Genomic DNA, 57671 nt, shown 5'->3' with positions numbered 1-57671 from the left:
AAGGTTTTGATCGCTAGGCTAAATGAATGAATGCCAAAAATTGATGATAGTTTTTCAACAATTTTCTCGTAAGGTTCATTATTTAATTTGATATACATTCTATCACGCTGTTTTTCAATCTCGATGTTTTCAAATTCTCTTAACTTGCCCTTTATATTTTTCTTTAGACGATTTACAAAATAATTTCTATTACGTTTTTTTGTTGATAATTCTCCATAACGAATTAATATATGTTCATATTGCATGTTGTCATTACCTCATTACTATCTTTAATTTGGACTGTTGTCAGTCTATTTATTGATTGTTATTTCTGTATTACGATAAAAGACGGAGAAAACCCGATCTAGTTGTTATCGTTAAGTAACCATAAACTACTAAATTTTACGCAAGAGCCTTAATTTTTCAGCTGATCTTCGAATAGCAGTTAAAACTGTAGGTACTTCATGTATGGAATTATTATAGGATAAACTGATACGAATTGCACTTTCAGCTTCTCGCTCATTTTTCCCCATTGCTAACAATGTTTTACTCGCCACCCTTTTCTTTGAAGAACATGCTGATGTAGTTGACAAATAAATTTGCTCCTCTTCTAATGAGTGGACAAACACTTCAGGCTTTATTCCATGTATTGTCATATTAATAATATGTGGTGCCGAGCTTTTAGTAGATGTATTAAGTGTAATAAATGGTAATTTACTTAACTCATCCATATACGCCTCTTTTATTTTTACCAGATCTTTAATTTTCATTTGATAATTTTCTAATGTAAGGCGAAGTGCTTTTGTCATTGCCACGATCCCAGCTACATTTTCCGTTCCTGAACGATTATTGTACTCCTGCGAGCCTCCAGCAAGTAATGGGGATAAAGTAACTCCTTCTCGAATATAAAGAATTCCGTTACCTTTTAAACCATGAAATTTATGCCCAGACATTGAACATAAATCAATAAAATTTCTTTTTAAATCTAGCGGAACTTTCCCTACCCCTTGTACATGGTCTACATGAAATATAATTTTCGGATAAGATTTTAATAATTTCCCAATTTCCGCAATCGGCTGAACTGAGCCAATCTCATTGTTCACATGTATGATAGATACAAGGATTGTATCATCTCGGATTGCCTTTTTAACATCATCTATTTGTACAATTCCATTTAAATTTACAGGTATATAAGTAACATCATATCCAATTTCCTCAAGTTGCTTACATGCTTCCGTAACAGAGGGATGTTCTATTGTCGTTGTAATGATATGCTTTCCTCGATTGCGGTTAGCAAATGCTATACCTTTTATTGCATGATTATTTCCCTCTGTACCACCTGAATTAAAAGTAATTTCATTAGGTTTAACATTTAACAGCTTTGCTGTTGTTTCTCGTGAGTGTGTCAAGAGACGCTCTGCTTCGCCACCAAGCTTATGTAATGAAGAAGGGTTCCCATAAAATTTACGAGACACAGTAACTAGTGAATCAATGACATCCTCATATGGATTTGTTGTAGCACTATTATCTAAATATATCACAATAAGTCCCCCGATTAATGTCATTTTGCAACTACCTATAATATCATATTTTCAATTAGATTCCCATAAAATCGATAATAAAATCACAATTAAAAAGATATACCTTAATTAAAAGGTATATCTTTTTAAAATGGCCGTTTTCACATTGATTGTCGTTTATCGTACTACATATGGTATCTTTTCTTGTCTAAAGTCTATAAAATCTTCCCTGCTTATATTTTATGAAGTATAGCAACAAAGGTTACGAAAAGAGCATATAAAATAACATATTAATCAACGTAACATAAAATTACTTATTTATTCTCTAACATTTCCTCGATTCTACTTAAAGCACCTGGCTCTATTTCTTCAATAGCAGTAGCAGCTTGTTCAAGTGATAATGAGTAATCATAACTTCTAAATGATACTTCAGATTCTTTCAGTTGCTCAGCAAGCTTCTTATTTTTACTTCTATACCGATTCCCATACTGTATTACCTTTTCAACTAAGTAAGCTTGCTCAATCATTTCATCTGTCATTGAGGAAGATGCATTTACCTGCTCAACTGCTTTTGCAAGCAACTGATTAATAGCAACCATATCTAGGGGTTTTTCTTCAAGTTTTAAAAAGACCTGTTCAAGTGCATTTTTAGTCTCACTTAATACAGCTTGGTATGAAGCAGGAATACCCGGAATATTACTCTTTTGAACTTTTCTTTTAAGTTCCATGAGCTGCTTTTTCATCTCATTTGTTTTTTCTCTTGCAAATAGTTCATCTTTACGTAAATTTTGAAGCATCTCTTTAAATTGTTCATGTTGCTCTCTTAAATCATTGATTCCTTCTAAACAACTCTCAAGTTCTTCTCGGACAATAGTATAGGCCAATTGTTCTTCATCTTTTTTATTTACAATTGCTGTATATCGTTTTTGGAGCTGACCGATTTGATTTTCTATATTATGGTACTTTGCAATTTCTTCTTCATCTAGATGATATAATTGTTGAACAAATAACGATTCTTCTCGTGTCTCATTCGTCTCTTCTTTTAGAGAACGTATTAGTTCACTTACGTTATGTTGATTGTGATTGATAAAATGATGAGCCAATACTTCTTTCTCTAAAAGATCATATAGTGTCTCAATATTTTCTTTAGTTTCATCTAGCTCTTTTGAAACCTCATGTATTTCTGTTTTTTCTATTAAATCTATATACTTACTAAGTTGTGTTCGTATTCGCTCAACTTCAATCTCAACTGGTATATGATCTAATTTGTACCCTTGTCCACTCATCTCAAGGTATCCACTATGAATTTCTTCAAGTTGGTTAGGTATCGTCCCTTGACATTCTGTTAATAATTGAGGTAATTGTTCCATCTTACTTTGCATTTCTTTAAGGTTATTACTTAAATTTATTAAAGCCTCTTTTGCTTCTAAATAATCTCCATTAGCAGTAATTTCATCAACATGTAAAAATTCTTTTTCTAGTTCATCTAATTGACTTTCTAAATTTGTTTCAGCCTTACCATACAAGTGGCGCCTTCCTAATAAATCCTTTTTTATATTCTTATAAATCTTTCTAAACTCTTCTACGTCTAATCTATTTTGTTCTTCACTGCCTACCAATTCTTCCAGCTCTTTTAAGATTGTAGCAATATTGTCTTCTACATCTTTTATCAATTGATCAATTTTCAGTAAAACTTCTTTTGATTTGCTAAATCTATATTTATCTGTATATTCTTCTGCGTCAAACAATAATTCTTCTACATTTGGCAAGTGCAATGTAATAATTTCATCCCACTCTTTACGCCAACGTTCAAAAAGCTCTTCTGTTTGTCCAGTCATATGTAGATCTTTCACCTTGGACATTTCATCAGTAACAGGACGATTCATAATTTCTATTTTTATAGCATCTAATCGATCAATTTCTTTATACATCTTTTTTCTCATGTATATACTAAAAATTACTGTAATAAGAATGATTGAAATTATTCCATATAATAATATATCCATAATTAGCTCCCTTGCGCTATCGTTCTCAGCCATTCAACTATGTAAATAAGATGTTCAAAATGGTTGACACTTTGAACATAGACGTACGATATAAAGGTATAAGGCAAGAATGCTATCGTTCAAAATAATCACTCAGTTTTGTTCGTGAATATGAGCTAGCACTCTACATATCAATGTTTTTATGATAACATGTAAACGACATTTTTTGAGCAATAATTTAAAAATTTTTATAAAAATTAGCATTTTTTCCCGTTATTATTTTCAGAAAAAATATTAAAAGTTTAAGCTCTATAATCATCCCCTAGTTGGGTCATAAAAGTTTTACATTTGTCGAAAGGAGAATTGCTATGAAAAGTGATGGTCACGTCCACACACCTTATTGTCCACATGGTACAGATCATTCGATTGAGCAATATATAATGAGAGCGCTAAGTTTAAACTTATCAGAAATATCTTTTACTGAACATGCACCTTTACCAGTGGGATTTGAGGATCCTACTCCACAACAAGATAGCGCTATGAAACCTTCACAGCTTGAAGAATACATAGCAACTATATCAACCTTAAAAGAGAAGTATAAAAGTGAAATTAAAATTAATATTGGTTTAGAAGTTGACTATATTCAAGGGTTCGAATCAGAAACGAAAGAATTTTTAAATACATACGGTGCTGTATTAGATGATTCTATTCTATCTGTACATTTTTTACTAAACGATGGAGCATACCATTGTTTAGATTATAGTCCGGAAATGTTCCATACAATTATTCAAACAATTGGTTCAATAGAAAAGGTATACCAACAATATTATGAGACTGTATATCAGTCTGTCACCGCAGATTTAGGGGAATATAAACCAACAAGAATTGGACATATCACCCTCGTGAAAAAATTCCAAAAAAAATTTCCATGTCAATTGACTTTCTCAGACGAAATAGTAGAGCTTCTATCCATCGTGAAAAAGGAAAAAATGCAGCTTGATTACAATGGGGCAGGGGTAAATAAACCTTTATGCAAGGAACCATACCCTTCGGATTGGATAATATTAGAAGCAATTAAGCAAGGAATTCCTCTAGTATATGGGTCTGATGCTCATAGTGTAAAGGATTTAGGGCAAGGTTATTCTCACATCATTTGTAAGGATTATCTCAACAGTCCTACTAGTATTTAAATCGCTGTTAATGATCGCTCTTCAGTGGTTGGCATGTATACCATACCTTCTAACCAAACTTCAATTTGCTTCATATATTGGTTTAAAAAATACTCCTCAGTAGGAATGATGTGGAGAACTTCAGAAATGTATTGAGTCTGTAGATAAGGTGTACTAAGAAAGCCTTTTAATTGAATAATCGTGTAAGGAATTGAAATATCCCTAAACTCGCCATCTTTTATGCCTTTTTCAAATAATGCTATTAAATAGTATTTTTCCTTCGTTAAGTAAGTAGTCATAACTTCTCTAATCAAGGTTGTTTCAAGAGTAATTTCTCTGCATACAAATCTTGTTAATAGATGATGTTGCTTTTGATAAATTAACGTTTCGCGAACAAATTGCTTCAATGTTTCCTTTGCAGATGTATTCTCTGATGAACGAAACACATTTTCTATTACTAAAAAATAACCTTCAAAAAAATTTGATACTAGGTATTCTAACAATCCTTCTTTACTAACAAAATAATAAGAAATATTTGCAACATTTACCTTCGCCCTATTAGCTATATCTCTAACTGATGTACCTGTATAGCCATTCACATTTAATAACTCAATGGCTGCATTAATAATTTTTTGTTTTGTTTTCATAGTGGTTGTCATATGTTATCACCCCTAAGAAAATATTTAATATAATACATTCTTTAGATCTTTATTGAAACCTCCCTATTTCTATCGACAAAGTCATGCATAAATCAACGTTTTTTGATATGATTAGTAAAACCTTAAATCTAGGATCATTCAATATGAACTGTCCATTTCTTATTCAAAATGTGTGTATCACTGCAAAAATGTTGGTAAGTCATAGCACTTTAAGGAGCAAAATAAATGATGAATCGTGTCCACTAACACGGTATATGTCGATTTTAATAAAGCTGTTTTCACATATTTTTTCGTACTAATAAATATACACGTATACAACTATTGTTTCGGGACATCTATTCGCTATTGATGATAATCACATATACTTTCTTTTAGTAATTTTGTATAAGTACAAACAAAGTTTACGAAAGAGCCATAAATAATCACGATGATTTTAAATTACTTATTTCTGATAGGGGGATTTATATGTTTGAAGTGAAGAAGTATAAAGAAAATAAAGAGAAGAATTATGAACTCGTAATTAAGCAGCTACATGCTCTTATAGAGGGAGAAAAGAACGATATAGCCAATTTAGCTAATGCAGCAGCTTTGTTAAATCAGTTTTTGGATAATATTAACTGGGTAGGATTTTATTTAACAGATCATCCAGATGACGAACTAGTTTTGGGGCCGTTTCAGGGCTTACCTGCATGCGTCAGAATTCCTTTCGGTAAAGGAGTCTGTGGAACAGCTGCAAAACAAAACAAAACTATTAGAGTTGCTGATGTACATCAATTCCCAGGGCACATTGCCTGTGATGCAGTAACACAGTCAGAAATAGTTATACCATTAGTAAAAAACAACAAAGTGATTGGAGTGCTAGATATTGATAGTCCAATTAAAAATCGCTTTGATGAACAGGACGAAAAATTCCTAGAAAAATTTGCTCAGAAATTAGAAGAATCCTTCGCTATGTAACAATCCATCTAGGACTAAATGATTCATATCAATAGTAAAATGGGTGTCCTTCACTTCCGACACCCATCTTACTGTCAAAAACTCCTCTTTCATATTGTTTGTTTCCGCATTGATTGTTATTTTTCACACTAATATAAACACACATAACACTTGATGTTGTGGTATCTTTTCACATTTAAAACGATAGCTGATTTGCAGCAAAGTTTATGAGAAGAGTCCTTATATTTGATCCAAAGCCTGACTTAAATCTGACCATATATCTTCACAAGCTTCCAACCCTAAAGATAATCTTAATAAATTGTCATGAATGCCCATTTTCAACCGTGCAGACTCTGGAATAACTGAGTGTGTCATTGTTGCGGGATGTTGAATTAGAGTTTCTGCATCACCTAGACTAACAGCGATCTTAATTAACTTAAGTTTATTTAATAAAGATTGTGCTTCTTCCTTATTTCCTTTTATAGTGAACGAAATTAAGCCCCCTGGTTTTTTCATTTGCTTCTGCATAATCTTGAACTGATTGCTAGAACTATCTCCGGGATAAAAAACTTGTTCGATTTTTGGATGTTCTTGTAACTGTTGAGCAATTTGCTTCGCATTTGAACAGTGACGATCCATTCTCACAGGTAATGTTTTTAATCCACGTAATAATAACCAAGCATCAAATGGAGATATTACACCCCCAATATCTTTTTGTGTTGTTTTTGCCACTGTGTCTATGAAGTCTTGCCTTCCAACTATTAAGCCAGCAATGACATCTCCATGTCCACTAATATATTTTGTTGCACTATGAACAACCACATCACAACCTAATTTAAGGGGTTGTTGTAAATATGGTGAACTAAATGTATTGTCAACGATTACTGGTATATTATATTCCTTCGCAACCTTTACAACCATTTCTATATCAATCAGCTTCATAGTGGGATTGATGGGTGTTTCAATATATATGCAAGCAGTATTAGGTCTAATTTCTTTTTTTAATTCATCCTCTGTTTCCATAGAAGAGAAATCATGTGTAATTCCATATTTCTCGTCAATAAGCTGCAATAAACCAAACGTACAACCATATAGTCCTTGCGAACAAACGATATGATCTCCTGATTTGGTCATTGCTAACAATACTGCAGATACTGCTGCCATTCCTGAACCAAATGCTAACCCTGCCTCTCCATGTTCTAAAGTAGCAATGCGTTCTTCTAGAATTTTCACTGTTGGATTGCTTAATCTGGAGTATATATAGCCATCTTCTTCCCCAGCAAATCTTCGCTCTCCTTGTTGTGCAGTTTCAAAAGTAAATGTGGAAGACTGAAACAATGGAGGCGTTAGACTGCCTAAATGCTCATTTGATTCATACCCACCGTGGATAACTAAGGTCTCAATATTTCGATACTTATGATCTTTCATCTCCGTATGCCCCCCCTTAATTGTATAGGTTATTAATGCAACCTCCTATATCATATGAGAAAGCGGACAAAAATGAAAGCGTTTTCTTTTGGTAATGAAAAAAGGAACTCCGATTATTCTCCTTTCTGTATTCGAATAAATTATTGTTTCCTTCTAAAAGATTACCTCTTATCCAACTAAATTAGTCTATCTTTACACCTTAAAAACAACGAAATCCAATAAATGTTCATTAACAAAGTTGACGAAAAGGGTCTATTTTTTTCAATAGATCGGAAAACATAATTATCCATCGGAGCACCTGTATAGGCACTTTCTTCATTTCTCAACATTATAAGTGACAAGTTGATTTTTCCCTGAACCTTTCGCTTTATACAGTGCTTTATCTGCATGAAAGATTAAATCGTTTAAGCTGCTTTTATAATCATTTCCCCAATAAGACAACCCACATGAAATCGTAATTGTAGGATTTGTGCCGTTTTCAATCTTTTTTATTAGACGTTTAGCAACTTCCTTACCAATTTTACAATCTACCGTTGGGAGGTAAATAGCAAATTCTTCTCCACCCCACCTGGCACCTATGTCTTTTTCTCGTATATGCATTTTAATAATGTCTGCCACTTGAATAAGAATATCATCTCCTACTTGATGACCATATGTGTCATTGACCTCTTTGAAATTGTCGATATCAATAAGTAATAGCGTTCCTTGGTGATCTTCACTTAAAGAATACAATATCTTTTCATCTAGATATTTCCTTGAATAAAGCTTCGTTAGATGGTCAGTAATAACCAGCTTTTCCAATTCTTCTCTTAACATAGAATTAGAGAATGCCAACGTAGAATGGTGAATTAACGACTGCATTAATTTAAAATATTCAAAAGTAAAGTGATGTGGTTGTCTATGTAAAACAAGTGCAAACCCCTTTAATTCTTCACTATGTACCATTGGTACTGACATTAAAGATCGGTAAATAGCATTCATTACATGTTCGGCTTGAAGCTCTCCTATAAAGATCGAATCCATTTCTCCTTTTATTTTCTTATGGATAAAATGGATATACTCCTCACAATCCTTAGTTTCAAAAAAGCTTGTACTTCCTGGTAATACCGCGAGCTGGTTGTTATCGTCAATTAACACAAAGCCCACTTCTTGTGCATTGAACGAATTTATCATTTGGTCTGTCATAAATGCCATTATTTCTCTTAAACGAAGGTTAGAATTTAATGTATGTGAAGTAGCATTTATTAGCTGTAAATCAGCAATCAATCGTTTCGATTGTTGATACAATTGTGCATTCTCTATCGCGCTACCTGCAGTATTTGCAAGCAATATAATAAAATCTACTTCACGTTTAGGAAAAACGATACTATCATGTGCTGTTACTTGTAACACTCCGTACACACCTTGCTTACCCATAAGAGGAGCATACAAGATCGATTGTTTTTCCTTCACAGATTGTTCAAAAAACACTTCACCATTGACATATGCTTTCATTGCGAACCCATGAATATGGTTATCATCATAATTCAAATCTTTAATTTGCATGTGATTCTGATTGTTGTTGTCATGTGAAAGAAGTAAATGATGTGTAAATAATGGATAAATATCTTCTAGTGTCTCAATTATTTCCTCTAAAACGCTGTCGATTGACATAGAGGAATGAAACTTTGCTGTTATTTGATTCAGTTGTTCATATCGTTTTTCCTCATTAATGATATTTGTGAACTTCCTCACTTGATTAACAAATTTTTCGCACTCTCTTCCTATTTTCTGTAAAAATTGATTACTATACTCATCGACATTACTCTGTTTTATTAATAAAAAACCATTTTCTTCTATTAAAGTAGAAAAAGGAATCGTTACAGAAGAATCTCCTAATTGATCAAGTACATCTAGTGGCTGTCTTATAATAATCTTATTGAGAAGTTGTGGTAAGATTTTTTCAGATGAAATGAAGAACTGATCTAACTCCTCAACAACACTTGTCATTGTTGAAGCTTCTAGAAAAAAACGATCGATTTCGTGGTTATATAAAAACAAACTAACTTCTAAAGCTTGTAAATTAGTTTTAATTAGGTAGGTTAACTCCGATGGTATATGATGATAATTACTATGATTGTCATCAATTAATAACAGATCGAACAATTCTGCTTTAATACGTGTATATATTTGCTCTTCCACTAGTTCCATTTTATCACCCGTTTATTAAGGTTTGGTTCATATCTATGGAAAGTTTAAATAATTCTGTGTAATCAACATTATATCTTAAAATCATTAATTTTTCCTAATTTTTTTAAATTTTATAGTCTATTTGTCCCATGACAGTACTTTTATCCCAATAATTATCTGTATATGTACAATCTTATTATAACCTCCTTGACTTTCATGAAGAAAAAACATATAATGTTCGTTGTGTAAAATATCGCAGCTTATGTGATGTACATTGAGTTCTCAGTTTGTTCCTCTCTATTGGAGGTGTATCGTGTAACTCTCTGCTGCTAGAGCGAGGATACATGAAAAACAAAATGGGCTGAATGAAATACATTACGTCTGTTTTTATTTTATACAAAATAAAAACATTGAAGGAGGAGTCATCATGGCTCGTTATACAGGTCCAGCATGGAAATTATCTCGTCGTCTTGGTATTTCACTAAGTGGAACGGGAAAAGAATTAGAGAAACGCCCTTATGCACCAGGTCAACATGGCCCAGGTCAACGTAAAAAACTTTCTGAATATGGTTTACAGTTACAAGAAAAACAAAAGCTTCGTCACATGTACGGTGTAAACGAACGTCAATTCCGTAACTTGTTTGATGCAGCTGGTAAAATGACTGGTAAACATGGTGAAAACTTTATGGTTCTTTTAGAATCTCGTCTTGATAACTTAGTATATCGCTTAGGATTAGCTCGTACTCGTCGTCAAGCACGTCAATTAGTTAACCATGGTCATATTGTAGTTGATGGAGGTCGAGTAGACATTCCTTCATATAAAGTTAAACCTGGTCAAACGATTTCTGTTCGTGAGAAATCTCGTAATCTTGACATTATTAAAGAAGCTATTGAAGCTACAAACTTCGTACCTGAGTACGTAAACTTCAATGCTGATAACCTAGAAGGTACATTCACTCGTTTACCTGAACGTTCTGAATTACCAGCTGAAATTAACGAATCATTAATCGTTGAGTTCTACTCTCGTTAATTAATTCGCTTTATATCTAGCGATGGTAAAAACCCTAGAAACCTTGGTTTATTAAAGTTTCTAGGGTTTTTTGTTTGTTTTTTACTTTGTAGAATAATGTATTCTCCTCAAGTTATTTAGAGGAGATTTTTTGGGAAGCTAATTGACTCAAATGATCTGTATTATTAAAATAATTTATTACAATATTAGATGAGTTATACTCAATTAAATGTACTCCTGTATCTTGAGTATGAATAAAACAATTAGGAACAGGAGGTAATTTTAATAAAACATGTATCAATTTTTCAATCATACCACCATGTGACAATATAATAATTCTGTTAGAATCTTTATGTTCATCTAATATTTGTAATAGGATAGTTTCTGCTCTTGCTCTAAACTCTATATCTGTTTCTCCTTCTAGAATACTCTCAAATGGTTTTAAGTCATAGTGAGAATTCATGTTTTCTTTTGTAATAGGCTGCCCAGCTAAAATTCCATTGTTCCTCTCTCTAAGGCCGTCACTATAAGTAATATTACATTTTAATTTCGCTCCCAAAATCTTTGCTGTTTCAGAAGCCCTTTTTAATGTGCTTGTCCAAATTACATCAAATTCCCCAAAATTTTCAACTAAATGTGAAGCTAAAGATTTCGCTTGAATTGTTCCTTTTTGTGTTAATGAGAAATCAGCTCTTCCTTCATGTACATTAAGAATATCTGCTTCTGATTCACCATGTCTTATTATTAATATCTCCATTTTTATCCCCTACCTTACAGTGGTAATTTAACACCCAGCTGATACTTATTTTTTTGATTTTTTGTTGTTTATTAATGATTATAATAACATCAATACGATACATATTGAGCGCATTAATTAACCTATTCACTATCAAACTTCTAGTCTCTCTAAAATGGATTTTCCATCATAAGGTCAATAAAGAACCTTTTAAGATAACACCACATGTTTAAGACATTCTCATGCAACAATTTTAATTAGTCAGCGAATTCCTGTGAAAGTATGCCTGCCCGTTTAGGTAACACTCCACAAATGATTTTGGACATCTATAGTCATTCTTTCAAGGACATAGAATAAGAATCTGTTCAAGCGTTTGAGCAGGCTTTTAAACCTCTAACTAGGTTTTCTCAAAAATATTAGTGTTAATAGGCTTTTTAATCGTATTGATTTCTACTCTCGTTAATAAGAGCAAAAACCCTAGAGAAGATTTTCTAGGGTTTTTATTATGTTAATTAATATATTTTATCTTTGTTGTGATTTATAAAATGAGCACCTTGTCAGCTGCGCTTTGCTATTAATACTTGATTAGGAAGTATTTTTTCTTACCTCGGCGAATAACAGTGAATTGGCCTTCGATTCTATCCGTGTTAGTTATGACACGATCAATTTCTTGTGTTCGTTCACCATTAATATATATTGCTCCATTTTTTATATCTTCTCTTGCCTGACGCTTCGATGGAGATATTTTACTCATTACTAATAAATCAACTAAACCAACCTCAGCTTCACCTTCAAAATCATATGAAGGCACATCTTTAAATCCTTGTTTTATTTCTTCAGCTGTTAAAGATGATATTTCTCCATTGAAAAGCGCACTTGATATTTTAATCGCTTGATTTAACGCTTCTTCTCCATGAACTAACTTAGTCACTTCTTCAGCAAGTGCCTTATGAGCCGTTCTTTGTTCCGGTGCGTCTCGTAATTCTTGCTCTAATTGTTCGATTTGATTTTTTGATAAAAATGTAAAATACTTCAGGAAATTAATAACATCTCTATCATCAGAGTTAATCCAAAACTGATAAAATTCATAAGGAGAAGTTTTTTCCTTATCTAACCATATCGCTCCACCAGCGGTTTTGCCAAACTTTGTTCCGTCTGCTTTCGTAACAAGAGGAATAGTTAAACCAAATGCTTTTTCTTCTTCATCAGAAGATTTTCTAATTAATTCTAAGCCTGCAGTAATATTTCCCCATTGGTCACTACCACCAATTTGTAATTTACAATTTTGTTCTTTATATAAATGTAAAAAGTCTAATGATTGTAATATCATATAGCTGAATTCTGTAAATGAAATCCCAGACTCAATTCTTGATTGAACTGAATCTTTTGCGAGCATATAATTTATTCCAAAATTTTTACCTACATCCCGTAAAAACGATACAACATCTAGCTTGCCAATCCAGTCAAAATTATTTGCTAAAAGTGCTTTATTCTCTCCACTTTCAAAATCTAGAAAACGAGATAGCTGTTGTTTTATACGGTTTGACCATTCAATGACAACATCTTCTGTATTTAATGACCTTTCACTACTCCTGCCACTTGGGTCACCAATTAATCCTGTTCCGCCACCGACAAGTGCAATCGGTTGGTGGCCAGCTAATTGAAATCTCTTTAACACCAATATAGGTAATAAGTTTCCGATGTGTAAGCTATCTGCTGTCGGATCAAAACCACAATACAACTTCACTGTCTCTTCATTTAAGTGCTGCTTTAACCCATCTTCATCAGTAATTTGATTAATTAATCCTCTGAACTGCAAATCCTCTATTAGATTCATACAGATCATCTCCTTTTCGTTAAATTAGACAACGCAAGGTGCCTCACTATGCCAACGTCCTATGGATAATGTTGTAATCTGATCAACTCCCGAGACGCGCTTCAGACAACCTAACAAGAAGGTCGCTTGTTAACATTATTATAGATCGGCTTATGACCTAAAGCCGACGAAGCCTTAAGCTAGACAAATAAAAAACTCGCCCCTAAAAAATGAAGGGACGAGTGTATTCGCGGTACCACCCTACTTGAGGAATATATCCTCCGGCTTAAAAAGATAACGGTAAAACCGTCCTTTGCTACTTAGTCAACTAACCGTTCACAAAAGATGCTCTAGGAGGTAATTCATGCATATCTTTGTACTGGTTCCCACCAAACACCAGCTCTCTAGGTAAAGTTGTTAAATTGACCTAACAACCATTTTTACAGGGAGATATTTCACTACTAATTCCTATCATTGCATTCATGTATTTGAATTAAGAATATTTTTATCATATTAGCATCATAAATGTCAAGAACACATTTAATTATTATGAATTAATTTCTACAAATTTAACGATTTGTTGTTCAAATCTTCCATGCCAAAAATGATATTTAATTAATAGGCCTTAAGCCATCTCTTACAATTTACATTTAAAATTTGGAAACAAAAATATTTTAGAACAAGGAAAATGACTTATGCTATAATTGTAATGATTTTGTCTTTTTATAAGGTGGTTTTCCAGTTAATTGTTATTTATTGTGGCTAAGAAATAAATACGTATAAAACTGGCATACAAGGTAACTTTTCTCCAATAAAATAATAACTGAATGAAATCAATTTGTTGTTAAACAATAACTACAATCTTTTTAGAGAGAGCTTTTTATTAGGCTCTTTTCGTAAACATTGATGCTATTGTTACCAAAAGTTATGGTTTTATCCTAGCCATTATTTTAAAGTAGAAAAGATGCCACGAAGACTAGATTATTATGTAATTAAATCTTAGTACGAAAAGCAAAAACCAATTCGAAAGCAGCTTTTTAATAAAACTTCAATGATTAAAAATTATAAAATAGATAGAGATTTTTAGTTGATTGTACCCAGGGGGGAAATATTGAATATGAGTGATAATAGATCTAATTGGCAAGATCGATTACAAAAAGTACGAAGGATGTTCAGTAGCAAAGATGCTGTTAAAGGCGCAAGAATTACTTACGGTGTATTTTGGAATATCACCCTACTCTTTATAATTATTGGATTAATAGGATTCTTTTTTGCTGGTGGTGTTGGTGCAGGCTACTTCGCGTCGTTAGTAAAGGATGAACCAATCCGCTCTTATGATAGTATGAAAAAAGACATCTATAATTATGAAGAAACGACTGAATTATATTTTGATGATAATGTTTATTTAGGTAAGCTTCGTTCCGACCTTGATCGTGAAGAAGTTAGTATAGAAGATGTTTCTCAGCACCTAATAAATGCTGTCGTTGCAACAGAGGATGAGTTTTTTTGGGATCATAGTGGAATTGTTCCAAAAGCAATCATGCGTGCCCTTTTCCAAGAAGTTACAAATTCATCTGTAAGAACTGGTGGTAGTACTCTTACTCAGCAGTTAATTAAAAACCAAATACTTTCAAACGAAGTATCTTTCGAACGGAAGGCAAAGGAAATGTTACTTGCTCTGCGACTTGAGCAATCTTTTGATAAAGATGAAATTCTTGAAGCTTACTTAAATGTTTCTACTCTCGGAAGAAATTCTTCAGGTAGAAACATAGCTGGTATCCAAACAGCTGCTCAAGGTATTTTTGATGTTAATGCTAAAGATTTAAACATACCTCAAAGCGCATTTATTGCTGGTTTATTTCAAAGTTTTAGCTATACGCCATTTACAAATAAAGGTGAGATAAAAGAGGATTTAGAATCATCTATGAATAGAATGCATACTGTACTTAGCCGTATGCTGCAAGCTGAGTTTATTACAACAGAAGAATATGAATCTGCATTAAATTACGATATAACAGCAGATTTTGCACCACCTAAGGCATCTCCAATAGATAATTATCCTTGGCTTACTTTTGAGATTGAGGATCGTGCAGAGAAAATATTAGCTGAGATATTAGCTGAAAACGACGGATACGAAGTGACGGATTTAGCTGAAAACGACGATCTATACAACGATTATATAAATCGTGCGAGTAAAAATTTACGACAAAATGGCTATAAAATCCATACGACAATTGATAAAGAGATCTATGACGAAATGCAAACTGTAGTACAAAACTTTGAATATTTCGCACCTGACAAGCCAGAAGAAAAAGAAGATCCTGAGACTGGGGAAATGATTCAAGTGATGGAACCTATTGAAGCTGGAGCTGTACTAATCGAGAATACAACTGGTAAGATCATCAGCTTTGTAGGTGGACGAGATCATAATCGAGAACAGCTGAACCATGCTACGAATGCAGAACGCTCAAATGGTTCTACGATGAAGCCTTTGTTAGCTTACGGTCCTGCAATGGAGCTAGGTAAGGTACAACCAGGGGCAATTTTAGCAGATGTTGAACTAAAGGTACAAGCAGGTGGAGAAATGTACCAACCTGGTAACTATGATGGTAGAACACACGGTCTAACATCTGTCCGGTACGCTTTGCAAAAATCATATAATATTCCAGCTATTCGTTCATATATGTCCGTTATTGATCAAAAACCTGCTTCATTTTTGGAAAAAATGGGATACACAAGCTTAACAAAAGAAGATCATACAAATTTATCAACGGCTATTGGTGGCTTAGCATATGGGGTAACTGTTGAAGAAAATGTTAATGCTTATGCTACATTTGCAAACGATGGACAATTTGTCGATGCTTATATGATTGAACGAATTGAAACAAATGACGGTGAGATTATTTATGAGCATGAAAGTGAAGCTGTTGAAGTATTCAGCCCGCAAACATCTTACTTAATGATTGACATGATGAGAGATGTCATTAGCGGTGGAACAGCTGCATCGCTCCCAGGCAGACTTGATTTCAAGGCTGATTGGGCAGGAAAAACTGGTACATCACAAGATTTTAAAGATGCATGGTTTGTTGCAACAAACCCAAATGTAACCTTTGGTGTTTGGAACGGGTATGACACACCAAAATCAGTAAAAACGACATCAGGGCCAACATATGGCCAAAGAAACATATATTTGTGGGCAGATTTAATGAATGCCGCTTATACTATTAGACCTGAACTAATTGCTCCTGAAGAAAGGTTTAAAATGCCTGGTGGAATCATTAGTCGATCTTATTGTGCTGCATCAGGTCTATTGCCTTCAAAAGCATGTGAAGAGGCTGGGCTTATTGAAACAGACCTTTTCAACGCAAAATATGTACCTACAAAAGAGGACAATAGCTTAGAAAAAGCTAATTATGTTGAAATTGGTGAAAAAATATATCGAGCTATAGAAACGACCCCTGAAGAATTTACTAAAGAAGGGTTTATGTTTACTGAAGCATTCCTTGAAGAAATTGGCATTACCGATTTAAAAGTAGCTAAGCAACTAATTCCAAATAATGAAAAATGGAGCAATATTATTTTTCCAGAATTAGAAGAATTAGAAGATACAGGAGAATTACCTGATACTATGGGCGGTGTTAAATTAAATGGAAACTCTATCACATGGCCTGCTCATTATCAACAAACTGTTATTGGATATCGAGTGTACGAAATATCCAATTATGGGGAGAATGTTTCTGAAATAGGCATGGTACCTGTTGGTGAAGATTTAGAATTTACAGTAGGTAATACAGATAGTGCTTATTACGTGACTGCGGTTGATATATTTGGAAGAGAATCTGCTGAGTCTAATAAAGTCATTAATGGTGATTGGCAAGAAGAACCTGATGATATTGAAGACCCTAACAACGGGGACAATGACCAACCTGGTGACGGTGAGGACCCTGGTGACGGTGAGAATGATCCAGGAAACGATGATAATGATCAACCTGGCGAGGGCGAAGGCGAAGATCCTGGTAGCGAAGATAACGATCAACCTGGTGACGGTGAGAACCCTGGTGATGAGGAAAACGATCAACCTGGTGATGGTGAGGACCCTGGTGACGGTGAGAATGATCCAGAAAACGATGAAAGTGATCAACCTGGTGATATAACTGAACCAGAAGATCCAAGTACACCTGCGGACCCTTCAAATCCTTAATAATAAGGTTCAGACAATAATAAAAAAGAAGGTTGCTCAAAAGTTAATACTGAGCGACCTTCTTTTTTTCTCGTATATAAGAACTAAATAAAGTTAGACGTATAGATGGCTACCGGCTACCTATTAAAAATTTGTTTCGTTTTTAATACGAAAAACATCGTTTATTCCTGTAACTAATCTTCCATAGTTGATAAATCACCCGTAGGTAGATCTAATTCCCACGCCTTTAACACTCTACGCATAATTTTCCCACTTCTTGTTTTAGGTAACTTTTCACAAAACTCTATTTCACGTGGAGCTGCATGAGCTGAGAGGCCTTTTTTCACGAAAAGCCTTATTTCTTCTTTTAATTCATCAGTAACATCGTAGCCATGTCTTAGTGAAACGAATGCTTTAATAATTTCTCCACGTACTGGGTCAGGTTTTCCTATCACCCCAGCTTCTGCTATTGCAGGATGTTCAACAAGCTTACTTTCAACCTCAAAAGGTCCAACTCTTTCACCAGAAGTCATAATTACATCATCTATCCTACCTTGAAACCAAAAATACCCTTCTTCATCCATATAAGCTGAGTCTCCTGATACATACCAATCACCAGGCATAAAGTATGATTCATATTTTTGTTGATTGTTCCAAATCGTATACATCATTGATGGCCACCCTTTTTGTATGGCCAAATTCCCCATCCGATTTGGTGGTAATTCATTTCCTTGATCATCCACAATCGCAGCCTTAACTCCTGGAATAGGTTTTCCCATTGAACCAGGCCTTATTTCCATACATGGATAATTACATATTAATTGAGCACCTGTTTCAGTCATCCACCATGTATCATGAATACGATTATTGAATACTTTAACACCCCAACGTATGACCTCAGGATTTAATGGCTCTCCTACACTTAAAATATGTCTAAGGGAGCTTAAATCGTGTTGCTTTACTAAATCATCACCAGCACCCATTAACATTCTAAATGCAGTTGGAGCACTATACCAAATAGTAACACCGAACTGTTCAATCGCTTCATACCATGCAGCTGGGCTAAACCTTCCTCCAATAACTACATTTGCAGCACCCACAAGCCATGGGGCAAAAATACCATAAGCAGTCCCTGTAACCCATCCAGGGTCAGCAGTACACCAATAAACATCATCTTCTTTTAAGTCCAATACCCACTTTGCTGTTTGATAGTGCTGAATCATAGCATTATGGACGTGCAATACGCCTTTTGGTTTACCTGTTGAGCCCGAAGTATAATGAATAATAAGTCCATCTGATCTATCTACCCATTCAATACTTAAACGGTCACTAGCACTTTCCATTTCTTTATAATAATTAATAAACTTTTCATCATCTAAGTCATCACCAACTAAAATGATATGCTTTAGTGCCGGAAGCTCATTAACTGGAACTCTATCTAATAATTCAGGTGTCGTTACTAACACTTTTGCTTCACTATCTTCTAACCTATCACGAACTGCCCCTTCCATAAAAGCTTCAAATAACGGCCCAACAATAGCTCCTAGTTTTATTGCCCCTAGAATAATAAAATATAATTCGGGAGAACGAGGCATAAACACAAAAACACGATCACCTTTATCAACATCAGCTGCTTGCTTAAGTACATTTCCTGCTCGGTTAGAGAATTCACTCATTTCCTTAAATGTATATTTCTCTTTTCGAACAGAATCTTGATAATATAATGCTATTTTATTTTTCCTAAAGGTATATGCATGACGATCAATCGCCTCATAGGCCATATTTACCCTACCTGTTTTTGACCAAGAAAAGTTATTTTCTACTTCGGACCAATTAAACTGACTATAAATTTCTTCGTAATCTGTTAAATTGTAATCCCCTTTCGTAACAGCTAACGATTCCACCTTCATTTACAATTCCCCCTTTGTAAATCTCTTCAAAGAATATTATATTATAAATACATAGTCTTCTCAATTTTAAAAATATTAAAATAACAATTGTACATTGTTAACGAATATCCACAAATAGAATGTGAAAAAATGCAATGAGAGTAATTATATATTACTAATATTATGTATAATAGAATAAAACATGTAATAAGGTGGTGACCTAATGGAACATAAAAAAACTTATAATGCAAAAGAATTAAAAACACCACAGGGAAACTTAATTTTAGAAGGACCCATTTCATCTGCTAAACTATCAAGCTACGATTTTCATCACGATCTTATAGCATTTCGCCAACCAGATCAACAACATAAGGCATTAATAGGGATAGCAGATTTGCCTGAAGGTAGAATTATTATAGCAAGACACGAGCATACCATTGTTGGATATGTTACTTTCTTATACCCTGACCCTCTTGAACGTTGGTCTGAAGGCAACATGGAAAATTTAATTGAACTCGGGGCAATAGAAGTGATTCCTAAATTCCGAGGTTCCTCAGTCGGCAAAAACCTTATTAACGTATCAATGATGGATGATGTAATGAATGACTATATTATTATTACAACCGAATACTACTGGCACTGGGATTTAAAAGGTACAGGACTTAATGTTTGGGAGTATAGGAAGGTAATGGAGAAAATGATGAATGCTGGCGGTCTAGTATGGTACGCCACCGATGATCCAGAAATTAGTTCTCATCCAGCAAACTGTTTAATGGCTAGAATAGGAACAAGAGTTGATAATGAATCAATACAACAATTCGATCGATTGAGATTTATGAATAGATTTATGTATTAGATAACTTTTAAAATGAAATACAGCTTGAAGGGGGAAATACAATGATAGTTGAGCAAATAATGAAAACAGATGTAACAACACTCTTTCCCAATGATACTATTGAAACTGCTATCATCACGTTGCACAAAAAAGATATTAGACATATTCCTATTGTAGATAAAAGCCACCACATAATTGGCGTCATCTCAGATCGAGACTTACGTGATGCAAGCCCTTCCATTTTGGAACTTAACAATGATAATAAGCACATCCTTAAACAGCCAATAAAGAACATTATGAAAACTGACGTTATTACTGGTCACCCGTTAGATTTTGTTGAGGAAGTGGCTGCTGTATTTTATGAGCATCGGATCGGTTGTATGCCGTTAACAAATAATAATAAATTGGTAGGTATAGTGACAGAAACAGACGTCCTTCATACCCTTGTACAACTTACTGGTGCACATCAACCTAGTTCACATATTGAAATTAAAGCTAGTAACAAAACCGGCATGCTAAGCGATATTGCTTCAATTTTCAAGGACCGAAATATCAACATCAATAGTGTACTAGTATATCCAGATGTAGATGAGAGCTATAAAATACTCGTTTTTCGTGTCCAAACGATGAACCCACTGAAAATCGTAAATGAATTGAAAAATGAAGGTTATACAGTCTTATGGCCAACTGTACCAGGTGTTTCTTTATGAGCGGAAACTCAGTCTTTGTTTATTCGGACCAATTTCAATTATACAAATTTAGTGATGACCACCCTTTTAATCAATTGAGGGTGAAATTAACTTATGACCTCCTTAGAAAGCTTCATATACTCGATGATAATCAAATTATCCCTCCTAGAATTGCAACAGATGAGGAACTGACGCTTATTCATGATCCAAACTATATACAAGCTGTTAAATTAGCTGGCAATGGCCAACTATCAGCGGAAAAAGCTCAAGCATATGGAATTGGCACCGAAGATACCCCTATTTTTAAAGATATGCATACAGCAAGTGCTCTGTTAGTAGGTGGTACGTTAACGGCTGTAGACCATGTGTTAACAGGAAAGGCTACACATGCACTAAGTCTTGGAGGAGGATTACATCATGGATTTAGAGGAAAAGCATCTGGCTTTTGTATTTATAATGATAGCTCTGTTGCAATTAAATATATGCAAGAAAAATATGGTGTACGAGTAATGTATGTCGATACAGATGCACATCATGGAGATGGAGTACAATGGACATTTTATGATGACCCTGAAGTTTGTACATTATCGATACATGAAACTGGACGATATTTATTCCCCGGTACAGGACATGTAAATGAAAGGGGACATGGGAAAGGTTATGGATATTCATTTAATATCCCAGTTGATGCTTTCACAGAAGATGACTCTTGGTTGCATGCTTATAAACAATCTTTTTTAGAAATTGCAGACTATTTTAAACCAGACGTCATTATAACTCAAAATGGTGCCGACTCTCATTATTATGACCCACTTACACATCTTTCTTCAACGATGAAAATATATCGAGAAATTCCAAAGCTAGCTCATGAAATTGCTCATAAATATTGTAGTGGTAGATGGATTGCAGTAGGTGGAGGGGGGTATGATATATGGCGTGTTGTTCCTAGGGCATGGTCTTTAATTTGGATTGAGATGATTGAAAAATCACATAATATTTCTGATATACCTGAGGAATGGATCAAAGCATGGCAAGACGCTTCTCCAGTACAACTACCGTTAAAATGGGATGATCCAGCAGACCTATACTCTCCAATACCCCGTAAAAATGAAATATCTGAGAAAAACATGCACACAGTCATGAAAGCGCTTCAAATTATTAGAGAAAATAAACAACAACGGAATTCTATATAAGAAATGGCTTATAAATCAAATTGATTTATAAGCCATTTTACAATTTTATGTCCTAACAACATCTTGTTTGATATGCTTATAAGACGCTTTTTCTTTTACAAGTAAAATTCCGTCAAGTCATGATCGTAAGTTAAATTTAATTAGTTTGTTCAATGTATTCTGGATCAGAAATCACTATTTCAACTCTACGATTTTTCTCCCAATTTTCTGGATTAGAGTTAGGAGCAACAGGTCTAGTATCACTAAATCCAACAGCTTCAAAGCGAATATCATCTAGCTGATGCTCTTCTATTAAATAACGAATAACACTGCTAGCGCGAGCTGTAGATAATTCCCAGTTTGATGGATATCTATAAGTTTCGATTGGACGATCATCTGTATGCCCTTCCACTTTAACCAGATTTGACATGTCATCTAATAAATTTCCTACCTTATCTAAAAATGGATAAGCAGATGGTTGTATAATTGCTTCCGCAGTGTTAAATAAAACCTGTTCTTGTAAAACTAATACAACACCACGCTCATAACGATTAGCTACAATGACATCTTCAAGACCATTCTCTTGGAGAAATAGTTGTATTTCTACAACTAGTTCATTTAATGGATCTATATTAGTGACTTCCCCACTATCCTCATTCAAATGTACATCTTCTGTTGATAATGGATCGAAGGGAATTGGAGATGGGTCAAAGTCTAAAATATGGTTCGTTTTAAATGAATTAGCAACAGCTTTAAACTTTACAATATCAATTTGCGACATTGAAAACATTAATATGAAGAACACAAGGATTAAAGTTATAAGGTCAGAAAAAGTAACCATCCAAGCAGGTGCACCTTTTTTTCTTTCAGTATGCACTCTTTTCCTATCTCTCATTTTGAGCTGCCTCCTCTACCTCCTCATCTTCGATGCCCACTCGCTCTTTATAAGATAAAAAGGCACTGAGCTTTTCTTCCAAAATTTTAGGGTTTTGACCAGATTGAACACCAATAACCCCTTCAATGATAATTTGCTTCAAAAATACTTCCTTTTCCGTTTTCAAAGCAAGTTTTGATGCTAATGGAATGAAAACTATATTAGCGAGTAATGATCCATACAATGTAGTTATTAAAGCAATTGCCATATTGGGACCTAAAGTCGTTGGATCATTCAAATTTTTGAGCATTAATACTAACCCTGTTAAGGTACCAATCATTCCCCAGGCAGGGGCTAGTTCTCCAGCCCTTTCAAGAATACTTCTTCCCTTCCGATGTCTTTCCTCCATTGCAGAAATTTCAGCATCCATAATATCATTAATGACATCAGGTTCGATACCATCTACAGCTAATAGGATACCTTTTTTAATAAACGGATCGTTAACATTTTCAATTTCAGCCTCTAATGCAAGTAAACCTTCCCTTCTTGCCCTATCAGATAAGTTGACAAATGTATTAATTAATCCATTTAGCTCCTGTTCATTTTGACTAAATGCTTCTTTTAACACCTTAAATAAAAGTTTAATGTCTTTTAAGGGGAAACTTGTTAACAACCCAGCTGTTAAACCACCCAAAACAATATACATTGATGGGAAATGGATAAATGAGGATAATCCTGTCGATCCACTATTTGATATTATACCGAATAAAAACATAGCTACTGCAAGAACTAATCCACTAGGTGTTAGTAAATCGAATTTTTTTTTCATAATTTCTCTCCCTGTGCATATATAGAATCCAACCTCTCTATTCTATATATCGACAGGATTTTTAATTTGTTGAATGACGAAACTCAATTCTATGAGGAAGTACTACAACGCTATCCTCTACCTTCTCTTTATTCATATATTTTGTCAACAACCGCATTGCTACTGCACCGATATCATACATCGGTTGAACAACTGTCGTTAATTGTGGTCGCACCATAAAAGATAGCCTCGTATTATCAAAACCAATCACTTCCATATCTTTAGGAATCACTGTGCCGTGATCTTGCGCTCCATGAATGACACCTAAAGCCATTTCATCATTCCCAACAAAAACAGCCGTTGGTTTATTTGGCATCTCCTCTATTTTGTTGTAAGCGTCAATCCCTGAATCATAAGTATAATCACCTTCAAGAATATATTCATCTACGTATTGTAGCCCAGCTTCTGAAAGTGCTTTTTTATATCCTTCTAGCTTCTTTTTACTACTAATTTGATCATCAAGTGGGCCACTGACGTATGCAATTTTTTTATGGCCATTATTAATAAAGCTAGTAGTCGCATCAAATGCAGCTTGTTCATAATCAATGTTGACAGATGGAATAATATTTTCTTCTTCAATAGATGCTGCTAAAACTACTGGCACTTGTGATTTTTTAAATTGTTCAACATGATCTTTTGTAATATTTCCGCTCATATAAACGATTCCATCGACTTGTTTTCCGAGCATTGTATTAATTAAATGAAGCTCTTTTTCTTTATTTTGATCTGAGTTGCTTAAAATAATGTTATATTTATACATTGTTGCAATATCTTCTATTCCTCTCGCTAGCTCAGCGTAGAAGATACTTGATATATCAGGAATAATCACACCGACAGTTGTAGTTTTTTTACTCGCCAAACCACGTGCTACTGCATTTGGTCGATATCCAAGTTGTTCAATTGTCTCTAATACTTTTTTTCTCGTCGCTGGTTTTACATTTGGGTTCCCATTTACAACCCTTGAAACAGTTGCCATTGATACATTAGCCTCACGTGCAACATCATATATAGTAACATTCATCATTATCAGCTCCTAATTAGTTTTTCTTTATGCTATTATTTGCTTAAATTTTATATTTAACAGAACCACTACCTATATTAATAAACAAGAATTGTTTTCGTATTGTATAGAGTTTCACAAATGGCCTTAATAAGGGCTATTTTCACAACAATCCTTACTATTCATACTAAGCGGTAATAACCTAACATTCGTGCATCTTTTCTAATATAACATTAATCGTTTCAGACAAAATCCCATCTTACTGTTCATTGTTAATATATAAATATAGCTGCAAAGTTTTTGAACAGAGACTTAATTATAAATATTATGTAGGTGACATTTCTTAAGTTATATGTAACATATCATACGATACTATGAAATAGACCGCAATCAATATACAAATTATTTTCACAAAAAAAACTCCTGCCGTAGCAGGAGGAATACATATTCTACATGAATATAGCTATATTTCGTAACATCTGTTCACTAAAAAACGTAGGAAATGGTATAACATCACACTTTTATATATCTTTATTAAAACAGCAACAATGTATTGTGCAAAAAGAGCTATTAATTATGCTTTAACAGTGCTAGCTGATTTAATTTCATTGATGAAATCGTTAAATTGATTGAAATCCATTTGTTGTGCTGAATCAGAAAGTGCTACGGCTGGATCTGGATGAACCTCTGCCATTACACCATCTGCCCCAATTGCTAACGCTGCTTTAGCAGCAGGTAATAACAAGTCTCTACGACCAGTAGAATGTGTAACATCAACAAACACAGGAAGGTGTGTCTCTTTCTTTAAGATTGGTACTGCTGATATATCTAATGTGTTTCTTGTAGCTCTTTCATAAGTACGGATACCACGTTCACAAAGAATAATTTGTCCATTGCCTTGAGAAATAATATATTCTGCTGCATTGATAAACTCATCTATAGTAGCTGCTAAACCACGCTTCAGTAATACTGGTTTATTCACTGCCCCAGCAGCTTTGAGTAATTCAAAGTTCTGCATATTTCTTGCACCAATTTGTATCACATCAATGTAATCTACTGCTTTCTCCACATCAGCTGGATTAACAATTTCACTAATAACTGCTAAATCATATTCATCTGCAACTTGTTTAAGTATTTTCAATCCTTCTACACCTAAACCTTGGAAGTCATATGGAGATGTTCGTGGCTTAAACGCTCCTCCACGGAGAAGCTTTAATCCATGCTTCTTAATTTCGTTTGCTACTGATGCAACTTGTTCATAGCTTTCAACTGCACACGGCCCCATAACAAAGTGATGATTTCCATCACCAATTTTTTCACCTTTTATATCAATAATTGTGTCTTCTGGTTGTTTCTTTCTAGAAACTAATAATGCTTTACGGTGATCATCTTTTTGTAGTTCCAACCCTGCCTTAAATATTTCTTTAAAAATATGTTGCAATGTTGAAGTCTCAAAAGGTCCATCATTTTGTTCATTAATTAAATCCAACATTTTTCGTTCTCTAACAGGATCAAAACGATTAACACCTTGTGCTTCTTTCACTTTTCCTATTTCTTGTACAAGAGTTGCACGTTCATTTATTAACTTCAATAATTGCATGTTAATCTCTTCTACTTTTAACCTTAGCTCGTCTAATTGTTTATTACTCATCTCTTTCATCCTTTCGACTATGATAAAGTGTATTCAAATCAGGAACTTTCGTTCCGCTTTTTGAATGACAAATTATAAGTTTGATTCCTCATCTAATAATGATATAGCAAATATATTATGCTCAGATTACTTTATTAGATGTGGAAAATGTGGTACATTTCATGTAATTAGAGTTTATTATATACGAATTCAATTGTGTTGTCACTAAAAAACTTTAATATTTAAACGCTTTTAAGTGTTAAAGTGTTTTGATTAATTGTGAAGAAGGTGAGAAGCTTTGACCTTACTACCTACGATTTTTGCATTAGATATAGGAACAAGATCTGTTAACGGCATAATAGTTAAGGAAAATGATAACAATTTTGAAATTGTTGATATTGTAACAAAAGAGCATTCTGAAAGAGCAATGCTTGATGGGCAGATCCATGATGTATTGGCTGTCTCAAAAGTAATAACAGAAATAAAAACAGAACTAGAAAGTAGACATGGGAAATTAGATAAAGTATGTGTAGCCGCGGCAGGGAGAGCATTAAAAACTGAACGTGGTCTAGTTACTATGCCTATTTCAGGAAAGCCGATCATGACAAAGCAAGACGTACTGCATTTTGAATTAAGCGCTGTTCAGCAGGCTCAAAAAAACTTAGCGTCAAATAATAAGGAAGATAAAAGCTATCATTATTATTGTGTAGGGTACTCTGTCATATGCTATAAGCTAGATGATGAAGAAATTGGCAATTTAATTGACCAACAAGGTGAAACTGCTTCTGTTGAAATAATTGCCACATTTTTACCTAGAGTTGTTGTCGAATCTCTTATATCGGCACTACAGCGCTCTAATTTAGAAATGGAAGCTCTCACACTGGAACCGATCGCTGCCATTAATGTACTGATACCCCAAACAATGCGTCGATTAAATGTAGCATTAGTTGATATAGGTGCAGGTACTTCTGATATTGCGATTACAGATGCTGGAACAGTTGTTTCTTACGGGATGGTACCAATTGCAGGGGATGAAATTACAGAAGCTATAAGCGATGGCTACTTACTTGATTTTCCACTCGCTGAAAAAGCGAAGCGAGAGCTATATAAGCAAGGGACAATTACGATTACAGATATTTTAGGATTTGAGACAGAGGTTCCGAAACATGAGGTTGTTAAACAAATTTCTTCCTCCATAGACAAACTTGCATCCTCCATAGTAAGTGAAATACTAACATTAAATCAGCATAAACCTCCAAAGGCAGTGATGCTAGTAGGGGGAGGTAGTTTAACACCTGAATTGCCAAAACGAATTGCTTCATACCTAGAGCTACCGGAAAATCGAGTCGCGATTCGTGGCATTGATGCAATTCAAAGACTAATTTTATCTGCAAACATTCAAAAAGGGCCTGAACTTGTTACTCCTATTGGAATAGGTATTGCAGCTAAACAAACACCTGTTCAGTATTTGAGCGTGAAAGTAAATGACAAATCTATTAGACTATTTGATATAAAAAAACTAACTGTTGGTGATTGTTTACTATCAGCGGGCATAGAAATGAATAAACTGTACGGCAAACCTGGTATGGCAATCATTATTACATTGAATGGACAAAAAGTTACTTTGCCAGGAAATTACGGTCTTCCACCTAAGTTATTAAAAAACAATGAACCGTGCTCACTTGATGATTTAATTCAACAAGGTGACCATATTGCTATTGAAAAAGGTCGTGATGGAAGTCCAGCTCGAGTACAAATCAAAGATATTATTGATCAAATACCTACAGCACACATCACAATTAATGGACAAAAACATAACATAGTTGCAAAATTTTTCAAAAACAAGCAAGAGGTGACTGCAGATAGTTTTGTTATTGATCATGATAACATTCATTGTGAATTTCCTTCTACTATTAAGGGGTTACTAAATTTTATACAAAATGAAAATATACACTCTGAGTTGCTTACATATTCCTTAGTGATCAATAAACAAGAGATGAAAATTCCCTCTATGTCTGGATACATAACTCGTAATGGTGTGAAAGTGCCTCCAACATCAAGCTTTGCAAATAATGATAATATTGTTATTAATTTCTCTAAATCTACATTAACTGTTAAAGACTTAGCTGAATTGAAGGGGATTATGTTATCTCAAACAATTCCAATTCAGTTTAATCATAAGCAAATATTATTAACTAAAAGTATAAATGAAATTTTTAAAAATGGAACCAAACTAAATGAAGCCGATATTTTATATAGTGGAGATCACATTGAAATAGTAAGTAAACCCGTTGAACCATTTATCTTTCAAGACATATTTTCACATATAGAATTTAATTTACCTGACAATGCGCACGGCGGTTACGCATTACTTAGAAACAATGAAGAAGTATCGTTTAAAGATATTATAGAACCAGGAGATGAGCTACGTATCGTCTTTCAGGATAAAAACTCATATGTGTAAACATAAGGCACTTCTCGTAAGCTATATTGCTATTTTTACTAATTAGAACCAGTACGAAAAATAACAATTTATGCGAAAACAGTCCAACGTTAAGGAGTGGGAGGATGATCCTCCCACTCCTTTATCCTACCTGCTTTTTTAATGTATCGTAAGTGATGTTCCAATGAGATGTATGCCAAATGACCTTGCCATCTTGCACTAGTAAAACTTGTGGAGATTCATGTTTAGTACTATATTTTTCAGCTATAAAATTCGAAAGAGCTCTTGATTCCTGTACATATAAATAAAATATTTGAAGCTCTTCATTTTCATTATTATATTTTTCAAATTCCTTAAATGCTGAACTGCTAATCGGACATGTTAAGCTATGTTTCATTATTAAAAACTTTGAATGTTCATTAATAAGCTTTTCAAATTGTTCCTTAGATGATATTTTTACTTTAGCCAATATAAATCCCCCTAACCTTAAAAAGCGTAAATGTTCTTCTTTCTAATCCCCAGCATACCCTCACATTCTTTCTCTTGAACATACAATATTCATCCAGAGGAATAGGTGCTGAACCTAGACAACAAGAAATGCGCAAGCTCTTAAATTATCTCAGACAAGCACTGGAAGCCTTTCATTAGAAGGTGCTTTTTACCTTTTGCTTAGTTATCTCTGAAATTCTTCCAAAAAAAAATAGGTAGTGAAGTAATCATAACACTCCACTACTTATTACTCAATTGAATTGAACTTTCCATATCCTCAATAGCTTTTTCAGTTTCTTCAAGCTTTTTTTGAATATCAACATCATTTTGTCCAATGGTAATATATTCACTTTTTTGTTTAGTTAATGTTGGTTCCTCTTTCTCATTTGTTATAGTAGTTGGTATGTCAGAATCGCCATTTCTTTTCATTTCTTTCATTTTAGTTACGATGTTAGAAGATTGCTGAGCAACTGTTTTTCTGAACCCTGCTGTTTTATCCTTCGCTGTACCTGCAATAGATGAACCTTTTTCCATGACTGTATTTTTGATTTGACCAGTTTTATCTTTAACAATTACGGCATGTTCGTTAATATCACTTCTTAACTCTTTTCCTGATTTAGGTGTCAAGAATAAAGTAGTACAAGCTCCTACAATACCACCGACTAAAGCACCAATCAGAAAATCCTTTGTATTGATCCCATCTTTGCTCACCGTAATATCTCCTCCTTCATTATTGTATTCAAAATGTATATTCAAGCTCCCCCACAAAATATCATGCTTCTTCAAGTGGAGTAGACTTATACAAAACACTGAAATTAATTGGGATTAATGACTCACTTAGATTTACTTTTCCACTTATTCCATAAGTCAATTGCTGCACTTCCCCATTGAACTACTTGAGTCACTTTCTCTTGATTATCTTCTAATTGATTCACTACAGATGTAGAAACCTCTTGTACTGATTTATTAAATCGATGAACAGACGTACCCACATCATTAACGGCATCAACAACTGAATTTAACTTTTCGGATTTTTTTTGAATATCTTCCGCGAGAATGTTTGTTTTCTTTAATAAATCAGTTGTTTCTGATGTAACTCCCTCCACTTGTTTTTCTAGTGAAGACAAAGTATGTGCGACACTTTTTAACGTAAGTTGTAATGAAACTAATGTCTTTGCTAAAAAAATTACTAGTACAACGAAAGCAACAGCTACAATAGCTACGCTAATATAAACAATCCACATCAACCTAACGTTACCTCCTTTTCAGCCATAATAACCTAATTATCTTTTAAATTCGACGTACGTCTAGTATGTTCCTCTCTAAAAATGTATAAAGTTAAATTTTTGCATTTATTAAATGGATACTCGTAGTATTTCAGTAATACAAAACAAATATTTTCGGTTACAATAATATAGGGTAGCTCAAGATCAATTAATTGTATTAATCTGTTAGTAACATTATGTATATACTTTATATGAGGTTTTGAGTTAAACGATGTAGCTTTACAATTTTTAAAACAATTTGGAGGAATTTATGATGAAAGATCCAAGAATTAACACATTGGCTAAAAATTTAATAAACTATTCCGTTAGTTTACAAAAGGGTGAAAAGGTTCTAATAGAGAATTTTGGACTGGAAAAAGAGCTTGTTGTAGCATTAGTTAAGGAAGCATATGCTGCAGGTGGTCAACCATTTGTTTCATTAAAGGATCAACAAGTTGACCGTGCATTATTAATGGGAGCAGCAGATGACCATTATAACTTGATAGCTGACTATGAAGCAAATGTAATGAAAGATATGGATGCATATATTGGCCTTCGCTCAGGTAATAACATTAATGAATTATCTGATGTCCCTGATGAAAATATGAAAGTATACGGAAACACAATTCTAAATAAAGTACATCGAGAAATACGTGTACCAAAAACAAAGTGGGTTGTATTGCGTTATCCAACATCTTCAATGGCTCAACTAGCGAAAATGAGTACTGAATCGTTTGAGGACTTCTATTTTAATGTTTGTAATTTAGATTATGGTAAAATGGCCACTGCGATGAATAGCTTAGTTGATTTAATGAATAAAACAGACAAGGTTCGAATAACGGGTGTAGAAACTGATTTAACTTTCTCTATTAACAATATCCCAGCAGTTAAATGTGCTGGTCTCAGAAATATTCCTGATGGTGAAGTTTATACTGCCCCAGTACGGGAATCGGTAAACGGAACAATTACTTATAATACCCCATCTCCATACCAAGGTTTTACATACGAAAATGTAAAACTTACATTTAAAGACGGCAAAATAATCGAGGCAACCTCAAATGATAATGAACGTATAAATAAAATTTTTGATACTGATGAAGGCGCTCGATATGTAGGTGAATTTGCAATTGGGGTAAATCCATACATCCAACATCCAATGCAAGATATCTTATTTGATGAAAAGATAGATGGTAGTTTTCACTTTACCCCTGGGCAATGTTATGATGAAGCATATAATGGGAACAGCTCTAATATTCATTGGGATATGGTCATGATCCAACGCCCTGAATATGGAGGTGGAGAAATTTACTTTGATGATGTCCTCATTCGAAAGGACGGTCGTTTCGTCATCCCAGAACTTGAAGCATTAAATCCAGAAAATCTAAAATAAACAATAACAAAGGAGAATCACCTTTGATACTCTTGCAAGCTTTACCATTATTTTAAGAGAAAAAATGTACTTGTACTTGCACTAACCGTAAAAAAACGCTCAGAGCATAAGCTCTGAGCGTTTAGTGTATGTGTATAAATTAGTTATATATTTCCTTATGAAAATTGCTTGGTTATTTATTAAGGCTGCTGCTGTAAAATTTAATGTTTCTTGAAGAGAACGATGTGGTTTTACATACAGCCATCGTGTATAAAAGAAACTATCCCACAAATTCTAATTTGTATGCATGTTTATTTAATTGTCTTTTCATATGCTTCTTCAAACTTTTGAATATCACCAGCACCCATAAATAATAGCACACTATTTTCATGACGCTTCAATCGTTCAATTTCTTTCTCATTTATTAACATGCTCCCATCTATCTTTGCTTGTAAATCAAAGATAGAAAGCTTACCTTGGTTTTCACGGGCTGATCCAAAAATATCGCACAAATATACTTGATCAGCAAGTTGTAAGCTAGTAGCAAATTCATCTAAGAAAGTTTGGGTTCTAGTATACGTATGCGGCTGAAACACAGCGACAATTTCTCTATCAGGATATTTTTGTCTTGCTGACTCCACCGTTGCTTTCACTTCTGTCGGGTGATGTGCATAATCATCGATCAATACCTGAGTACCTATTCTCTTTTCACTAAACCTTCTTTTCACACCCTCAAATGTTTGGAGTTGCTCTTTAATAACAGCTAAATCAATATTTTCATAATGGCATAAAGCAATGACTGAGAGGGCATTTAATACATTATGATTACCGAAAGTAGGTATCTTAAAAGATGAGAAAAAAGTATTTCTAACAAATACATCAAACGTGGTTCCATCAGAACTTTTTTCTACATTTCTAGCTTGAAAATCATTATCATCATTCAAGCCATAGTACAATACTGGTACTTTAGCTTGAATTTTTTGTAAATGTTCATCATCACCACAAGCAATGATTCCTTTTTGAACTTGTAATGCTAATTCTTGAAATGCATCAAATACATCATCCACATTTGAGAAATAATCAGGATGATCAAAATCAACATTTGTCATAATTGCGTAATCGGGATAATAAGAAAGGAAATGACGTCGATATTCACACGCTTCCACAATAAAATATCTACTGTTTTCTACTCCCTTTCCAGTACCATCACCAATTAAAAATGAAGTAGGATGTGCACCTCTCATCACATGAGATAAAAGTCCAGTTGTAGATGTTTTCCCGTGAGATCCTGTAATTGCAACACTAGTAAATTTCTGCATAAAATCACCTAAAAAACGGTGATATCTTATGACTGGTACACCTAATTTATTCGCTGCATCTAATTCTTCATGTGTATCAGGAAAAGCATTACCAGCAATTACAGTATGGTCTGGCTTAATATTTTCCTTATTAAAAGAAAAAAATGGTATTCTTCTTTCTTCAAGTCCTTGTTGTGTAAATAAACGCTTGTCAATATCAGAGCCTTGAACCTCGTAATTCATATCATGAAGTATTTGAGCTAGCGGACTCATTCCAGTACCTTTAATACCGACAAAATGGTAAACTGTCATATGAAGAACCTCCAACTTTTCGTATATCTGTAAGACAGTATATGACACTTATCTAGATTTGCTAACCTTTGAAAACATTAAACCTCAATGATTTCATATTTGAACATTATACCATTGATTGTAGATGAAAACCATGTAATTTGTAATACAGATACTTACAGTTATAAAACCATCTACAGTTAAAGCAAGATTATTCTATAACTGTTTAAAATAGCTAAAGTCGTTTTTGAAAAAAAGATGTCACGAAATCTGGTTGATACTTTCTTTTATAAACGGAAGTATCAACATCTACTTAAAAACTACCTTTGTTATTATAGTTCAACCTTTTCAAGTCTTTCATTCGGTCGAAAACGTCGTCCCACTTTTGCTTGTGGAACTCCATCCAATAAAACATTGTCTCCTGTAAAACCAATATGGATTTTTAATAAACTGCTCCCTACACCATATATATCCACTGGTACATTTTGTTTTTCAAATTCAGTAATTCTCTTTTCATTAAATCCGCCACTCACAACTATTTTCACATGATCAAATCCTTCTCGATCAAGTGCTTCCCTTAAGGCAAATATAAGTGGAGGGTTTACTCCCCTTGGATCAAATGTACCAAGGACTTCAGGATGTCTAACAAAATATTGATCAATCATCGTTCTGGATGTATCAACTCGTACAGCCTTCAGTTTCTCTCCGAACTCTCTAGCAACTTTTAAAGCATCAACTATACTGTCATTATTATAATCGACCAATACTATAAGCTCTTCTTCTTGAAAAACATCATGATATGCCTTCGTCGCTGCAACAATGTCACCATCAAATAACTGGATAAGAGCATGTGGCATCGTCCCCATACCTTTTTTACCCCACCATTCATTCATCGCATGAGTAGCTTGTGCAGTGGAACCACCTATATAAGCTGCGTATCCATCCCCCGCTTGCTGTGTAAAATGATCATCGCGATCACCCATAAATATAATTGGCTTTTGAATACCAGATAACCCTGCTGCTTTTACAACGTTGTATACATTAGTAGCAACAGATGTTCTTCGTGCTAATATGCCATCAATAATTCCCTCTAAATAACCAAAACTTTGATACGGACCAGTTATGGTTAATACAGTTTCAAAAGGACTAATTTTGTCACCGTCCTTCAAAGAATAAACTTCTAGTTCTTGTGGGTTATCAACAAATGTATTTAATAGTGCAATCACTTCATCCGTACCACATAAAACTGCATGATTTTTCTGAAAGAACTGCATCGTAACAATATTATCGGGCTTAAACTTTTCAATGATTTCTTTTGTTTTCAAAAAATAAACAGCCGAAAACCATCCGTCTTTTACACGTTCGTCAAACTTAAATGTCTGATTAGTAAGTCTGCTAATTTTCCCTTGTAACTTTAATTCTATTTCTTTCATACCTAAGGAACTCCTTATATCATTCTAATATGTACCATAATACGCAAACATAAGTTATTGATGCTACTAGTTTATATTATTCAGAATACCATTTCTTTTTATGATGTACTAGTTTCTTGTAACAAGCTAAGCTCTTCTCTCGCGATTAGAACATCACGCGGCTTTGTTCCTTTTGCCTCTGAAATTATTCCTTGTTCCTCCATCATATCGATTAAACGGGCAGCACGATTATAGCCAATTCGAAAGCTCCGTTGTAATGCTGAAGTAGAAGCACCACCATGTTCAACTACATACTCACAAGCTGGTAAAAATAAATCATCACTATTGTCATTAACAACACTTGTTTTTAACAGCTCTTCTTCTTGAAAAATGTAAGAAGGTTTCATTTGATTTTTTACATGGCCAACTATTTGCTCAATTTCATCATCAGATACAAAATTCCCTTGAACACGTAATGTCTTCGATGAACCATTTTCTAAAAATAACATATCACCTTTACCTAATAGCTTTTCCGCTCCATTCGTGTCAATAATTGTGCGAGAATCAACTTGAGACGATACAGAAAACGCGATTCTAGTAGGTATGTTTGCTTTAATTAAGCCAGTAATTACATCAACTGAAGGGCGCTGTGTTGCGACTATTAAATGAATGCCACATGCTCTTGCTTTTTGAGCGATACGACAAATCGCTTCTTCAACATCACCTGGTGATACCATCATTAAATCAGCTAATTCATCGATGATAATAACTAGATAAGGTAATTCTCCACTTGCTTCTCGTTTATTTTTAACCAATTCGTTGTATCTAGTAATGTCTCTTACACCGCTATGAGCAAATAATTCATAGCGACGCTCCATTTCCTCTACCGCCCACTTTAATGCTGCTGTCGCTGCCTTTACATCAGTAATAACAGGACTAACTAAATGAGGGATATGATTATACGGCGCTAATTCAACCATCTTTGGATCAATTAATAATAATTTTACTTCATGTGGTGCTGCATTATAAAGTAAACTAATTAACATCGCATTGATGCAGACACTTTTTCCTGAGCCAGTTGCTCCAGCAATAAGACCATGAGGCATTTTATTTAAATCAGTGACAATCGGAGTACCAGAAATATCCAACCCAAGCGCGACTGTTAATGCTGAAGATTGCTCTGTAAACTGCTTGCTTTTTATTATTTGGCGTAGATACACCGGTTTACTTTTTATGTTAGGCACTTCTATACCAATAGTATTTTTCCCTGGTATAGGTGCTTCGATACGAATATCCTTCGCAGACAAACTTAATTTAATATCATCTGCTAAATTCGTTATTTTATTTACTTTAACACCCGGCTGCGGGTGAACTTCAAACCTAGTAACAGATGGGCCTTGTGTCACATTTACAACACTAGCTCCTACTTTAAAATTAGCTAACGTATGATCTAATAACTCTCGCTGTTGGTTGAGCCATTCGCTATTTTTCGTTTGTTGTTCAGGTGGATTATGTAATAAAGAGATCTGTGGAAAAAGGTATGACCCATTTTTTTTATCTGTATTATTGTTATCCGTTTTATTGTCACCTAATTTATTGTTATCTGTTGTATTGTTTTCGCTTTTAAGCTTCTTCTTATCCTGTTTGAGCATGATAACATTAAATGGAATTCGACTTCTTTTCTTAGGCTGAAAACGATTGCTTGTCTCATCATTTGAATGATGATTAGTCGTTTCAATATCATGAACTTGATTACCTTGAACTTCATTATCTTGAACTTCATTATCCACTTGTTCTTCTTGTACATTGTTGTTATCGCTCGAGCTCATATCAGTAATACTCGACTCGGAATCTTGATTTACGTGCTCACCTTTTTCATTACTTGCAATGGGTGCATCTGAGAGCATATTAATCGGTTCAGTTTTTATTTCAAGATTACTTGTAATCAAATTCTCAGAAGATTGCACTTCTTCAGCTTTAGTGGCTGGTATTTCAATCTCCACTACTTCTTGTTCCTCTCGTGGAGCATAACCGTAAATTGGTGAAGCCACTTCTGTTGGACGAAAGGGCGTTTTTTTAATTTCTTTTTGGATCGTAACTTTACGAGACATTTTGCTAGTTTGATGTTTAATATTTTTTTCCTCTTGTACAGGAGTTGGTGATGCAGTTTTTGTAGATGACCTAACTTCCTCATCAGGGATGACTGGAAAACGAAATTTTCCTTTTGGATACTTATATGTCATTTTAGCTTCGATTTTGTTATTGTATCGGACATTTGTCAGTTCTTCATTACTATTATGTTCGTTAGCAATTTCCTCTTCATCAGGCTGGAAAAATTTTTTTATCCAATTCATCATAAATCACTCTTTCATTACTAACTTTCTACTCTCACTTATTATAAGTGTACAACGAAGGAGTAAATAAGAAAAGCCACTAGTTAGACTAGTGACTAAAAATCAAATCTATCTGTGACAAATTTAATGTTGTCGCTTATTTTTCCCTAAAATAAATATCGGTTCTAAATCTCCTTGTTCATATAAAAAGGAAAGTGCAGTTATAGGGACTCTCCCATTAGAGAAGAAGCTCATAGTCATTTGAGCTAGTACATCATACCCAGTTTCATTTCTAACATCTGCTATAATTAATACGTCTTGGTGTGGTACTGCAACAACCATCGTGCCTTCTATTTTATCATCAAATGTTTGTAAAAGTCGCTCGTTTAATATCCTGCTAGCATCATAACCATCATTAGAATTAACAAAATAGTAAATATTATTAGCAACTTGATCTTCTTTAACTGGGACGTCTAAAGATCGCACATTAAATCTTGCAATTTCTCTTATTTGATCAATATTCCAATTTTCTTGATCTAACATTTTTTCATCTATTAACCGATATGTCTTTCCTAAATCGAGTGCATAAAAGATTCGTGTTTCCGCTGTATGGTCATCAAATACTAACTTAGAATCTTCATTTGATTTCGTTGGAAAAGATGTTGAGCGAATGACCGGGAAAATATTCTTTTCTTTCCCTTCTAGATGCAGCTGCTCATTCATAACTGTTAACGATTCCTCGATATAATAAACAACCTCATCGATCGCCTTTTCTTTCTCATTTTCCCATTTTGATATAATTCCAGGTAATGAAACAGTCAGCCCTTTTTTTGTTTTTACATCTTCTATACGTAGATTATCCTTTTCACGATCGTAAACTATGTTCCAATTGGGACGGGATAATCTTTCAGTAAGCTTATTTCTCATTTTGTTACTGTCCATCTTCAACTTTATCCCACCTCGCCCTTCTCTCTAATAATCTTATTTGTTCAGGGTTATAAAGATATAATTACAACTCATTAATAAACTGCTCAATCTCTTCTTTTGTTTTTCTATCTTTACTTACAAACCGACCAACTTCTTCACCGTTGTGAAATGCAAGAAAGCTAGGAATACCAAATATATTTAGTTCCACACATAAATCTACAAACTTGTCCCGATCTACATAATAAAATGAGTAAGTATTATATTTCTCCATAATTTCTGGAAGAACAGGTTCGATTACTCGACAATCAGGACACCAGTCTGCGGAAAACATGAGAATCACTTTATCATTTTGAATAACCTCATTATACTGCTGTACACTTTCTAACTTTTGCATAATAAATTCATGCCCCCTATGTTTCATCTTTTCATTTTCTTAATTCGGATCATACCAAACTAATTAATCTCATACAAGTAAACAGTACTTAAGAAAAACAAAGCGGACTTACTTAACCTACAAAGGTACCTTAGTTTCAGACCAATGAAGCTCTTCTTACCTTGTGATCAAATGAGGTATCATAAAAAGTTTAACCTCTTTATTGAATATGTGCTTAAATCTTAGAAACAATAGCAACATTTAATACGAACAGCCATTTGTTATTACCTTGATTTAACATGGTATCTTTTCTACTTTTACAATTATGAGCTCTCATAAAACTCATCATATTGTCTATTTTTAATAAAAATAGTAACAACAGAGTCTAACAAAAAAAGGAATTCTAATGACAGTTGCCATTTTGCGAATTCCTCACTTTTCAGAAAAAAACTATTTAACAGAAACTGAATTAACAATATTCAACATTTTTTCAGCGCTCTCAGAGATAGCATTCGCTTTAGTAACAGTCGTCATTTTAACTCCTCCAATTCCAACAGTTACTTCATACGACTTATCTTCTGTTTCATTCACTACAGTATAGGTAAAACCCTTATCACTTTCTATTGTCTCATCAATTATATTGTCACCATCAGATTTCTTAATGTCCTCATACAATACTTTACTTTTAACGTCCTCTTGAGGATTAACAAATAAGATATAATGCTGTTTACCTTCTATAAATACAATATTATTTAACGATTCATCATCTTCTATCCTCATGTTATCCGGCAAAAAATAAGAAAATTGTTCATTACTTTTATTTGGTTCAGAAGATTCACTTTGAGACAATGTTTTCATTTGATCTTTTGTTTGTGTAATTTCTTCTTCTATTGAAGCATTGCATCCAAATAGCACAAGAGAAAGGATACTTATGAAAAGTACGCTAAATATTTTTTTCATATGATTATTTTCTCCTCCTTTGAAAAACAAGATGATTGGCTAAAAAATGAATTCTATTGTTCTTCTACATAGGTCATTCTCTATCGGACAAAATACCTATGCCATACCCTATATACTATCATAATTTTCTATTGTTGAGTATGACAAAAGCTTTACTAAATTTGTCATAATCATAGAAAAGTCCTATTGGAGAAAATATCTTTCCTAGCTATTATTACGTATTGTATCAACCGTTGTTTGATCACACGCTTTTACTAATGTTACTATTAGCTCTTTGGCTGCAGCATAATCATCGACATGAATAATCGAACCGTGAGTATGAATATAACGTGAACATATTCCAATGACAGCTGAAGGTACACCATTATTAGACATGTGGACTCTCCCTGCATCTGTACCACCTGTCGGCATAACAAAAAATTGATAAGGGATGTTATTTGATTCTGCTGTATCTAAAACAAATTCTCTCATACCACGATGTGTGATCATAGAGCGATCAAATATTCTGAGAAGTGCTCCCTGTCCAAGATGCCCAAATGCATTTTTATCCCCTGTAGTATCATTGGCAGCACTGGCATCTAAAGCAAAAAAGAGGTCTGGTTTTATCATATTTGCGGCTGTTTGTGCACCTCTTAATCCAACCTCTTCTTGAACGGTTGCACCTGAAAAAAGGACATTAGGTAATTGCTCACCTTTTAGCTCCTTTAATAATTCAATCGAAAGTCCACATCCATACCGATTATCCCATGCCTTAGCCAGTATCTTCTTATTATTTGCCATAGGTGTGAATTGAGAGAAAGGCACAATCTGTTGACCTGGTCTAATTCCAATTTCCAAAGCATCCTCTCTATTGTCTGCACCAATATCGATTAGCATATCCTTTATTTTCATTGGTTTATTTCTTTGTTCCTCTTCCAACAAATGTGGTGAAATTGAGCTAATTACACCAATGACTGGACCATTGTCAGTGATTACCTGTACACGTTGTGCAAGTAACACTTGACTCCACCAACCACCTAGTGTTTGAAAACGAATAAGTCCACTAGAAGTAATTTGGGTTACCATAAAGCCTACTTCGTCCATATGGCCCGCTACCATTATCGTTGGACCATTCTTATCTCCTCTCCTAACACCAAAAATACTACCGAGTCCATCTTGAACAATTTCATCTGAATATTTTTCAATTTCTTGTCGCATAAAATTACGAACTGCATGCTCATTCCCAGGTGCTCCTGGCAATTCCGTTAAAGTTTTAAACAAATCTAGTGTGTCTTTATTCATTGTCATTTTCCTCTCTTTAGTGCTATTTCGTCGTAGCTCTTAAATAGTTTTAAAGGGTTTATCGTGTACTAATGCACAATTTGCCACTCTTCAATTCGACAAAAATTCAAGGTATACTAAATCATTAATAGATTTCTTGTCAAGCATACACCAATTATACTCTCTTCGAATAAATCAGATGAAAACATAGCAAGTATATATTTAGTTTGTACATCGTTCATTGTAGCGAATTTTTTATATTGTTTCCACTTCAACCTTTTTCACTTCAAATTCGTTTGATTAAAATTACACATATTAGTAAAATTATCTAAAAGAGAAAAATATTGATTCTAGAAAATAGCGTAATCGTCTAAATATTGCTTAAAAAGAATTAACACTACTTTTATTTGCAAAGGAGAGATTTTAGATGGGTTGGAAAAAGTTTATTCTTGGTATTGGTGTTGGACTAGCAGGAGCGTATGTTGTTCAAAATTCAATGTCAAACACTTTAATATCACCTGAAAAAGCGCTAAAGATAGCGAAAGACGCTTTTAAGGAAAATGGTAGTATTAATGGGTCTTGGATCAATATGTCGCCAAAGAGTATAAAAAAGGATCATATTAATTACAGAGTATATGAGGGCGGTATTAGTAGAAATGAGGATGGACAAAGCACACAATATACATTTATTGTAGATGCACAAACAGGTACTATATTAGAAGTAGTTTAATAAACGTATATAGTATAGATCAGTTTCACCATTTTCTATAGTGAATAGAAATGGTGAAACTCGCTATTTTAGAAAGCAGTGCTCTCATAAGTTTGTTTTTATCATGTAAAGTAAGAACAGTTACGACATACATAACCTGAGTTTTGTCGGATCTTTACCTTTATAAAAAGATGGCTAGCACGTAAAATCTCATTTTGCTGTTGTAATTTTGTAAATAAGACAATATAGTTTACGTTAAGTTCCCATTAAAAAGTTTAATTAACTCAAAGGTGGTGGGTGATATGTGACCCTACTCATTTCTCTCTTTTAATTGTAGAAATAACTTCTCCCACTTCATCCCATTTTATCGCTCGATATAATGCATCATGGTAAAAGCTATACCATGCTCCCTTTTTCATTCCAAACTGCATCCATTCCTGTTTTTGTTCAATAGAATTCATTGGATAGTCATCGTATGCCATTACCCATAATGGGTTTTGATGTGCATGTGTTGGCATTAAGTCTGCCATATGTAATAACATTTCATCTCCCTCTTCAATGACAATAATTGAATGGCCATCACTATGACCACCAGTATGAATCATCTTCAAGCCTTTGACGAGTTCAATTTCATCAGTAAATGTTCTAATCTGTGTTTCTATGGGAACCCAATTGTTTTCCCAATATGTGTTTTTTGAACGTATATTAGGATGTTTCATTTCATGCCATTCAACCTCAGATGTAATAATTTGTGCATTTGGGAATGTAGGCATAAGCTTATCGTCTTCCCATTTTGTTAAACCACAAGCATGATCAAAATGCATATGCGTCATTAATACAAAATCAATATCGGCTGTTGATAAATTTAGCTTTGCTAAGGATTGATCTATTGACGACTCTTCAATTACTCCAAAATTACGTAATTGTTTACTCGTTAATTTATTGTTCCCGATCCCAGACTCTATTAAGTAGTTATTTTGTTCATATTGTATTAAAATCGGATCAGTCCTTAGTTCAATTTGATTTAAGTCATTTACGGCGTATTTCTTTGACCAAAGAGGCCTTGGTACTACGCCAAACATAGCTCCACCATCCAAATGAGTTACCCCACCATTTAACCATGTTAATGTAAAATTCCCAAGACGTAATTGCTCCATATTATCCCACCTCTCCTATTTAATTCATTTTAACACTTAGAGCAAAAATAGACACATATGAGTTCTCATATGTGTCTATCTCTCTTATTTCACGAATATTTCACTTCACATCGGTAAATTCTTTGTCCTTTAGATGAAAATTTTTGTTCATATTCAGTCATTATATTGCCTTTAAAGTCACTTTTATGAAGGTCCAAACTAACATAAGTTAGCTGCAGGTCATATTTTGAAAAGCTCATTAATGAATACTCGAATAATGACTGATTATCTGTTTTAAAATGAATTTCTCCACCGTCAACTAATAAATTTTCATATAATTGTAGAAATGACTGGTATGTTAATCTACGTTTCTCATGTCGATTTTTTGGCCATGGATCAGAGAAATTCAAATAAACCCTTTCAATATCACCTTTAGCAAAATACTCTGCTAAATCAACTGCATTTGCATTAATTATTTTAACATTTGGAAGATCAGCCTCAATTAGCTTATCAAGTGCTGACACGATTACACTTTCATAGACCTCGATCCCAATATAATTTATATGTGGATGTTCTCTCGCCATTTCTGTAATAAAATTCCCTTTTCCTGTTCCTACTTCAATATGAATTGGATTCTTATTTCCAAAAACCTCATGCCATTTCCCTTGATTATTCTCAGGGTTTTGTATTGCAAATTGAGGATATTGAAGTAGGTGGTCTTTTGCCCAAGGTTTATTACGTAAACGCATGTTAATTCCCTCCATATTGAATAAAAACTGTCTTATTACATACTTTAAGAAAAGCGTGGTTTTAATCATTCATTGTCAATAGCTTCACCCTGCTATTGAAGGTTTATATCACTCTCAGCTAATGAAGATCTTGCATCTATAATTATAAATAACACTAATAATAAATCATTTTATAAAATCACATAAAGGAAGTGTCATAATGCCTCTAGACCAAAATCATCAAATAAATTTATTAAAAGATATTTTAGAAAACCATCTATCCGATTGCTGTGGGACTGTTTCAGAATGTGAACAAGTAGAACGTCTTGTTAAGTCTTTAATGAATAGCTCAAACAGTCAATTAGAGTTGAATAATACATTCGAGAACATATATAATTACAGCCAAAGCGGAAAGAACAGCCAAAATTTAGAAAATCATATTTCTACACATCAACAAGAGTTGTCTCAATGGGTTGATGACATTACACAATTAACATAAACCACTGCTCTTTTTAGCATTAATTGTTCCTTTTCGACAAATGAATAGATACTTATAACCAAGTGTTCATTAAATCTTGTCTTGTTAAAAAAGATGAGAACTAATTAAAATCATTTGTTACTGTTCTAATTTAATTAGGCTGTTTTCGTATAGTTTTGTTGCTTTTTGCTCTTAGATTTAAGCAAGTAACATCTTACTGTCTATTTTTAATACCAGCAGCAACAAAGTTTATGATAAAACCTTTGTTATATCACATAATATGAGGCAATCGGAAATTAATCCGATTGCCTTATTTATCTATATATAAAAGTTCATTTAAATAGCTTAACCAGTTTTGAAATTCTTTTTCTTTATTCTTCGTTTTATACCAATGTATAGACATTAATGTTTGAGCGATAACGTACCACTTCATTCTTGCATGTAAATTTGAAGTCAGTTCTATTCCGTAACGCTCAAGCCATGAGCTCCATTCATGCTTTGGAATATAACGATACAATAACATGCCAATATCAATAGCAGGATCAGCTATCATCGCTCCATCCCAATCAATTAAATAAAGTTCATTTGTTTCAGATAATAACCAATTATTATGATTAATATCGCAATGACAAACAACTTTATTATTGTATTCTATAGCTGGAAGCTCTTTCTGTAAAAATGTTAATGCAAACTTGATGTCCGGAATTTCTGTTTCTTCAATAGGAAAATAAATTAACAGTTCATTTATAATCATCTCTGGTAACAGTGGTTTTTTCTCTAACCGTGTAAGCATCCGTAATAATTCTGTCGAGTTATGAATTTTCTGTAATAAATCCACAACTCTAATATCAATCATATCCGCATGCTTTAACTCGCGACCGTTCAACCATTGTTGAGCTGTAATTACATCACCATTTGCCATACGTTTTGTCCATACCAACTTAGGTACGATTCCTTCAGCTGATAACACAGCTAGAAATGGTGAAGAATTACGTTTTAAAAATAATTTTCGTTCATTGAATCGAGCAAAGTATGCTTCTCCAGTTGCTCCACCAGCAGGATATATCTCCCACTCATTACCTAATATATGCTCCAACTATTTCACCCTCAATGTCAACACACATGTCGTCTTGTATAAGAAAAGTCACCTCTTGGGGATAGGCGCTATATCTAATCTTAGATGAACTACGAAAAATAGCTCAGAAAAAGTTATACTTATTTTTCATTAGAATAAAAAAGACGGCTATATGAATATTTAGTAATAGCCATCCTTTAAATTTTATATCTCTTTTACTTTTTTAGTCAAGTAAAAATAACAAGTTCTAATTACGAATTAATACCAATGTACTAATTGATGGTACGATTATTTGATTTCCTGTCATTTTTATAAGCGGTGTAATACCTGTTTTATCCCCATGACAAACAGCTTCCCAAACCTCTCCACTATCTATTTTAACCAATTGTTCATCTTTACTACTATTGTGTATAACAGTAATATATGCCCACGGACCGTATTTAGCAACATCAAGTAATTGGTAAGCAATTACTTGATCATTATCTGTAATAAATTTTAAATGTTTTCTAATTAGACTGGATTCAGGAAATCGAAAGGCCCGATGCTTTTTTCGGAGTAACAGCAAACCTTTCGTATAACGCACACTCGATTCATATATGACTTTTCTATCCCAGTCTAGCCAATTGATTTCATCAGGTGATTTATAACTATTTTCAACACCCAATTTAGTACGAAAAAATTCCTGTCCGCTATGGACAAATGGAATACCTTGCGATAAAAGGACGATTGCTGTAGCTAAGCGCTGCCTTTTCATTCGAGTTTCTTCATTTTCATCTGCGTTGCTTTTAAGCATTTTATCCCACATCGTATGATTATCGTGTGATTCTACATAATTAATTGATTGTACAGGTTCATCAAACATACCTATCTTAGCTTGATTATAGCTTATACTTCCCGTAATAACTTCCTTAACCTTATCAAGTTGAAAGCTATTACCTAAAGAAAACCCTTTATCTTCAAGTTTAAAAGTACTACCTTTTATACGGTCTCTAAATTGGTCATTGAAATGTCCAATTCTAGGGAGTTTTTTTGCATTTTGTATTGTAGCTTTCATTTCAGTTGGCAGGGATGTTGGTAAATCCCAGCCTTCTCCGAATAAAATGATACTTGAATCAATCTCATCTACAGCTGTTCTAATTCTATTCATCGTATCAACATCTAAAATACCCATTAAATCAAAACGAAAGCCATCAATATGGTACTCATTAAGCCAAAAGAGAACAGAGTCAATAATGAACTTTCTCACCATTCTTCGTTCTGATGCAATATCATTGCCAACACCCGTTCCATTTGATGGAAGACCATTCTCATCGTGTCGAAAAAAATACCCTGGCACGATTTTTTCGAACGATGATTGTTCTCGAATATATACGTGATTATATACGACATCCAACACGACTCTTAAGCCATTTTTATGAAAAGTAGTAATTACTTTTTTTAACTCATTAATACGATTGTAAGGATTTTGAGGATTACTAGAATAGCTACCTTCTGGAGCATTATAGTGTAGTGGATTGTATCCCCAATTATATGTTTTTTCTGGAGTAAGATCATCCACACCAGCAAAATCATTACAAGGCATTAGTTCTACATGTGTAATACCTAAATCTACCAAGTAAGAAAATCCTGTATATGAACCACTACTTTCAGAAGTTTGTGATGCAATTAGTCCTTTATACTTACCTTTCTCGTTAATACCGCTATTAGGATGTGTAGAAAAATCCCGTGTATGGATTTCATAAATAACCGCGTCTGTTGCATGCTCTAAAGGTGGCAATTCATAATCTTGCACAGCTGTTTTTTTAAAATCGACAATGACACCATACTCACTATTTACAGATATAGCTACAGCATACGGATCGATGGCTTCCTTCCATATAAGATTTACACAAACAAGGTATGAGTAATATACACCTTCTAGGTCATCATGTATTAATATATCCCATACTCCATGATTTCCACGATTCATCTCGTAATATTTCTTCTCGTTATCAATGGGATTCGTTATTTTTAATTTCACCTTCGTTGCACTTGGAGCCCATAATTTAAACAGTGAATATTTTTTAGAAAATGTAACTCCTAAATCATTCCCATCATAAGCATATAGCTCATCAAATTCAGATGTTCTAATAACAGCCCCAACCTGTAAATCAGTACTACAGCCTTCATCATCATAAACAGCATATGATTTACCGACTTCTATCTGACAAGCTGCTTTACATTCATACTTTATATACAAATTATCATCAAATGTAGAACATATTTGTAATTGTTCGTTAACATCCTCGTCACCTTGGAGTGTAAAAGAGTTAGACAACCCTTGTCTATATATTTTTGGCATAATAATCGTGATCAAATTCATTTCATCTAAAAATGCCTCGTAGGTACGTCTAATCTGTAACAAATTCATTCACTCCTAATTATTTCTCCATGTGATTTTCCTACAGAGTGAGTCGTATAAAAGGAGACTGCTTTGTTCTGTATTTTTACATTTACTGGTGACATGCCTACTATCTCTCCGTCAGCATGTACTAAAAGTGAGTCTCTACTTGAAATATCAATACACTTACCTGATTTCATATTTACTCCTTTAAACTTTGTGTGCAGACCAAAAAACACGCTCATAAATACCGCTAATAACTTTATACGTGATACATTATGAACAATTGTTACATCTAATATTCCATCATTTGGTAGTGCACGTGGAGATATTTTCATCCCTCCACCATAATATGCTTGATTGGAAACAGTCATAAACCAGACATTTTTAAAACGATGAATATTTCCATCTATCGTAATAGTTACATCTGATCTTTTATAAGTAAATAAAGTTTGTATTAGAATTATGACGTATATAAGTGATCCGAAGCCAATTTTATTTAAGCGTTTTTTTAAGTGCGATTTATTCGCTTTGCTAGCAACTTCAGCATCAAAGCCAACCCCCAAATTATTAACAAAGTATCGTAATTTCTTTAGAGGGTTACTTATGGTATATTGCCCTAAATCAAATAAAGAATAACTTGATTCTTTATCATCTATTATATGTTTTAGAGCCTCTAATGGTGCTTGAGGAACTGAAAAGCCCCTCGCAAAATCATTTCCTGATCCTGCCGAAATAAAGCCTACATTTATCTTAGAAAAGCCTGCTAAACCGTTAATTACTTCATGCATTGTTCCATCACCACCAACTACAACAATGCCAGCAACCTTCCACGGATGTCTCTTAACAATCCCTTTCACCAACTGCTCTGCATGTCCAGGTGAGTTCGTCAAAAAAGATCGATATTCGATATTTTGTTTTCCGAGCTCATGTTTGACCTCGTTCCAGATTGTTTTTGCTTTGCCGTTTCCAGCTGCAATATTTACAATAAAAAAAAGAATTTTCATAGTATCTACCTTCTATGTTAATTTCATTAGATCTGTATGATCATCTTCCCATTCATAGCGTTTGATAGATGACGTTTGACAATAGGACAATAATGACTGAGCCGCCTTCAATTGAATATGTTTTAACGGTGAAACCATCTTTCTTTGCTGATTAAACCAATCGTTATAATTTCTTTTTTCAATGATTTCAAGATCGATTGGTTTATCAAGATAATCAACATATCCAGAACGATTCAATATTATTTTTTTAACCGGCATCTCAATTTCATGAATATCATATATGTTTCGTATGATTTTTTCCATTCGATTTAAAGATATTGTAGGTGATAACACTTTATTATCTTTTCCCTCATGTTTTTTTAGCCAAAACCGTTTGTGGGAACCAATAAATACACTGTCTTTTTCATCTTCTAATAATGCAATACAATACGTTTGAATAGGAGTAATAACGACAATATCAAATTCAACAGGTGCCTGCTTTGCTAAAAAAATAGGCTTATATAAAACTAAGAACGTATCAGGAAATCTTTGAAGGAAAAATTTAATTTCTTGATTATGAAAAAAATCTCGATCAATTAACGACTTTTCTCGAATCGTTGAACTAGCCCACTTTAGTTGAATCTGGAACAAACGGTCTAGAAATAGTTGCATTAACTCTTCTAATGTTTCAGGACTATTGTCTTTATGAAACAGCCGCCATTCAACCTTATTATCATTATTCTCCTCATGATTAACTAAGTTATTATTTATTTGAGAATCCCTTTGCTTACGTTGAAACATAGATTTTAACTTCAATAGAATATTGTCATCTTTATTATCTAGTAAAGAATCCCAGCCAGTATCATTTTCATGATCAAAATCTTCCTTTGCAGCTAAATCTCCGTTTTCCCAAGCTACCCGAATTCCATTCCATTGCTGCTTTTTCATTCTAATATATTGACTTGGATAACGATAAGTATCAATTTCATATCGTGAAACATAATCTTGAAGTTTTATAAGTTGTCCCATCACTTTCACCAACTTTCAACTTGAAGTTTCCATCATTTTATATCTCTCTCACAAGTTTATGCGAAGTTCAACAACCGTATTAACTATTATATTGCTGGAAACTTGTTGTGAGTATCATTACTCGTATTTTTAACTAAGGCTCTTTTCGTTAACTTTGTTTCTATTTATACTAACTTTTCAGTCACTGATGTGTATTATAGAGTATCTATGTTCATTAGAGTAGAAAAGATGCCCCGAACTTTAGTTACATACAAGTTTAGCTTTATACGAAAAGAATTAAGGCGAATACAGCCTTATATAATCTCCTAAGGCTCTTTTCCTAAGCTTTGTTGCTATTTTCATTAATATTTATTTACGATTATTTTCAAGCGAAAAAAACTTGATCGGCTTATATTTTGGTATGCTTTCTATATCGGTCTGATAGAGTGAAAGTTGATTGACTTTAAATACCTTATGATTAGTTAAAAGCCATGACGCGTTGTTTAGCGTTTTTATATTAAATATTTTTTCACCCCTCCATTTCCTCCCTATAGTAATATGAGGGGAATACGGGCGTGTATCTAGTAAGAAACCTAGTTCAATACATGCTTTGTATATATCCTTCTGCAGCAAAAAAAGAGTTTCATTGTTATGTATTCCATACCATAAAATGCGTGGATGTTCATCTTGTCCAAATGTACCGAAAGACGTAAGCTCAAGCATGAAGCGATTGTATTGTTCAGCGATTATTGAAACTTTTTCTGTCAATGCTAATAATTGCTGCGGATCTTCTATACTTCCTAAAAATGCTAATGTAATATGATAATCCTGTTCATGAACCCACGACTTAAAAGGAAAATGATATTTAATTTTTTCTTTATTTAAATATAATTCTCTTTTCGTTTCATCTGGTAAGCCAATTGCCAAAAAATAATGTGGTTTTCTACCCATTATTCTCACCTATCTAATTTAATTTGTCTTAGCTCTTTAGAATATAATTAGCACAAATATTGTACCGTACAAAGACTAAAAGCACATATAACTAAATTTGAAAGCGTCTTCTTTGTTTAACTAAAAAATGACAAACTCACAAATCTTCTTCAAGCTGTTCTTAGTAATTATAAAAGGCTCTTTACGTAAACATACTGCTATTGTTATCAAATTAGTCCTATAAAAAGTGGTTTTATATTGTTAATCATTGTTGTACTGAAGAAAAGATGCCACGAACTCTACTTATGTACGTGTTTACTTCTTAATACGAAAAACAACAATCAATGCGAAAACAGCCTTATAAAAAGTTGTTTTTCGTACTAAGATAATTAGCTTACTGTTCGTCTTTTATTATCAATAATTATAACAAAAAGTAATGTAATTAATCCTACAACAGTCAGAAGACTAAAAAATAAATAGACATTATTTATTGAAAAACGCTCTAAAATGACACCTCCAAAAAAATTACAAAACCATGATCCTAAGCCAATCCCCGCAGCTGAATAAAGAGAAATAGCTGTTGCACGAACTTTACTAGGGGCAATATCTCTCACATACTGCAGGGCAGCAGGAATAAAAAAGCCTACAGAAATTCCTTGTGCAATTGTTGTAGCATAGATAACGGCTAGAGACGGTTCGAAAAAATAAAATAACCACCTTGCACCAGAAACAAAAGAAGCGAATAAAAGTACTTGTAATATTCCAATACGTTTAATCCACCGACCTGCAAATAGCATAAATGGAGCTTCACTACCAGCAGCTAAAAGAAAGGCCATCCCTACCTGTCCAGTTGAACCACCCATTTCAGTAATTAAAATACCAAAGTAAGTGTTATTTGCATGAATAGGACCAAAAATAAGGAAAGTGGTTAATAAGAACAAAACAAATCTTCGCAATCGAATGAGTTGAGAGAGACCTGCTCTAAGATTTACTTTCATAGATTGGCTTTCATTTGGTAACTTTATTGCAAAAAGGGCTGAAATAAATAATATAATTGCAAAAGCAAAAAAAATAACACCTAAACCATAGATATCAGCTAATTTACCAACAATAAATACAGAGAAAGCAAAACCAATCGCTCCCCATAAACGAATAGACCCATAATTTTTACGATACCTTTCAGTATATGTCAGCGTCATACTATCTGAAATTGGAACGATAGCACTTTGCATGACCGCTAATAATGCAGCAATTATAATAAACATAATATATGATGAAGCATATGAATATACAATGCCAACTACGCCTGTCAATACAATTGCTAACGTTAACAATTGTCTAGGTTTTTGTGTATAATCACTTAACATTCCCCACATAGGTTGAATGACAATCATTACAACAGGACTAATTGACATAATGACACCAATTTGTGTACCAGTTAATCCTATATCATCTTTTAAATAAACACCTAGAAGAGGATATAAAGATCCTATTCCAAAGAAAACGAAAAAGTAAAATAAGACGAAGTACCATTGAACGTTGATGTTTCGTTTCATAAGTAGTTCCATAAAAAGCACCATCCAATTAGATTATTCCATTCTTTCTTATAACTAACGACAAATCAATTAGTGTGCAATTTCACTAATCTTATTATTATGTCTATATACAGTATTAGTCCGCAAGACATCTTCAAATTAATGTCTTGCGGACAATTTTAAATTATTGAGCTAATTCGTAAATAGCTTGTGCATAAATTGCTGTTGCTTTTAATAGATCATCAATAATGATATATTCGTCCTTTTGATGTGCTGTTTCTTCTCGCCCTGGAAATAATGGTCCGAAAGCTACTCCTGCTTCTAATGAACGAGCATACGTCCCTCCACCAATTGATAATAAAGTAGCATCTTCACCTGTTTGTTCTTGGTAAACTCTTTGTAGTGTCTTTATTAATTCATGGTCTTTATCCACATGGTTTGGCTCCATATGTGAGACAATTTGTACTGTCATATCATACTTCTCACATGCTGCCTCTATTGATGATTTTGTTTTTTCGAAATCGTTTGTTACTGGGTAACGGACATTTATCCCAATTTTGCTTTCACCGTTACAATGATAAGATAATATCCCAGCATTGATTGTCAGTTCTCCCGTTATATCATCTTCAAATTGTACGTGAAGCGCTTTTCCTTTAGTGTCTTCTTCAAAATAATCAGTAACAAATCTAACAAACGCTTGAGCCTGCTCATCTAGCTGTATTTTTTTCAAAAAGCTTAATAAATGTATACCAGCATTAATACCGAGATGAGGTAGTGATCCATGTGCAGATTTCCCCTCAAGTTGTAATATAATATCGGTGTTTTCAACATAACCCTTCCCTTGAAGCTTATTCTCAGATTTAAAGGAATCAAAATGTTGCAGTATTTGCTCAGCATCTCCTTTAATTGTTAGCTTTGCTTCAGCGAACTCTGGAACCATGTTAAAGCGGCTACCTGATTGAAAGCTGTCTAATACGATATCGTTTTGTGATGATATTTGATTTTGATTTTTTTTCTTGATGATATGAATATCAGCTATTCCTTTTTCAGCATATATAATTGGAAAGTCAGCATCTGGAGCAAATCCCATCGTCGGCATTTCTTCGTGCTTAAAGTAGTGCTCTACACAGCGCCAGTTACTTTCTTCATCTGTACCGATAATCATACGGACACGACGTGATAATGGTAAGCTAAGTTCTTTAACGATTTTCATAGCATAATATGCAGCAATCGTTGGGCCTTTGTCATCTATCGCACCACGTGCATAGATTTTTCCGTCTCTTATTTCTGCACCAAATGGGTCACTTGACCAACCGCTACCTTCAGGCACAACATCGACATGACATAGAACACCAACGCTTTCTTCTCCCTCTCCAAATTCTATATGACCAGCATAGTTGTCAACATTCTTTGATTGAAACCCATCTTCACTACCTTTGTTAAGTAAATAATGCAAAGCTTGAGCAACGTTTTCCCCAAAAGGGAATTCCTTTGATGTATTCTCTTCGTCTAAAATACTTTTAATTTTTAATAACTCCTGCGTTGTCTGAATGATGCTATCTTTTTGCTTGTTAACCTCGGCTAACCAATTTATTTGCTCAACCATCATCTTCACCTCTTCTATAATTTTTGCTCCTGCTAACTTATCTTTTGGTATGTATTTTTATCACAAATGACATATAAGTATGTATTCTTAGGAATAGGTTTATCTAACATGCGATTTATATTTAGTTTATCCTGATCTGCGATTAAAGTCGCACCTGCTTCTAACAACTGTTCGAAAGCATCACGATACGTTTTCCACTCAGACTTTGCCCTAATTTGATATAGATCGTCACCAACGTTTCTGCTTATCAATTGAGTATAAACAGCAGATATGCCTTTTGTAAATGCAGAACGAACAGCCATACGCGAGACAGTTTCATGGGTTAAGACAAATTCATCTACCTTTACATGGACAAAATTCTGTATATGTTCCTCCGATAGAATTTCCACAGTAGTATGTATATTAGGAACAAGACGTTCAATTGCAGTAGCAATAAGCAATGATTTTCCATCAATTAATTGAACATCTTGAATGGAGTCATCAGCAAAGATAATAGCTGCTTTACACTTCGAAATATTTGCCTTCGACAGCGTTTCATTATCAGCAGCATAACCTTGCACATAGTGAACCCTATCATTTATGATCGGTGACTTTTCCAGTGTATCAATGATGACTAACTCAATTTTACTTTCTGATTGTAGAATTTCTTCGATGGCAAAATTTGATTTTCTTGACCAGCCGATTATAACTAGATGATTTTCACCTTTATAATGCACTCTTCCTTCCTCCCTCTTCTTTCTGAATGTAGCAAAGAAGTCAACAATCTTACCAATAATGACACCAATTAAACCAATTCCAACTAAATAAAGAAATATAGCATATATTCTTCCTAGCGTAGAGACAGGATAGAGATCACCGTATCCTACAGTTGTGACAGTTGTCATCACCCACCATACACCTTCAAAAGGTGTCGTAAATGTTTCTGGCTCTAGATACATCATAATAAGTGAACTACATGCTATTAGTGCAATTGTCGAAGTAAATAAAATCCAATTATTAAACCTTACTAATTTGACAATTATCTTTTTAATGATAATCACAATTCCCCCCCTCTCCCACAGTCATAGGATAATGATTTAATAGTTTTCATTTTTTGATCATCTTCTTTTAGCTTATCAAACTATAATTGTGGATTAAAGATTGATTTATAAAAGCAATGTTTAAAGACTAATCATTGTGGCCCCTAATAATAGTGAGATAATAAACAGCATAGACGGCACCCAAAATATATTAACTGCTTTTGTTCTTGCTTGAGCAAGCTCCTTCTGATCTTGATTAACATGCATAATAAAGTGCTTATTTTGGATATGATCCCACATCGATGTTAGCCATATTTTTATGACGATAATGATTCCAATACATAATAACCATTTCAACCAAATAGCAGGAACGATGATTACTGTAGGTACTGAAATACCAATTAGTCTTAAAAGCGAAAATATGTACTGCTTATTTCTCAATAGAATTTTTATAAAAACTTCAACGAGCGTATTTTGTTTAGTCCAATATGAAAAAATTCGCTGTGATTTACTAAACAACAATGGTCGCTTTCTTTTGATTCTCGAAGGCTGGTCAATTTTTGACATTTGTAATATAGTACTTGCAAATTTTAACTTTTCCTCTTTTTCCGTAATAACGTCGTCAAAGAAAGTACCAGTTTGACTAATCATTCGTCTTACTATAAATAAATATGTTAGCAAAAATACAAACGTCATCGTAATGATGAACTGAGGAATGAATAACATATTTGTAAAACTTATGATACTACCTAATATTAAGAACAATATTAATAAAATACCCTTTTTAAGCCAGCTACGTTTAAAATATGATAGCCATTTTTTTAGCATTAAGATTAGAAGTTTCAGACTTAAAAAGAATATAAATGTAATCATTACTGTTTGCACGTTCAAATTGTAATGAATAAACAAAAAGGGTGCAAATATTATCATTATGAAACTCATTTTAATACTATTACTTATGACATTATAACCGACGGCTAACTTTTTCAAATTCCTAACGATTTGCTTCTTTTGAATTAAAAAAAGCTGATCAGCTTCCTCAATAAAAAATCTACATGAACCTAGCCAACAATATAGATATATTACTAAAAATAAATATAACTCTGGTACAGGAACGATCCAACTTGGAATTGTAATCCACCATAAACCATATATGTAACTACATGCTAATAATGTAGGTATGATTATATAAACAATAATCGTCCAATCCGCAATCGAACGAAAAATCCCCCATTGAAACTTCCATTCCCGTTTCAACCTTTCAAAAAACAAACTACTTCCTATCATTATCATCCACCTCTGTTAGATGATAAAAGCAATCAAATAAAGAACCATCTATTAATCCACTTTTATTTCTAATGTCTTGCATCGTTCCATTTGCAAGCAACTCTCCATTAGAAACAAGTAAAAATCGTTCACAAATTTTTTCAGCTGTATCTAATACATGTGTTGACATAAGAATACTAGCTCCTTGCTCTCTCTCTTTATCAAGCAGAAATAACAAGTCTTTTACGGCGCGTGGATCCAAACCTATAAAAGGTTCATCTATAATGAAAATGGATGGCTTAATTAAAAACGCTATAATAATCATTACTTTTTGCTGCATGCCTTTAGAAAAGGTGCTAGGCAATTGATGAATGACATGATTAAGCTTAAACACTTCTAGAAGATGATCTGCTCGATTTTTAAATGTTTGATCATCAATATTCATAGTCGAGGCAGCTAAGTCTAAATGCTCCCATAAAGTAAGTTCATCGTAAAAAATTGGCTGTTCAGGTATGTATGCGTAAGTCGTTTCATTACTAAAATTAATATCCCCCTCTAAATAATTTAGTACTCCTAATATTGCTTTAATCGTCGTACTTTTACCGGCACCGTTTGGGCCAATTAATCCAACTAATTCACCTTTTTGCAAACTAAAACGGATGTCTGAAATGATTAGGTCTTGTGCATCGTAGCCTGCTTTATTAATATTCACATCGAGTAATTGCATGTATATCTCCCCCTAATTCTTATACGGTTAAACATAAAAAAGGTTTCCTCAATTAGAGGGCTAAGTTATTACAGAGGCTCTTTTCGTAAACTTTGTTGCTTTTGAGATTAATTTAGAACAGCAAAAATTTCACACCAAAATTAAATGAGTTGATACGTATTTATTTCTTAGTACGAAAAGTAACAATCATTGCGAAAACGGCCTTTACAAATGAATCATAATATATTACTAGGTAGTGTATGTGTCTTATTAAAAACCACAAAAATGTATAATTATTTTGTAAATTATAAATTTTTATGGTTTTTTTCTCTTTTTTTTGTGTAAAATAAATATATACGTATGACAGTAAAACATGAATACAGCTAGATGAGTACGTTGTACTATGCGAAACCATACTATAAGGAGTGGTTTTTTGAAACCTACAACAGATCGTATGCTAACTCGTATTAAATCAGTTTACATGTTTATTAATGAAAAAGGAACTGTCACAACAAAGGAGCTAGTAGAAGAATTCGGAACAACTCAAAGAACAATTCAACGAGACCTTCACGTACTAGCATTCAACAATTTAGTACGCAGTCCTAGTCGAGGTAAATGGACAACAACAAAAAAGAGAGTTAAAATTTCGTAGCCAACTAATTTAAAATATAGGAAATGATATACACCTACAATGTAATGAAGTTCCAGTTACATCAAATACTTTTAATCTCAAATATAAATAGTTTTTTTCTATAAACTAACCAAATGAGCTTTTATAAGTAGAAGGCACCTGAACTCTAATCGTCTACGTGTTTATTACTTTGTACAAATAAATAACAATCAATCATAAACAACTAATATTAATTATAAAAGCTATTACATACGGACCTAAAACAGGTCCTTTTTCTTTGCAATTCAACTATAAAATTGAGAAAAGAATATAAGAATTTATATTTTCACCCACCTCAAAACACCGTTCATACTGATCTCGTATACGTCGTTTCAATTTATATTACAATGGTAGATGTGTACCCACACAATGAACTTTCATCACCTAGTAATTCCTATCATTAGCACAATAAAAAGAGGCTGGGACAAAACCCACCTCTGAAATGAAAAAGCCGTTGAAATTTTACTCGTTGTAAA

General features: G+C 33.7%; 47 protein-coding genes, 1 pseudogene and 1 other annotated feature (1 of these 49 running past the window's edge). Of the genes and pseudogenes, 13 read left to right on the top strand and 35 right to left on the bottom strand.

Annotated elements, in window-relative coordinates; all coding sequences use genetic code 11:
* The 3 genes from thiI to ezrA form a co-directional block, all read right to left on the bottom strand.
* On the bottom strand, window positions 1-245 hold the beginning of the coding sequence (gene thiI, locus SLH52_RS20315; protein WP_320211057.1) for a tRNA uracil 4-sulfurtransferase ThiI. It extends 967 nt beyond the left edge of the window; only the first 245 of its 1212 coding nucleotides appear in the window; the start codon lies at window positions 243-245; the stop codon falls past the left edge of the window.
* A gap of 129 nt (window positions 246-374) precedes the next feature.
* A complete protein-coding gene (locus SLH52_RS20310; RefSeq protein ID WP_320211070.1) occupies window positions 375-1520 on the bottom strand; it encodes a cysteine desulfurase family protein in 1146 nt (381 codons plus the stop codon).
* Between the two features lie 293 nt (window positions 1521-1813).
* Window positions 1814-3505 (bottom strand): septation ring formation regulator EzrA, encoded by a 1692-nt coding sequence (ezrA, locus tag SLH52_RS20305; protein WP_320211056.1) that lies wholly within the window; start codon window positions 3503-3505, stop codon window positions 1814-1816.
* A 347-nt stretch (window positions 3506-3852) separates the two neighbouring features.
* On the opposite strand from ezrA, the gene hisJ reads away from it, so the two are divergent.
* Window positions 3853-4674: a histidinol-phosphatase HisJ gene (gene hisJ / locus SLH52_RS20300; RefSeq protein ID WP_320211055.1), complete on the top strand. Its 822-nt coding sequence runs from the start codon at window positions 3853-3855 to the stop codon at window positions 4672-4674.
* Here hisJ and refZ read toward each other — a convergent pair.
* The gene (gene refZ, locus SLH52_RS20295; RefSeq protein ID WP_320211054.1) at window positions 4671-5312 is read right to left on the bottom strand and encodes a forespore capture DNA-binding protein RefZ; all 642 of its coding nucleotides are present in this window, start codon (window positions 5310-5312) and stop codon (window positions 4671-4673) included. The genes hisJ and refZ overlap by 4 nt on opposite strands.
* 465 nt (window positions 5313-5777) lie before the next feature.
* On the opposite strand from refZ, the gene SLH52_RS20290 reads away from it, so the two are divergent.
* Window positions 5778-6269 carry a GAF domain-containing protein gene (locus SLH52_RS20290; protein ID WP_320211053.1) on the top strand — a complete coding sequence of 164 codons (492 nt, stop codon included), beginning with the start codon at window positions 5778-5780 and terminating at the stop codon, window positions 6267-6269.
* Window positions 6270-6488: 219 nt separating this feature from the next.
* Here SLH52_RS20290 and megL read toward each other — a convergent pair whose 3' ends face one another.
* Both megL and SLH52_RS20280 read right to left on the bottom strand, forming a co-directional pair.
* The gene (gene megL / locus SLH52_RS20285; protein WP_320211052.1) at window positions 6489-7676 is read right to left on the bottom strand and encodes a methionine gamma-lyase; all 1188 of its coding nucleotides are present in this window, start codon (window positions 7674-7676) and stop codon (window positions 6489-6491) included.
* Between the two features lie 315 nt (window positions 7677-7991).
* Window positions 7992-9866: a diguanylate cyclase domain-containing protein gene (locus SLH52_RS20280; RefSeq protein ID WP_320211051.1), complete on the bottom strand. Its 1875-nt coding sequence runs from the start codon at window positions 9864-9866 to the stop codon at window positions 7992-7994.
* Between the two features lie 406 nt (window positions 9867-10272).
* On the opposite strand from SLH52_RS20280, the gene rpsD reads away from it, so the two are divergent.
* Window positions 10273-10875: a 30S ribosomal protein S4 gene (gene rpsD, locus SLH52_RS20275; RefSeq protein WP_320211050.1), complete on the top strand. Its 603-nt coding sequence runs from the start codon at window positions 10273-10275 to the stop codon at window positions 10873-10875.
* A gap of 112 nt (window positions 10876-10987) precedes the next feature.
* Here rpsD and SLH52_RS20270 read toward each other — a convergent pair whose 3' ends face one another.
* On the bottom strand, window positions 10988-11611 hold the full coding sequence (locus SLH52_RS20270; RefSeq protein ID WP_320211049.1) for a histidine phosphatase family protein: 624 nt from the start codon (window positions 11609-11611) through the stop codon (window positions 10988-10990).
* Between the two features lie 191 nt (window positions 11612-11802).
* Here SLH52_RS20270 and SLH52_RS20265 point away from each other — a divergent pair.
* Window positions 11803-11947 (top strand): annotated as a pseudogene (locus SLH52_RS20265) (site-specific integrase); the annotation flags it as partial.
* A gap of 217 nt (window positions 11948-12164) precedes the next feature.
* Here SLH52_RS20265 and tyrS read toward each other — a convergent pair.
* Window positions 12165-13427 (bottom strand): tyrosine--tRNA ligase, encoded by a 1263-nt coding sequence (gene tyrS, locus SLH52_RS20260; protein ID WP_320211048.1) that lies wholly within the window; start codon window positions 13425-13427, stop codon window positions 12165-12167.
* 210 nt (window positions 13428-13637) lie between these two features.
* Window positions 13638-13890 (bottom strand) — a binding site (T-box leader).
* 633 nt (window positions 13891-14523) lie between these two features.
* Here tyrS and SLH52_RS20255 point away from each other — a divergent pair.
* Window positions 14524-17607: a transglycosylase domain-containing protein gene (locus SLH52_RS20255; RefSeq protein WP_320211047.1), complete on the top strand. Its 3084-nt coding sequence runs from the start codon at window positions 14524-14526 to the stop codon at window positions 17605-17607.
* Between the two features lie 173 nt (window positions 17608-17780).
* Here the strand turns inward: SLH52_RS20255 and acsA are convergent, their stop codons facing one another.
* A complete protein-coding gene (gene acsA, locus SLH52_RS20250; RefSeq protein ID WP_320211046.1) occupies window positions 17781-19496 on the bottom strand; it encodes an acetate--CoA ligase in 1716 nt (571 codons plus the stop codon).
* Between the two features lie 202 nt (window positions 19497-19698).
* On the opposite strand from acsA, the gene SLH52_RS20245 reads away from it, so the two are divergent.
* From SLH52_RS20245 to SLH52_RS20235, 3 genes are read left to right on the top strand one after another with little or no spacing between them, the layout of a single operon-like run.
* A complete protein-coding gene (locus tag SLH52_RS20245; RefSeq protein WP_320211045.1) occupies window positions 19699-20331 on the top strand; it encodes a GNAT family N-acetyltransferase in 633 nt (210 codons plus the stop codon).
* A 41-nt stretch (window positions 20332-20372) separates the two neighbouring features.
* Window positions 20373-21020 carry an acetoin utilization AcuB family protein gene (locus tag SLH52_RS20240; protein ID WP_320211044.1) on the top strand — a complete coding sequence of 216 codons (648 nt, stop codon included), beginning with the start codon at window positions 20373-20375 and terminating at the stop codon, window positions 21018-21020.
* Window positions 21017-22192, top strand: coding sequence for an acetoin utilization protein AcuC (locus SLH52_RS20235; protein WP_320211043.1), 1176 nt, complete (start codon window positions 21017-21019; stop codon window positions 22190-22192). Before SLH52_RS20240 ends, SLH52_RS20235 begins: the two co-directional genes overlap by 4 nt.
* 136 nt (window positions 22193-22328) lie before the next feature.
* On the opposite strand, the gene motS is transcribed toward SLH52_RS20235, so the two are convergent.
* From motS to SLH52_RS20215, 4 genes are all read right to left on the bottom strand, one after another.
* On the bottom strand, window positions 22329-23066 hold the full coding sequence (gene motS, locus SLH52_RS20230; protein WP_320211042.1) for a flagellar motor protein MotS: 738 nt from the start codon (window positions 23064-23066) through the stop codon (window positions 22329-22331).
* Window positions 23056-23874: a flagellar motor protein MotP gene (gene motP, locus SLH52_RS20225; RefSeq protein WP_320211041.1), complete on the bottom strand. Its 819-nt coding sequence runs from the start codon at window positions 23872-23874 to the stop codon at window positions 23056-23058. The genes motS and motP overlap by 11 nt, the downstream gene beginning before the upstream one ends.
* 61 nt (window positions 23875-23935) lie before the next feature.
* The gene (gene ccpA / locus SLH52_RS20220) at window positions 23936-24934 is read right to left on the bottom strand and encodes a catabolite control protein A (RefSeq protein ID WP_320211069.1); all 999 of its coding nucleotides are present in this window, start codon (window positions 24932-24934) and stop codon (window positions 23936-23938) included.
* 553 nt (window positions 24935-25487) lie between these two features.
* Entirely contained in the window at window positions 25488-26564 is a 1077-nt protein-coding gene (locus SLH52_RS20215) for a bifunctional 3-deoxy-7-phosphoheptulonate synthase/chorismate mutase (RefSeq protein ID WP_320211040.1), read from the bottom strand.
* A 277-nt stretch (window positions 26565-26841) separates the two neighbouring features.
* On the opposite strand from SLH52_RS20215, the gene SLH52_RS20210 reads away from it, so the two are divergent.
* Complete coding sequence (locus SLH52_RS20210) at window positions 26842-29007, top strand: cell division protein FtsA (RefSeq protein WP_320211039.1); 2166 nt, start codon at window positions 26842-26844, stop codon at window positions 29005-29007.
* Window positions 29008-29128: 121 nt separating this feature from the next.
* Here the strand turns inward: SLH52_RS20210 and ytxJ are convergent, their stop codons facing one another.
* The 3 genes from ytxJ to SLH52_RS20195 all read right to left on the bottom strand — a co-directional run bounded on the left by ytxJ (window position 29129) and on the right by SLH52_RS20195 (window position 30722).
* Window positions 29129-29455: a bacillithiol system redox-active protein YtxJ gene (ytxJ, locus tag SLH52_RS20205; RefSeq protein ID WP_320211038.1), complete on the bottom strand. Its 327-nt coding sequence runs from the start codon at window positions 29453-29455 to the stop codon at window positions 29129-29131.
* A gap of 260 nt (window positions 29456-29715) precedes the next feature.
* Window positions 29716-30186 (bottom strand): YtxH domain-containing protein, encoded by a 471-nt coding sequence (locus tag SLH52_RS20200; protein WP_320211037.1) that lies wholly within the window; start codon window positions 30184-30186, stop codon window positions 29716-29718.
* Between the two features lie 122 nt (window positions 30187-30308).
* Window positions 30309-30722 carry a DUF948 domain-containing protein gene (locus tag SLH52_RS20195; protein ID WP_320211036.1) on the bottom strand — a complete coding sequence of 138 codons (414 nt, stop codon included), beginning with the start codon at window positions 30720-30722 and terminating at the stop codon, window positions 30309-30311.
* A 292-nt stretch (window positions 30723-31014) separates the two neighbouring features.
* Between SLH52_RS20195 and SLH52_RS20190 the strand changes: the two genes are divergently transcribed.
* Window positions 31015-32130 carry an aminopeptidase gene (locus SLH52_RS20190; protein WP_320211035.1) on the top strand — a complete coding sequence of 372 codons (1116 nt, stop codon included), beginning with the start codon at window positions 31015-31017 and terminating at the stop codon, window positions 32128-32130.
* A 290-nt stretch (window positions 32131-32420) separates the two neighbouring features.
* Here SLH52_RS20190 and murC read toward each other — a convergent pair whose 3' ends face one another.
* From murC to SLH52_RS20155, 7 genes are all read right to left on the bottom strand, one after another.
* Window positions 32421-33719, bottom strand: a complete 1299-nt coding sequence (murC, locus tag SLH52_RS20185) for a UDP-N-acetylmuramate--L-alanine ligase (RefSeq protein WP_320211034.1) — start codon at window positions 33717-33719, stop codon at window positions 32421-32423.
* 311 nt (window positions 33720-34030) lie between these two features.
* Complete coding sequence (locus SLH52_RS20180; protein WP_320211033.1) at window positions 34031-35131, bottom strand: nicotinate phosphoribosyltransferase; 1101 nt, start codon at window positions 35129-35131, stop codon at window positions 34031-34033.
* A gap of 98 nt (window positions 35132-35229) precedes the next feature.
* A complete protein-coding gene (locus tag SLH52_RS20175) occupies window positions 35230-37464 on the bottom strand; it encodes a DNA translocase FtsK (RefSeq protein ID WP_320211068.1) in 2235 nt (744 codons plus the stop codon).
* A 123-nt stretch (window positions 37465-37587) separates the two neighbouring features.
* On the bottom strand, window positions 37588-38385 hold the full coding sequence (locus SLH52_RS20170; RefSeq protein ID WP_320211067.1) for a DUF1444 domain-containing protein: 798 nt from the start codon (window positions 38383-38385) through the stop codon (window positions 37588-37590).
* Between the two features lie 67 nt (window positions 38386-38452).
* On the bottom strand, window positions 38453-38764 hold the full coding sequence (locus SLH52_RS20165) for a thioredoxin family protein (protein ID WP_214481667.1): 312 nt from the start codon (window positions 38762-38764) through the stop codon (window positions 38453-38455).
* Window positions 38765-39193: 429 nt separating this feature from the next.
* Window positions 39194-39703: a hypothetical protein gene (locus tag SLH52_RS20160; RefSeq protein WP_320211032.1), complete on the bottom strand. Its 510-nt coding sequence runs from the start codon at window positions 39701-39703 to the stop codon at window positions 39194-39196.
* A gap of 204 nt (window positions 39704-39907) precedes the next feature.
* Window positions 39908-40984, bottom strand: a complete 1077-nt coding sequence (locus tag SLH52_RS20155; protein WP_320211031.1) for a M42 family metallopeptidase — start codon at window positions 40982-40984, stop codon at window positions 39908-39910.
* A gap of 406 nt (window positions 40985-41390) precedes the next feature.
* Between SLH52_RS20155 and SLH52_RS20150 the strand changes: the two genes are divergently transcribed.
* Window positions 41391-41693, top strand: a complete 303-nt coding sequence (locus SLH52_RS20150) for a PepSY domain-containing protein (protein WP_320211030.1) — start codon at window positions 41391-41393, stop codon at window positions 41691-41693.
* Between the two features lie 293 nt (window positions 41694-41986).
* Here SLH52_RS20150 and SLH52_RS20145 read toward each other — a convergent pair whose 3' ends face one another.
* Window positions 41987-42829 (bottom strand): YtnP family quorum-quenching lactonase, encoded by an 843-nt coding sequence (locus SLH52_RS20145; RefSeq protein WP_320211029.1) that lies wholly within the window; start codon window positions 42827-42829, stop codon window positions 41987-41989.
* Window positions 42830-42918: 89 nt separating this feature from the next.
* Window positions 42919-43557, bottom strand: coding sequence for a tRNA (guanosine(46)-N7)-methyltransferase TrmB (gene trmB, locus SLH52_RS20140; RefSeq protein ID WP_320211028.1), 639 nt, complete (start codon window positions 43555-43557; stop codon window positions 42919-42921).
* A 199-nt stretch (window positions 43558-43756) separates the two neighbouring features.
* On the opposite strand from trmB, the gene SLH52_RS20135 reads away from it, so the two are divergent.
* Complete coding sequence (locus tag SLH52_RS20135) at window positions 43757-44035, top strand: YtzH-like family protein (RefSeq protein ID WP_320211027.1); 279 nt, start codon at window positions 43757-43759, stop codon at window positions 44033-44035.
* Window positions 44036-44324: 289 nt separating this feature from the next.
* On the opposite strand, the gene SLH52_RS20130 is transcribed toward SLH52_RS20135, so the two are convergent.
* The 10 genes from SLH52_RS20130 to SLH52_RS20085 all read right to left on the bottom strand — a co-directional run bounded on the left by SLH52_RS20130 (window position 44325) and on the right by SLH52_RS20085 (window position 56546).
* On the bottom strand, window positions 44325-45110 hold the full coding sequence (locus SLH52_RS20130) for a phosphotransferase family protein (protein WP_320211026.1): 786 nt from the start codon (window positions 45108-45110) through the stop codon (window positions 44325-44327).
* Window positions 45111-45336: 226 nt separating this feature from the next.
* Window positions 45337-47493 (bottom strand): type I pullulanase, encoded by a 2157-nt coding sequence (gene pulA, locus SLH52_RS20125; protein ID WP_320211025.1) that lies wholly within the window; start codon window positions 47491-47493, stop codon window positions 45337-45339.
* A gap of 2 nt (window positions 47494-47495) precedes the next feature.
* Window positions 47496-48476: a diacylglycerol kinase family lipid kinase gene (locus SLH52_RS20120; protein WP_320211024.1), complete on the bottom strand. Its 981-nt coding sequence runs from the start codon at window positions 48474-48476 to the stop codon at window positions 47496-47498.
* 12 nt (window positions 48477-48488) lie between these two features.
* Window positions 48489-49484 carry an NERD domain-containing protein gene (locus tag SLH52_RS20115; RefSeq protein WP_320211023.1) on the bottom strand — a complete coding sequence of 332 codons (996 nt, stop codon included), beginning with the start codon at window positions 49482-49484 and terminating at the stop codon, window positions 48489-48491.
* A 348-nt stretch (window positions 49485-49832) separates the two neighbouring features.
* Entirely contained in the window at window positions 49833-50414 is a 582-nt protein-coding gene (gene thpR, locus SLH52_RS20110; RefSeq protein ID WP_320211022.1) for an RNA 2',3'-cyclic phosphodiesterase, read from the bottom strand.
* A 368-nt stretch (window positions 50415-50782) separates the two neighbouring features.
* Entirely contained in the window at window positions 50783-51961 is a 1179-nt protein-coding gene (locus SLH52_RS20105; protein WP_320211021.1) for an MFS transporter, read from the bottom strand.
* 151 nt (window positions 51962-52112) lie between these two features.
* Window positions 52113-53537, bottom strand: coding sequence for a dipeptidase PepV (pepV, locus tag SLH52_RS20100; protein ID WP_320211020.1), 1425 nt, complete (start codon window positions 53535-53537; stop codon window positions 52113-52115).
* 29 nt (window positions 53538-53566) lie between these two features.
* On the bottom strand, window positions 53567-54574 hold the full coding sequence (locus tag SLH52_RS20095) for a potassium channel family protein (RefSeq protein ID WP_320211019.1): 1008 nt from the start codon (window positions 54572-54574) through the stop codon (window positions 53567-53569).
* Between the two features lie 120 nt (window positions 54575-54694).
* A complete protein-coding gene (locus SLH52_RS20090; RefSeq protein WP_320211018.1) occupies window positions 54695-55840 on the bottom strand; it encodes an ABC transporter permease in 1146 nt (381 codons plus the stop codon).
* On the bottom strand, window positions 55827-56546 hold the full coding sequence (locus tag SLH52_RS20085; RefSeq protein ID WP_320211017.1) for an ABC transporter ATP-binding protein: 720 nt from the start codon (window positions 56544-56546) through the stop codon (window positions 55827-55829). The genes SLH52_RS20090 and SLH52_RS20085 overlap by 14 nt, the downstream gene beginning before the upstream one ends.
* Before the next feature lie 412 nt (window positions 56547-56958).
* On the opposite strand from SLH52_RS20085, the gene SLH52_RS20080 reads away from it, so the two are divergent.
* Entirely contained in the window at window positions 56959-57177 is a 219-nt protein-coding gene (locus SLH52_RS20080; RefSeq protein WP_214481683.1) for a DeoR family transcriptional regulator, read from the top strand.
* Window positions 57178-57671 lie beyond the last annotated feature (494 nt).

This window comes from Cytobacillus sp. IB215665 (assembly GCF_033963835.1).
In the GTDB taxonomy this organism is placed as follows: domain Bacteria; phylum Bacillota; class Bacilli; order Bacillales; family SM2101; genus Nanhaiella.
Note: the sequence above shows the minus strand (reverse complement) of the source record. Positions and strands in the feature narration are given on the sequence as shown.

Excerpts from the sequence above, each read along its gene's own strand:
- ezrA (WP_320211056.1), bottom strand. The coding sequence starts at position 3,505 with ATGGATATATTATTATATGGAATAATTTCAATCATTCTTATTACAGTA.
- hisJ (WP_320211055.1), top strand. The coding sequence starts at position 3,853 with ATGAAAAGTGATGGTCACGTCCACACACCTTATTGTCCACATGGTACA.
- refZ (WP_320211054.1), bottom strand. The coding sequence starts at position 5,312 with ATGACAACCACTATGAAAACAAAACAAAAAATTATTAATGCAGCCATT.
- SLH52_RS20290 (WP_320211053.1), top strand. The coding sequence starts at position 5,778 with ATGTTTGAAGTGAAGAAGTATAAAGAAAATAAAGAGAAGAATTATGAA.
- megL (WP_320211052.1), bottom strand. The coding sequence starts at position 7,676 with ATGAAAGATCATAAGTATCGAAATATTGAGACCTTAGTTATCCACGGT.
- SLH52_RS20280 (WP_320211051.1), bottom strand. The coding sequence starts at position 9,866 with ATGGAACTAGTGGAAGAGCAAATATATACACGTATTAAAGCAGAATTG.
- rpsD (WP_320211050.1), top strand. The coding sequence starts at position 10,273 with ATGGCTCGTTATACAGGTCCAGCATGGAAATTATCTCGTCGTCTTGGT.
- SLH52_RS20270 (WP_320211049.1), bottom strand. The coding sequence starts at position 11,611 with ATGGAGATATTAATAATAAGACATGGTGAATCAGAAGCAGATATTCTT.
- tyrS (WP_320211048.1), bottom strand. The coding sequence starts at position 13,427 with ATGAATCTAATAGAGGATTTGCAGTTCAGAGGATTAATTAATCAAATT.
- SLH52_RS20255 (WP_320211047.1), top strand. The coding sequence starts at position 14,524 with ATGAGTGATAATAGATCTAATTGGCAAGATCGATTACAAAAAGTACGA.
- acsA (WP_320211046.1), bottom strand. The coding sequence starts at position 19,496 with ATGAAGGTGGAATCGTTAGCTGTTACGAAAGGGGATTACAATTTAACA.
- SLH52_RS20245 (WP_320211045.1), top strand. The coding sequence starts at position 19,699 with ATGGAACATAAAAAAACTTATAATGCAAAAGAATTAAAAACACCACAG.
- SLH52_RS20240 (WP_320211044.1), top strand. The coding sequence starts at position 20,373 with ATGATAGTTGAGCAAATAATGAAAACAGATGTAACAACACTCTTTCCC.
- SLH52_RS20235 (WP_320211043.1), top strand. The coding sequence starts at position 21,017 with ATGAGCGGAAACTCAGTCTTTGTTTATTCGGACCAATTTCAATTATAC.
- motS (WP_320211042.1), bottom strand. The coding sequence starts at position 23,066 with ATGAGAGATAGGAAAAGAGTGCATACTGAAAGAAAAAAAGGTGCACCT.
- motP (WP_320211041.1), bottom strand. The coding sequence starts at position 23,874 with ATGAAAAAAAAATTCGATTTACTAACACCTAGTGGATTAGTTCTTGCA.
- ccpA (WP_320211069.1), bottom strand. The coding sequence starts at position 24,934 with ATGAATGTTACTATATATGATGTTGCACGTGAGGCTAATGTATCAATG.
- SLH52_RS20215 (WP_320211040.1), bottom strand. The coding sequence starts at position 26,564 with ATGAGTAATAAACAATTAGACGAGCTAAGGTTAAAAGTAGAAGAGATT.
- SLH52_RS20190 (WP_320211035.1), top strand. The coding sequence starts at position 31,015 with ATGAAAGATCCAAGAATTAACACATTGGCTAAAAATTTAATAAACTAT.
- murC (WP_320211034.1), bottom strand. The coding sequence starts at position 33,719 with ATGACAGTTTACCATTTTGTCGGTATTAAAGGTACTGGAATGAGTCCG.
- SLH52_RS20180 (WP_320211033.1), bottom strand. The coding sequence starts at position 35,131 with ATGAAAGAAATAGAATTAAAGTTACAAGGGAAAATTAGCAGACTTACT.
- SLH52_RS20175 (WP_320211068.1), bottom strand. The coding sequence starts at position 37,464 with ATGAATTGGATAAAAAAATTTTTCCAGCCTGATGAAGAGGAAATTGCT.
- SLH52_RS20170 (WP_320211067.1), bottom strand. The coding sequence starts at position 38,385 with ATGGACAGTAACAAAATGAGAAATAAGCTTACTGAAAGATTATCCCGT.
- SLH52_RS20165 (WP_214481667.1), bottom strand. The coding sequence starts at position 38,764 with ATGCAAAAGTTAGAAAGTGTACAGCAGTATAATGAGGTTATTCAAAAT.
- SLH52_RS20160 (WP_320211032.1), bottom strand. The coding sequence starts at position 39,703 with ATGAAAAAAATATTTAGCGTACTTTTCATAAGTATCCTTTCTCTTGTG.
- SLH52_RS20155 (WP_320211031.1), bottom strand. The coding sequence starts at position 40,984 with ATGAATAAAGACACACTAGATTTGTTTAAAACTTTAACGGAATTGCCA.
- SLH52_RS20150 (WP_320211030.1), top strand. The coding sequence starts at position 41,391 with ATGGGTTGGAAAAAGTTTATTCTTGGTATTGGTGTTGGACTAGCAGGA.
- SLH52_RS20145 (WP_320211029.1), bottom strand. The coding sequence starts at position 42,829 with ATGGAGCAATTACGTCTTGGGAATTTTACATTAACATGGTTAAATGGT.
- trmB (WP_320211028.1), bottom strand. The coding sequence starts at position 43,557 with ATGCGTTTACGTAATAAACCTTGGGCAAAAGACCACCTACTTCAATAT.
- SLH52_RS20135 (WP_320211027.1), top strand. The coding sequence starts at position 43,757 with ATGCCTCTAGACCAAAATCATCAAATAAATTTATTAAAAGATATTTTA.
- SLH52_RS20120 (WP_320211024.1), bottom strand. The coding sequence starts at position 48,476 with ATGAAAATTCTTTTTTTTATTGTAAATATTGCAGCTGGAAACGGCAAA.
- SLH52_RS20115 (WP_320211023.1), bottom strand. The coding sequence starts at position 49,484 with ATGGGACAACTTATAAAACTTCAAGATTATGTTTCACGATATGAAATT.
- thpR (WP_320211022.1), bottom strand. The coding sequence starts at position 50,414 with ATGGGTAGAAAACCACATTATTTTTTGGCAATTGGCTTACCAGATGAA.
- SLH52_RS20105 (WP_320211021.1), bottom strand. The coding sequence starts at position 51,961 with ATGGAACTACTTATGAAACGAAACATCAACGTTCAATGGTACTTCGTC.
- pepV (WP_320211020.1), bottom strand. The coding sequence starts at position 53,537 with ATGATGGTTGAGCAAATAAATTGGTTAGCCGAGGTTAACAAGCAAAAA.
- SLH52_RS20090 (WP_320211018.1), bottom strand. The coding sequence starts at position 55,840 with ATGATAGGAAGTAGTTTGTTTTTTGAAAGGTTGAAACGGGAATGGAAG.
- SLH52_RS20085 (WP_320211017.1), bottom strand. The coding sequence starts at position 56,546 with ATGCAATTACTCGATGTGAATATTAATAAAGCAGGCTACGATGCACAA.